This window comes from Streptomyces sp. NPDC013187 (genome assembly GCF_042899705.1).
GTDB lineage: Bacteria > Actinomycetota > Actinomycetes > Streptomycetales > Streptomycetaceae > Streptomyces > Streptomyces hawaiiensis_A.
This window is the reverse complement of the sequence record NZ_JBIBAF010000017.1, coordinates 48,353-103,166: the sequence shown is the minus strand read 5'-3', so window position 1 is coordinate 103,166 and position 54,814 is coordinate 48,353. Positions and strand designations below refer to the sequence as shown.

Here is a 54,814-nt window from a genome sequence, read left to right as displayed (position 1 = left end):
TACGCCGGATGCGAGCGCGTCGCCCGGTCCCGGTTCGTGGGGATCTCCCATCCGGCCGGGACCTTCTACCCCGTGCTGCTCGCCGGGGCCTTCCTGCTGCCGGCGCCCGCCGCGGCGCTGGTGGTCGTGCCCGGCGCGCTGCTCTCGCAGGTCGGTCAGCGTCCCGTGGCGCTGCGACGCGTCTGGCGGGCCGCCCAGCTCGTCCTCGGGGTGTGGGCCGCGGCCAGGACCCACCGGCTGCTCGGCGGGCCGCACGCGGTCGCGGCGGGCGACGTCCCGTACGCCCTCGGGCCGGCCGGGGCGGCCGTGCTGGCGTTCTGCCTGGTGCTGGCGCTGCTCGACGGCGGGATCCTGGCCATGGCGGAGCGGGTGCCGGTGCGGCGGGCCTGGCGGGGGCTGGTGGCGCGCTCGCTCGCACCGATCGCGGTGCACGGCCTCGCCGGGCTGATGATGGCCGTCCTGTGGCGCAGCCCCTACGGGCCCGTCGCCGCGCTGCTCGTGCTGCTGCCCATGTGCGTCTCGTGGTGGGCGTTCGCGCAGTACCACCGGGAACGCGCCGCCCATCAGGCGACCATCCGGGCGCTGGTCCAGGCCGTCGACATCAAGGACGGGTACACCCGCGGGCACAGCGAGCGGGTCGGGCAGGCCTCCATGATGATCGCGCGCGAGCTGGGCATGGCCGACGAGCGCGTGGAGGTGCTCCGCTTCGCCGGGATCCTGCACGACGTCGGCAAACTGGGGGTGCCCACCCGGCTGCTCAGGAAGGACGGGCCGCTGACGCCCGAGGAGCGGCGGGTGATCGAGCTGCACCCCGAGTACGGGCACGAGATGGTGCGCGGCATCGGCTTCCTCGGCGAGGCCCGCGCCGCCGTGCTGCACCACCACGAGCGGCTGGACGGCAGCGGCTACCCCTACGGCCTGGTGGGCCGTCAGATCCCCGAGTCCGCACGGGTCGTGGCGGTCGCGGACGCCTTCGACGCCATGACCTCCACCCGCAGCTACAGCAGGGCCCGGCCCGTCGCCGTGGCCCTGGCCGAGCTGGAGCGGTGCGCGGGCAGCCAGTTCGACCCGGTGATGGTCGCCGCTCTCGTCGAAGCCGTCGGGCGGACGGGATGGCACCCCGCGGTGACCGCCGACGACGAGGAGACCCGCCCACCACGGGTGCCCCCGCCCGGCGCACCCCTGTCCAGCCGCCCGGGGGCCCACCGATGAGCGCGTACCGGCCGCCGACGCTCCTCACCCTCGTCCACGCCTGCGCCGGCCTCTTCGCCGCCGGCTCCCTCGCCGTCACTCTCTACGACGGCCTCGAGGAACGCCGGGTCGCCCTCGCCTTCGGCATTCTCGTCACCGTCGGCGAGCTCACCCGGCGCAACGGCGCGCGGGTGCGGGAGCCGGCACCGCTCGGAGCCGCCGCCGCCCTGTCCTACGCCCTGCTCGGCGAGGCCGGCGGACGGGCCACCCACCACGGCCCCACCCAGGTCGTCGCCGTCGTCCTCGCCGCCTCGCTGCTCGGCAGCGTCCCGCACATCGCCCGCGGGCAGGGGCCCACACTCGACCACCTGGCACGCCGCGTGCTCACGGTCGGCTTCGTCGCCGTGTGCTTCCAGCCCCCGTACAACCGGGGCATGTTCGACGACTGGGGCGGCCCCGCCTACGCCCTGCTGCTGCTCGCGCTGCTGTCCCTGACCGCGCTGTGCGACGCGGTGCTCGCCGCCGCCCTGGCCCACACCCGCACCGGCTGGCCGTTCGGACCGGTGCTGCGGGACGAGCTGCGGGCCGTGTGCGGCATCGGGGCCGCCGTCATCGCCACCGGGGCGGTGATGGCCCTCGCGGTCGCCGTCGTGGGGCTGTGGGCGCTGCCCGTCTTCTCCGTGCCGCTGCTGCTCGCCCAGATGTCGTTCCGCCGCTACGCCGCCGTCCGGGCGACCTACCGGCAGACCATCGCCTCCCTCGCCCGGGCCACCGAGGTCGCCGGTTACACCCCCTGCGGCCACGCCCGGCGGGTCGCGGCGGTCAGCAAGGCGGTCGGGCGGGACCTGGGGCTGACCGGGCCCGAACTGGCCGTACTGGAGTACGCCGCGCTCATGCACGACATCGGTCAGCTGAGCCTCGTCGACCCGGTGCCGGCGGGCGCCACCGCCGCGCTGCCCGCCGCGGAACAGCGGCGGATCGCCCTGCTCGGCGGGGCCGTCGTCAGGCAGACGGGCGTCGACGAGGCGGTGGCCGTGGTCGTGGAGCGGCAGGCCGATCCCTACGCCGAGCAGCCGCTCGCCGCGCGAATCGTGCGGGCCGTGAACGCGTACGAGGAGAAGTCCAGGGAAGGAGGGCCGGGCGGGCCGCTGAAGGCGCTGGAGGAACTCCGGCTCGCCACCGCCGGGACGTACGCCCCGGAGGTGGTGGAATCACTGGCCCGGGTACTGGCAAGGAGCAGTCTGACCCTGCCCGTGGCTGGGTAACCCATGGGTAATGAGCGCCCTCGAGGCCGTACGTGGTTGGATGCGAAGGAGAAGGTGTCCGGGGGCTCGAAACACAGCTACGGCCAGCCCACCGCACGGAACTGGCAGGCGGGAATCGTGAGGATCTTCGGCAAGGGACGGCACCGGCCCTCCGCCTCCTGGCGGCAGGCCACGGACCGGGCGTTCACCCTCATCGGCGACGGCCGGTACGAGGACGCAGGCGCACTGTTGACACGTGCCGCCGATCTGGAGCCCTGGCTTTCCGAGTCCTGGTTCAATCTCGCGCTGCTGCACAAGTTCCGGCACGACTGGGAGCAGGCGCGGGCGGCCGGACTGCGGGCCGTGGCACTGCTCGACCGGGACATGGGCGCGCCCGACTGGTGGAACGTCGGCATCGCGGCGACCGGGCTGCAGGACTGGCCGCTGGCCCGGCGTGCCTGGCAGGCCTACGGGCTGCGGGTGCCGGGAGCGGCCAACGACTCCGGTGAGCCCCTCGGCATGGACCTCGGCAGCGCGGCCGTACGGCTGTCCCCGGAAGGGGAGGCCGAGGTCGTGTGGGGCCGGCGGCTGGATCCCGCGCGGATCGAGGTGCTGTCCATTCCGCTGCCGTCGTCGGGGCGGCGCTGGGGCGAGGTCGTCCTGCACGACGGTGTGCCGCACGGGGAGCGGACGACCGCCGCCGGGCACACGTACCCGGTGTTCGACGAGATCGAGCTGTGGGCGCCCTCGCCGGTGCCGACCTGGGTGGTGCTGCTGGAGGCGGCGACCGAGTCGGACCGGGACGCGCTGGAGCAGCTCGCGGCGGACGCCGGGTTCGCGGCCGAGGACTGGTCTTCTTCCGTGCGGTTGCTGTGCCGGATGTGTTCCGAGTCCCGTATGCCGTCGGACGAGGGTGACGGAGAGCACCTCGACCCGCACGATCACAGTGAGCCGGGGCATCCCGGGCCGCTGGGGCATCGTACGGACGGACAGCTGTGGGTGCCGGAGCGGGAGTGCGGCTTGGCTGCGCCGGCGTCGCTGGTTCGGGGGTTGCTGGACGGGTGGGTTGCCGACAGTCCGGATTCTCGGGATTGGCGGGATCTGGAAGAGGTCTGTTAGCGCCGTCGCCGGGTGCGGGTGCGTCGTGGTCGTTTGCGCAGTTCCCCGCGCCCCTGACGGGGCGCCTTCCCCGTACCCTGTATCAGCATCCCGGGTTGGATTTGTTCAGGAAGGCGTACGGACGTCATGGCTCAGCAGGACACCGATCAGCAGCGTGCGGGCGTGCTCCCCGTCGATGACGAGGGGTACGTGATCGACACGGAGGACTGCGAGGAGCGCGAGGCGGCCTGGCGGGAGCGGGGGACCTCGCGGCCGATCACGGTGGTCGGGAACCCGGTGCTGCACAAGGAGTGCAAGGACGTCACCGACTTCGGCGACGACTTCCAGCAGCTCGTCGCGGACATGTTCGCCAGCCAGCGCACCGCCGAGGGCGTGGGCCTCGCCGCCAACCAGATCGGCGTCGACGCGAAGGTCTTCGTCTACGACTGCCCCGACGACGAGGGCGTCCGGCACACCGGTGTCGTCTGCAACCCCAAGCTCGTCGAACTGCCCGCCGAGAAGCGCCGCCTGGACGACAGCAACGAGGGCTGTCTGTCGGTGCCCACCGCGTACGCCCCGCTCGCCCGCCCCGACTACGCCGAGGTGACCGGGCAGGACGAGAAGGGCAACCCCATCCGGGTGCGCGGCACCGGATACTTCGCTCGGTGTTTGCAGCACGAGACGGACCACCTGTACGGCTACCTGTACATCGACCGGCTCTCCAAGCGCGAGCGCAAGGACGCCCTGCGGCAGATGGCCGAGAACGAGCCCCGCTACCCCGTGGTGGCCAACGACTGAGACCTCGGCCTCACCAGCGGCACGGCGTCTGTTCGGGATTCCCATCCGGAACAGGCGCCGTTGCTTGTGCCGTTCGTCTGTCCGTCGCGCGTTCGATCGCTTCTGCTCGCCTGGCGATCCACCGGTAGTCACACACCGGGAGGTTCCCGGCACTGTGGGGTAGTGAATGAAGCAAATGCGTTCCCAGAACGGTCAGTTGTAGTGCTGAATGGGATGAGCGGGGTATGCAACGGCGCACGCCCGGCACGAAGGGAGGGGCGCCCGCGCCAACTGGCGGCTGAGAGGGGTTAGTTCGTGCATGCTTTGTCACAGGGCACCACATCGACACCGGCCAGGATCGCGGTTCCACCATCGCTCTCTCTTCCGGTGATCGAGGCGGAGTTTCCCCGGCAACTCCACCCGTATTGGCCCAAGTGCCAGGAGAAGACCCGGGCCTGGCTGCTCGAAAAGCGGCTCATGCCGGCGGACAAGGTGGAGGAATATGCCGACGGCCTTTGCTACACCGACCTCATGGCCGGGTACTACATCGGCTCCCCGGACGAGGTCATGCAGGCGATCGCCGATTACAGCGCGTGGTTCTTCGTCTGGGACGACCGTCACGACCGCGACATCGTGCACGGCCGTCCCGTCGCCTGGCGGCTGCTGCGGGACCGGCTGCACTCGGCCCTCGACTCCCCCCGGGAACACCTGCACCACGAGGACCCGCTGGTCGCCGGGTTCGCGGACAGCGTGCTGCGGCTGTACGCGTTCCTGCCTCAGACGTGGAACCTCCGGTTCGCCCGGCACTTTCACGCGGTGATCGACGCGTACGACCGGGAGTTCCACAATCGCACGCAGGGCATCGTCCCGACGGTCGAGGAATACCTTCGGCTACGCCGGCTCACCTTCGCCCACTGGATATGGACGGACCTGCTGGAGTCGGCCGCCGGCTGTGAACTCCCCGACGCCGTACGGAAACACCCGGCGTTTCGGCGGGCGGCGCTGCTGAGCCAGGAATTCGCCGCCTGGTACAACGACCTGTGCTCACTCCCGAAGGAAATAGCGGGTGACGAGGTGCACAATCTCGGAATCAGTCTCATCACCCATGAGGGGCTGACTCTGGAACAGGCGGTCGTGGAAGTGCGGCGCCGTGTCGAGAAAAGCATCACCGATTTCCTCGACGCCGAGCAGGAATCCTTACGATTCGCCGACGACCTCGCCGACGGCACCGTGCGGGGAAAGGAACTGAGCGCCGCCGTGCGGGCCTGCCTGAGCAATATGCGGAACTGGTTCAGTTCCGTCTACTGGTTCCACCACGAATCCGGCCGGTACATGGTCGACAGCTGGGACGACCGGTCCACGCCCCCGTACGTCAACAACGAAGCGGCAGGTGAGAAATGACCGTCGAGTCTGTGAAGCCCGAAACCCCGCCGGCCGTGGAGCTGCGGGAGCCGCCCCGGGCGGGCGGTGGCGTCCCGGTCCTCGGGCACGGCTGGAAGCTGGCGCGCGACCCCTTGGCGTTCATGTCCCGGCTGCGCGACCACGGCGAGGTCGTGCGGCTGAAGCTCGGGCCGAAGACGGTGTACGCGGTCACCACCCCGACCCTGACCGGCGCCCTGGCGCTGAGCAACGACTTCATCATCGCCGGGCCGCTGTGGGAGTCCCTGGAAGGCCTACTCGGCAAGGAGGGCGTGGCCACGGCGAACGGCCCGCGGCACCGGCGTCAGCGGCGCACCATCCAGCCCGCCTTCCGGCTCGACGCCATCCCCGCCTACGGCCCGATCATGGAGGAGGAAGCCCACGCGCTCACCGAGCGCTGGAAGCCCGGCGAGACGATCGACTGCACCTCCGAGTCCTTCCGGGTGGCCGTCCGCGTCGCGGCCCGCTGCCTGCTGCGCGGCGAGTACATGGACGAGCGGGCAGAACGGCTGTGCGTCGCCCTCGCCACCGTCTTCCGGGGGATGTACCGGCGGATGGTGGTCCCGCTCGGACCGCTCTACAACCTGCCACTCCCGGCCAACCGCGAATTCAACCGGGCATTGGCCGATTTGCATCTCCTGGTCGACGAGATCGTCGCCGAGCGCCGGGCATCCGGTCAAAAGCCGGACGATTTGCTGACGGCATTGCTGGAGGCGAAGGACGACAATGGCGACCCGATCGGGGAACAGGAGATCCATGATCAGGTCGTCGCGATCCTCACCCCCGGCAGCGAAACCATCGCCTCCACGATCATGTGGCTGTTGCATATGCTCGCGGAGCACCCCGAACACGCCGACCGGGTGCGCGACGAAGTGCAAGCCGTCACCGGTGGGAAGCCGGTGGCATTCGCAGACGTCCGAGGACTCAGGCACACGAACAATGTCGTGGTCGAGTGCATACGTTTGAGGCCCGCCGTGTGGATTCTGACGCGCCGGGCGGTGCGGGACACGGAACTCGGTGGATACCGCATTCCGTCCGGGGCGGACATCATCTACAGCCCCTACGCGATCCAGCGCGACCCGAAGTCGTACGAGCGAAACTTGGAGTTCGACCCCGACCGCTGGCTTCCGGACCGGGTCAAGGACATCCCGAAGCACGCCATGAGCCCCTTCAGCGTGGGCAACCGCAAGTGCCCGAGCGACCACTTCTCGATGGCCATGCTGACGCTGATCACGGCGGCGCTGGCCACCCGGTACCGCTTCGAGCCGGTGGCGGGGTCGAAGGACAACACGCGGGTGGGGATCACGCTCCGGCCGCACGACCTGCTGGTGCGGCCGGTCGCGCGGTGAGCGGGCCGTGCCTCAGGCCGCTTCGGGGCCTCTGAACGTGCGCCGGTAGGCGTTCGGGGTGGTCCCGATCACCCGGACGAAGTGGTGGCGCAGGGCGGCCGCGTTACCGAACCCTGTTCGACCGGCGATCGCGTCCATGGTCTCGTCCGTCGCCTCCAGCAGCCGCTGGGCCAGCAGCACGCGCTGGCGCAGGATCCAGCGGTAGGGCGTCGTGCCCGTCTCCTGCTGGAAGCGGCGGGCGAAGGTCCGCGGGGACATGAGGGCGCGGTCGGCCAGCTGCTCGACCGTGACCTCCTCGTCCAGGTGCCGCTCCATCCACGCCAGCACCTCACCGATCGTGTCGGCCTCGGGAAGCGGGAGCGGACGCTCGATGTACTGGGCCTGGCCGCCGTCGCGGTGCGGCGGCACCACCATCCGCCGGGCGATCTTGTTCGCGACCTCGGTGCCCTGCTCCTTGCGCACCAGGTGGAGGCAGGCGTCGATCCCGGCGGCCGTGCCGGCGGAGGTGATCACGGGGTCCTCGTCGACGTAGAGCACGTCCTGTTCCACGACCACGCGCGGGTACCGCCGGGCGAGGTCCTGGGCGTGCTTCCAGTGCGTGGCACAGCGGCGGCCGTCCAGCAGCCCGGCCGCGGCCAGCACGAAGACGCCGGAGCAGACGCTCAGCACCCGGGCACCGCGGTCGACCGCGCGGCGCAGGGAGTCCAGCAGCTCCGGGGGGAAATCCCGGTACGCGTAGGTGTGGCCGGCCGGCACGGCGATCAGGTCGGCCGTCTCCAGCCGCTCCAGGCCGTGCTCGGCCTGGAGCGAGAAGCCCGAGTTCATCCGCAGCACCGGGCCCTCGGCCGAGGCGACGGCGAAGTCGTACACCGGCAGGCCTTCGTCGCTCCGGTCGGTGCCGAAGACCTCACACACCACACCGAGCTCGAAGGGGTTCACGCCGTCGAGGAGGGCGACGGCCACGTTCTGCAGCATGCGTCCAGTGTGCCTCGACCTTGGCAGTAATTCGAGGGTCTACGGCAGTACTGCCACTGACGGTAAGGAGTCATCAGCGCGACAGTGGTGTCCATGAACACGAACCAGACAGAAGCACTGATCGGACTGACCGCCACCTTCGGGATCCTGGTCCTCCTGATCCTCCCGTCCGTGATCGGCCTGCTGCGTGACAGGCGCATCGACCGTCAGATCAGGGAGGCCCAGGAGGCCCGCGAAGAGGTGCCGGCTCAGAAGTCCTCGTCCAGGTCGACGGTGCCCTCCACCGCCACCTGGTACGCCGAGGGCCGCCGCTCGAAGAAGTTGGTCAGCTCCTGAACCCCCTGGAGCTCCATGAAGGAGAAGGGGTTCTCGGAGCCGTACACCGGGGCGAAGCCGAGGCGGGTCAGCCGCTGGTCCGCCACGCACTCCAGGTACTGCCGCATCGACTCGGTGTTCATGCCCGGGAGACCGTCACCGCACAGGTCGCGCGCGAACTGCAGCTCGGCCTCGACGGCCTCCCGGAGCATGTCCGTCACCTCCTGCTGGAGCCGGTCGTCGAAGAGCTCCGGCTCCTCCTTGCGGACGGTGTCGACCACGTCGAAGGCGAAGGACATGTGCATCGTCTCGTCGCGGAACACCCAGTTGGTGCCGGTGGCCAGGCCGTGCAGCAGGCCACGGCTGCGGAACCAGTAGACGTACGCGAAGGCGCCGTAGAAGAACAGGCCCTCGATGCACGCGGCGAAGCAGATCAGGTTGAGCAGGAAGCGGCGGCGGTCGGCCTGGGTCTCCAGCCGGTCGAGCTTGTCCACCGAGTCCATCCACTTGAAGCAGAACGAGGCCTTCTCGCGGATGGACGGGATGTTCTCCACGGCCGCGAAGGCCGCCGCGCGGTCCTCCGGGTCGGGCAGATAGGTGTCGAGCAGCGTCAGATAGAACTGGACGTGCACGGCCTCCTCGAAGAGCTGCCGGCTCAGGTACAGCCGCGCCTCGGGGGAGTTGATGTGCTTGTACAGCGTCAGCACCAGGTTGTTCGCGACGATCGAGTCGCCCGTCGCGAAGAAGGCGACCAGCCGGCCGATCAGGTGCTGCTCCGCCGGTGACAGCTTGGCCAGGTCGGCGACGTCCGAGTGGAGGTCGACCTCCTCCACGGTCCAGGTGTTCTTGATGGCGTCCCGGTAGCGCTCGTAGAAGTCCGGGTAGCGCATGGGGCGCAGGGTGAGCTCGAAGCCGGGGTCGAGAAGGTTCTGGGTGCTCATTACTGGCAGGCCTCGCAGGACTCGGGGTTTTCCAGGGAGCAGGCGACCGCTTCGGGGTCCGGGGTGGCCTGCACGGGGACGGTGGCCTGTGCGGCGCGGGCGATCCGGGTCGCCGGGCGCGAGCGCAGGTAGTACGTCGTCTTCAGCCCGGACTTCCAGGCGTAGGCGTACATCGAGGAGAGCTTGCCGATGGTCGGCGTCTCCAGGAACAGGTTCAGGGACTGGGACTGGTCCAGGAACGGGGTCCTGGCCGCCGCCATGTCGATCAGGCCGCGCTGCGGGATCTCCCACGCCGTGCGGTAGAGGGCGCGCACGTCCTCGGGGATCCAGGCGAAATCCTGCACCGAGCCGCTGGCCTCGCGCAGGGCCTCCCGGGTGCGGGCGTCCCACACGCCGAGCCGCTTCAGCTCGTCCACCAGGTAGGAATTGACCTGGAGGAACTCGCCCGACAGCGTCTCGCGCTTGAACAGGTTGGACACCTGCGGCTCGATGCACTCGTACACGCCCGCGATGGAGGCGATCGTGGCCGTGGGCGCGATGGCGAGGAGCAGCGAGTTGCGCAGGCCGGTCGTGGCGACGCGCTCGCGCAGGGCCGCCCAGCGCTCCGGCCAGGTGAGCTCCACGTCGTAGTGGTCGGGGTGCAGCACGCCCCGGGCCGTACGGGTCTTCTCCCAGGCCGGGAGCGGGCCGTTGCCCTCGGCGAGGTCGGCGGAGGCCTCGTAGGCGGCGAGCATGATGCGCTCGGCGATGCGGGTGGACAGGGCCTTGGCCTCGGGCGAGTCGAAGGGCAGGCGCAGCTTGAAGAAGACGTCCTGGAGGCCCATCGCGCCGAGGCCTACCGGACGCCAGCGGGCGTTGGAGCGGCCCGCCTGCTCGGTCGGGTAGAAGTTGATGTCCACGACCCGGTCGAGGAACGTGACGGCCGTGCGGACGGTCTCGTCCAGGCGCTCCCAGTCGATGTCGCCGTCGGCCACGAACGCGCCCAGGTTCACCGATCCGAGGTTGCAGACCGCCGTCTCCCCGTCGCTGGTGACCTCCAGGATCTCCGTGCAGAGGTTGGAGGAGTGCACGACGTGGCCCGGCTCGGCCGTCTGGTTGGCGGTGCGGTTGGCGGCGTCCTTGAAGGTCATCCAGCCGTTGCCGGTCTGCGCGAGGGTGCGCATCATCCGGCCATACAGCTCGCGGGCGGGCAGCGTCTTCTTCGCGAGGCCCTGCGCCTCGGCCGCCCGGTACGCGGTGTCGAACTCCTCGCCCCACAGGTCGACCAGCTCGGGCACGTCCGAGGGGGAGAACAGCGACCAGTCGGCGTCGGTGTTCACGCGCCGCATGAACTCGTCCGGCACCCAGTGCGCGAGGTTCAGGTTGTGCGTACGGCGGGCGTCCTCACCGGTGTTGTCCCGCAGCTCCAGGAACTCCTCGATGTCGGAGTGCCAGGTCTCCAGGTAGACCGCGGCCGCGCCCTTGCGCCGGCCGCCCTGGTTCACGGCGGCGACCGAGGCGTCCAGGGTCTTCAGGAACGGGACGATGCCGTTGGAGTGGCCGTTGGTGCCGCGGATCAGCGAACCGCGGGCCCGGATGCGGGAGTACGCGAGTCCGATGCCGCCCGCGTGCTTCGACAGCCGGGCCACCTGGTGGTACCGGTCGTAGATCGAGTCCAGCTCGTCCTTGGGGGAGTCGAGGAGGTAGCAGGACGACATCTGGGGGTGCCGGGTGCCGGAGTTGAACAGGGTGGGGGAGGAGGGGAGGTAGTCGAGGCGGCTCATGAGCCCGTAGAGCGCCGCGACCTCGTCCAGTGCGCGCGTGGTGTCGTCCTCGGCGAGGCCGCTGGCCACCCGCAGCATGAAGTGCTGGGGCGTCTCGACGACCTTGCGGGTGTGCGGGTGGCGCAGCAGGTAGCGGCTGTGCAGCGTGCGCAGGCCGAAGTATCCGAAGCGGTCGTCGGCCGCCCGGTCGATCAGCGCGTCGAGACGGGCCGCGTGGACGCGCACGAACTCGGCGGTCCGGTCGGCGATGAGGCCCTCGCGGTGGCCGACCGCGACGGACTCGCTGAAGGACGTGACGCCCTGCGAGGCGGCCTCTTCGCGGATACCGATGGTCAGCAGCCGGGCGGCCAGCCGGGAGTAGGCGGGGTCCTCGGAGATCAGGCCGGCCGCGGCCTCCGTCGCCAGCTCCCGCAGCTCCCGCTCGTCCGCCTGCGCGGACCGGCCGCGCAGCGCGGCGGCGGCGACCCGGCCGGAATCGGCGTCGGGGAGGTCGGCGGTCAGCTCGGTCAGGGTCCGCAACAGCGCGGCGCCGGGGGCGTCGTGCTCTTCTTCGGCGGCTGAGACCGGTTCGGCTGGCGCGATGGTCACGTGGGGCTCTCCCTCGCTCGGCACGGGGGCCTCGTCGAGGGCAGGGGGCAGCACACGAGCGCACGCGGCGTCGCGTCCACCGGCCCATTCCACGAGGCCCGGACGTCAGGGCACACCGGCCGGGTGGCCGGGCGCGCTGTCGGCAGGTCCTCGGACTGACTCTCGTGCGGTGCGGTTCCGGAAACAGAGCGGTTCCGGGAACAGACATGCACAAGTACACCGTTGCGGGACAGTTCCGGATTCGCACCGGATTCCCCTGCGGCGACAGCGAGCATGAGCATACATCTTGTGCCGGGTTCGGATGGCACCCCCAGATGTTGTGTCGCGCTGGTTTCAGAGCGTCAACTCATAGGTGAGAAGAGTGATGCCCGTCAGCTCCGGGACCGGGTTCCGGTCACGCTCGGGTGCGCGGGTGGAGCCCAGCCGTCCGCAGATGCGGTGGGCCGTGTGCGGGGTGCGCCGGGTCGACAGCACGACGCTCCGGCAGCCCGGGGTGGCACGCGCCCGGTCGAGGCATCAGCACGTCCGCGGCGGCGGCTCTTCCGGCGGCGTCCCGCAGCACGTGCGGGTACGGGTCGTCGCCCTCGCCGAAGTGAGTGTGTACGACAGCGGGCCGCCGTTGTGATCTCGGCGGCCCGCTGCGGTTGTTGTGTGGTTGTTCGCGCCCACGCGGCGGAGCCGCATCGTGATGCAGCCCCGCGCCCCTAGGCCGGCACGCTCACGCCGCGCTCAATGGCTCGTCCCCGCCGTCGCGGGCGGGAGCTCCACCTGGACACCGGGGTCGCCCGCGTCCGCCGTGTAGTCCTCCGGCTTGGTCTCGTCGACACCGTCGGGGGCCTTCAGAGCCCTCAGGACGAAGGTCAGGACCACCGTCACCACCACGTTCAGGACGAACGCCGTGAGGCCGATGTAGCCGATCTCCCCGATACCCGGGATCTCCTTCGCGGAGCCGCCGAAGTGCTTCTGCGTCGGGGAGGCCACGCCGTAGGCGGCGACCGTGCCGTAGACCATGCCGACCGCCCAGCCCGCGAGCAGGGCCCAGCGGTGGAACCAGCGGGTGAACAGGCCGCCGACCAGGGCCGGGAAGGTCTGCAGGATCCAGATGCCGCCCAGCAGCTGGAAGTTGATGGCGACCGTCTTGTCCATGGTGAGGACGAAGGCGAGGGCGCCGACCTTCACCAGCAGCGACACCAGCTTGGAGACCTTGGTCTCCTGCGCGGGAGTCGCGTCCGGCTTGATGAAGTCCTTGTAGATGTTGCGGGTGAAGAGGTTCGCGGCCGCGATGGACATGATGGCCGCCGGCACCAGCGCGCCGATGCCGATCGCCGCGAACGCCACGCCCGCGAACCAGTCCGGGAACATCGTCTCGAACAGCTGCGGGATCGCCAGCTGCCCGTTCTGCACCTTGATGCCGGCCGCGATGGCCATGAACCCGAGCAGCGCCAGCAGACCCAGCATCAGCGAGTACAGCGGCAGGATCGTGGTGTTGCGGCGGATCACCTCACGGCTCTTCGAGGACAGCGTCGCCGTGATGGAGTGCGGGTACATGAAGAGTGCGAGGGCGGAGCCCAGCGCCAGCGTGGCGTATGTCCACTGGCCCGGCTCGGCCGGTGTCAGCGCACCGCGCGGCGCGCCCGTCGCCGGGTTGGTCTGGCCGTACGCCTCACCGGCCTTGGCGAAGATCTCGTCGAAGCCGCCCAGCTTGATCGGGATGTAGATGATCGCCACCGCGATGACGATGTAGATCAGCGTGTCCTTCACGAACGCGATGAGCGCGGGCGCCCGCAGACCCGACGAGTACGTGTACGCCGCCAGCACGCCGAACGCGATCAGCAGCGGCAGGTCCTTGATGAACCAGTTGGTGTTCTCGCCGCCGCCGACGCCCATCACGTCCAGCACGGCCTGGATGCCGACCAGTTGGAGCGCGATGTACGGCATCGTCGCCAGGATGCCCGTCACGGCCACCGCAAGCGACAGGCCCTTCGAGCCGAAGCGGCCGCGTACGAAGTCGGACGTCGTGACGTACCCGTGCTTGTGGGACACCGACCACAGGCGGGGGAGGAAGGTGAAGATCAGCGGGTAGACCAGGATCGTGTACGGCACCGCGAAGAAGCCGGCCGCGCCCGCCGCGTAGATCGCCGCCGGCACGGCGACGAAGGTGTACGCCGTGTACAGGTCGCCGCCGAGCAGGAACCAGGTGATCCAGGTTCCGAACGAGCGGCCGCCCAGGCCCCATTCGTCCAGGCTGTGCTCGTTCTCGGCCTTGCGCCAGCGCGCGGCCAGGAAGCCCATGACCGTGACGGCCAGGAAGAAGAAGATGAAGACGCCGAGCGCGACGCCGTTCACGCCGTCCTTCACTGCGACGCACCGCCCTTCGCGGCCGAGCGGGCGCGCTGGTCACGCTGCCACAGCTTGTAGGCGATCATCGTCAGAGCGGTGGAGATCAGCACCCAGGCCATCTGGTACCAGTAGAAGAACGGGATCCCGATGAAGGCCGGGTCGGTCTTGGCGTACGAGCCGACCCACAGCATGGCCACGAAAGGCGCTATGAGGCAGACGGCGATGACGACGCGCACGGGCGTCACCACCGGCCCTCTGCTGGCTCCCGGTGCTTGCGACATCAGGCGGCTCCGTCCCCTTGGTGATCACCTGTGGCGCAGGCAATCTAGGTCAGGGTGACACGGGAACGGAACCCCTCGTCCGCAATGCGGTACCCAACCGAAACCAGGCGTCAGCAGCGACGGAAGCCCTGCGGTGCGGTCACTCGGCGGGCCGCTTCAGCCGGGCCACGAACTTGTACCGGTCCCCCCGGTAGACCGACCGCACCCACTCCACCGGCTGTCCGTCCCGGTCCAGCGAGTGCCGGGAGAGCATCAGCATCGGCAGCCCGACGTCGGTGCCCAGCAGACCGGCCTCGCGCGGGGTCGCCAGCGATGTCTCGATGGTCTCCTCGGCCTCCGCGAGACGGACGTCGTAGACCTCGGCCAGAGCCGTGTAGAGGGACGTGTACTTCACCAGCGAGCGCCGCAGCGCCGGGAAGCGCTTCGCGCTGAGGTGCGTGGTCTCGATGGCCATGGGCTCGCCGTTGGCCATGCGCAGCCGCTCGATGCGCAGCACGCGTCCGCCGGGCGTGATGTCGAGCAGCCCGGCCAGCCGGTCGTCGGCGGTGATGTAGCCGATGTCCAGCAGCTGCGAGGTGGGTTCGAGGCCTTGGGCGCGCATGTCCTCGGTGTACGAGGTCAGTTGCAGCGCCTGCGAGACCTTGGGCTTGGCGACGAAGGTGCCCTTGCCTTGGATGCGCTCCAGCCGGCCCTCGACGACCAGCTCCTGCAACGCCTGGCGCACGGTCGTGCGCGAGGTGTCGAACTCCGCCGCCAGCGTGCGCTCGGGCGGGACCGGCGTGCCGGGCGCCTGGGTCTCCGTCATGTCGAGCAGGTGCTTCTTCAGGCGGTAGTACTTGGGCACGCGCGCGGTACGGACGGGCACCCCGTTCTCGTTCTCCGCACTGCTGACGTCGGTGCTCATGCTCCGCCTTCCGGCTCGGTCCGCCGACACGATCCCACTTGTATACCGTCGGCGCCTCTTTTGGTCTAGTCCACCATTCACTGTGGTCTACCCGCAGTATGCCGTGTCCGGCTCAGGTTTTCGCTGGCTTCTTACTTAAAGGTTCCTGCATATGTAGGTCGCATAACGGCTGGTCAGGGCCGTATCAGGGCCCTTGACAGGCCTTCTGGTCTGGTCCAAGCTCCCCGGTACTGGTCTACACCATTGGTCCAGGCCCGGCCCCACGTTCACTGCGGGGAGCCAGGGGGGTTGTGGGATCCCTGAGGAGGGTGGCGTGAAGCGCAAGCTGACAGCCGCGATCGGAATCGCGGGCATGATGGTCTCCATCGCGGCATGCGGGGGCGAGGGTGGCGGGGGCTCCGACAAGGGCGCGGACGCCAAGGAGCTGACCGTCTGGCTCACCGTCGACGCCCAGAACAACTGGCCCGCACTGGTGAAGGCCGCCGACGCCGCGGTGCAGAAGAAGCACCCCGGCCTCAAGATCAACCACGAGTACTACGGCTGGCCCGACAAGAACGCCAAGCTCGACGCCGTCCTCGCCACGGACAAGGCGCCCGACGTGGTCGAGATGGGCAACACCGAGATGCTCGGCTACATGGTCAAGGGCGCCTTCGCCCCCCTCGACCAGGCGAAATTCGACAACTCCGACGCCTGGCTGGACGGCCTGAAGGCCTCGGTCACCTACGAGGGCAAGATTTACGGCGTCCCGTACTACGCCGGCGGCCGCGTCGCCAACTGGCGCAAGGACGTGGCGGCGTCCGTCGGGGTGAAGTCGACGCCGAAGACCTATCAGGAGCTCACCGCCGCCCTGGACAAGATCCAGAAGAAGCGGGGCGACAAGTTCAGCGCCTGGTATCAGCCCACCCGCGACTGGTACGCGGCCATGTCCTTCGTCTACGACGCGGGCGGCGCCATCGCCACCGAGTCGGGCGGCCGGTGGAAGGCCTCCCTCTCCTCGCCCGAGTCCCTCAAGGGCCTGAAGGAGTTCAAGAACGTCGTCGACTCCTACATGCACGGCGACAAGACCAAGGACGAGTCCGACCGCTACATCGTCTACGGCCAGGGCAAGTCCGCCATGATCTTCGCGGCCGCCTGGGAGGGCGCCACCGCCGAGGACCCGAAGAACGACAAGAGCGGCAAGCTCAAGGGCAACCTCGAGAACTTCGTGATGCCCGGCCCGTCCGGCAAGAACATGCCCGTCTTCCTGGGCGGCTCCGACCTCGCCGTGCCGGTGAAGTCCGACGCGCAGGCCCTGGCCGCCGAGTGGATCAACGCGTTCACCGGTTCCTCCGGGCAGAAGGGCCTGATGGCCAAGGGCAACCTGCCCAACAACAAGACCGACCTCGCGACGCTCAAGAACGACCCGAAGACGGCCGTCCCCGCCACCGCGGCCGAGTCCAGCTGGTTCGTCCCGATGGCACCCGGCTGGGGCCAGGTCGAGAAGGCCCAGGTCCTGCAGACCATGCTGCAGAGCATCGGCACCGGCAAGAAGTCCGTCGAGGCCGCCGCCAAGGAGGCGGACGCCGCGATCGACAAGGTCATCAACACCAAGTGACCTGAGCGCGGGGCTCCCCGGCATGCGGAGCCCCGCCGTCCGAACGACCTGAGGGACCGCCGAGGAGCGCGCGATGAGTGCCGCAGACACCCACATCCCTGCCAAAGTGCCGCCACCGCGGCAGGCACCCCCGCCACCCCCCGACAAGCGGCGGCCCCGCAGGCAGCGCACGTCGGGCGGCGCCTCCGTCCCCTGGCTGCTGCTCGCGCCCTGCCTGCTGATCCTCGCCCTGGTCATGGGCTATCCGCTGGCCCGCCTGGTCACCCTGTCCTTCCAGAAGTTCGGGCAGTCCCAGCTGTGGGGCTTCCAGCCGGCCGAGTCGGTCGGGTTCGACAACTTCGCCAAGGTGCTGGGCGACGGCGAGTTCTGGGCCGTCGTCGTGCGCACGATCGTCTTCGCGGCCGGGGCCGTCGTCTTCACCATGGTGATCGGCATGGCGCTCGCCCTGCTGCTCCAGCGGGTCTCCGGCTGGCTGAAGATACTCATCAACATCGTGCTGGTGGCCGGCTGGGGCATGCCGGTGATCGTGGCGACCACGGTCTTCAAGTGGCTCTTCGACTCCGACTACGGCGTCTTCAACGCGCTGCTCAGCAAGCTGCCCGGCGTCGACATGGTCGGCCACAACTGGTTCGCCAGCGGCCCCGAGGGTCTGGCCGTGATCATGCTGCTGGTGATCTGGGGAGCGGTGCCGTTCGTGGTCATCACGCTCAGCGCCGGTCTCACCCAGGTCCCCAAGGAGCTGGAGGAGGCCGCCCGCCTGGACGGCGCAGGCTCCTTGGGCGTCTTCCGCTATGTCACCCTGCCCGTCCTCAAGCCGATCATCGTGATGCTCACGACCCTGTCGGTCATCTGGGACATGGGCGTCTTCCCCCAGGTGTTCGTCATGCGCGGCGGCCACCCCGAGCCGGAGTTCCAGGTCCTCAACACCTACTCCTACGACCGGGCCTTCGTCGTCAACGACTACGCCCAGGGCTCGGCCATCGCGCTGATCACCGTCTTGCTGCTGCTCGGCGTCGTCGCCGTCTACATGCGGCAGATGCTGAAGATCGGAGAGGTCGAATGAGCACGCTCGCCGGAGCCGGCCGCCGGAAGTCGCGGCTGGGCTGGAACCTCCTCGGCCTCCTCGTCTTCGTCACCGCCGGCTTCCCGCTCTACTGGATGCTCAACACCGCGTTCAAGCCCGCCAAGGACGCCATCGACGCGGACCCGAGCCTGCTGCCGACCGGCATCACCCTCGACAACTTCACCCGGGCGCTGGACATCGCCGACTTCTGGGGCCCGGTGGGCCGCAGCCTGGTGGTGTCGCTGGCCGTGGTGGTCATCGGCATGGTCGTCGGACTGCTGGCCGCGCTCGCCATCTCCCGGTTCGCCTTCCGCGGCCGCAAGATCGTGATCGTGGGCATCCTGGCCGTGCAGATGGTCCCGCTGGTCGCCATGATCATCCCGGTGTTCCTGCTGCTCAACGACCTGGGCCAGTACGACCGGCTCACCGGCCTCATCATCACGTACCTGACCTTCATCCTCCCGTTCACGGTGTGGACGCTGCGGGGCTTCATCGTCAACATCCCGAGGGAACTGGAGGAGGCGGCCATGGTCGACGGCTGTTCGCGCACCGGCGCCTTCCTCCGGGTCGTCTTCCCGCTCCTGGCCCCCGGCATGGTCGCCACCTCGGTCTACGGTTTCATCCAGGCCTGGAACGAGTACCTGTACGCCCTGATGCTCCTCAGCCAGAAGAACCAGACCGCGACGGTCTGGCTCGGCAACTTCACCACCAAACACGGCACCGAATACGCCCCGATGATGGCCGGCGCCACGATGATGGCCGTGCCGATCGTCGCCCTCTTCCTCCTCGTCCAGCGCAAGATGGCCGCGGGCCTGACCGCGGGCGCCGTGAAGGGATGACCTCACCCGATGACGACACTCGCCAGCGGCACCGACACACTCACCCGCGACGCCCTCACCGTCCTCCAGCCCGGCTTCACCGGCACCACCGCCCCCGACTGGCTGCTGCGGCGGCTCGGTGAGGGCCTCGCCTCCGTCGGACTGTTCGGCCGCAACATCGCCTCCCCCGGCCAACTGGCCGCCCTGACCGCCCAGCTGCGGGCCGAGCGCGACGACGTCCTCGTCGCCATCGACGAGGAGGGCGGCGACGTGACCCGCCTGGAGGTGCGGGGCGGCTCCTCCTTCCCGGGCAACCACGCCCTCGGCGCGGTCGACGACGTGGAGCTGACCCAGCAGGTCGCCCACGAACTGGGCTGCCGCCTCGCCGCCTGCGGCGTCAACCTCAACTGGGCCCCGTCCGCCGACGTGAACTCCGACCCGCGCAACCCGGTCATCGGCGTCCGTTCCTTCGGCGCCGACACCGGCCTGGCCGCCCGGCACACCGCCGCCTACGTCACCGGGCTGCAGTCCGCAGGGGTCGCCGCCTGCACCAAGCACTTCCCGGGCCACGGCGACACCGCCGTCGACTCCCACCACGCCCTGCCACGCATCGACGTCCGCGCCGAGGTGCTGGCCGAGCGCGAACTGACCCCGTTCCGCGCCGCCATCGCCGCCGGCACCCGGGCCGTCATGAGCGCCCACATCCTGGTCCCCGCGCTGGACCCCGACCGCCCGGCCACCCTCTCCCACCGCATCCTCACCGGCCTGCTGCGCGACGAGCTCGGCTACGACGGCCTCATCGTCACCGACGGCATGGAGATGCGCGCCATCGCCGGTACCTATGGCATCGAACGCGGCAGCGTCCTGGCCATCGCCGCGGGCGCCGACGCGATCTGCGTGGGCGGCGGTCTCGCCGACGACGCGACCGTGCTGCGCCTGCGGGACGCCCTGGTCGGAGCCGTGCGGGCGGGCGAACTCCCGGAGGAACGCCTCGCCGAGGCCGCCGACCGGGTACGGGCACTGGCCCGCTGGGCGGGCGCGGCGGACCGCCCGGCAGAGAGCACCCACGGCACCGAGATCGGCCTGCACGCCGCCCGCCGCGCTCTCACCGTGACCGCCGCGCCCGGCCTCGGCAGCCCCGACACCTTCAAGCCCCTCACGGAACCGCCCTACGTCGCCGCCCTCACCCCCGTCGCCAACATCGCCGTGGGCGACGAGACCCCGTGGGGCGTCGCCGCTGAACTCGTCCACCTCCTGCCGGGCACGGTGACCGGCAGCTTCTCCGCCGGGGACGGCCCGGAGGCGGAGGCCGGTGGGAGCGCCGGACGGGCGGCGCTGGAGGCGGCCGGCCCCCGTCGCATCGTCGCGGTCGTGCGCGACGAACACCGCCACCCCTGGATGGCCTCGGCCCTCGACACCCTGCTGGCGGCCCGCCCCGACACCGTCGTCGTGGAGATGGGCGTCCCCCAGGCCGCCCCGCGTGGCGCCCTGCACCTCGCCACCCACGGCGCGGCCCGCGTCTGCGGCCGGGCGGCGGCCGAAGTGATCGCCGGGGTCACGGGGCTGTGAGGACGCGGAGTGAACCGGTCGGCCCGGCCGATCCGCGCCGGCCCGGGCCGGTTCGTGTCAGCCCGGCCCGATTCGTGTCAGCACAACCCGGGGGCACCCCGCCACACCGATGAGTTCCGGCCGGGCCACGAGCCCTGGTACTCGGTGCGGGACGTGCCCGCCCCCGTCAGCGGCGGCATGGGCCATCTCACCGCCTTTCTGCGCGACGGCGACCGCACCTTCCTCACCTACTCCACGACGGGCCGCGGCAACGAGCGGGTCAACGGCTCCCTCGGCCTGCTCGACATGACGCCCTACGGCCGCGGCGAGGCCTGGGAGGTCAACCCCGAGGGGTGGGCCCGACGGCCGCGACGCGTGCTGGTCCTGGCGCTCGGACGCCAAGGGCAACGCCACCTGGGGCCCGACCAGCCGCCCCGCATCGCAGTGGACCTGCCCCGGTGCGACCCCTGTGGAGACCTTGGGCAGGCCAGGCCATCACCATTGAGGAAGCCCGTGTCAACAACCCCGCGGGTCGATGGGCCTAGATCCCCTGCCAGTCAGGCTTGTTGGCATAGGTGTGGCGGAAGTACTCCGCCAGCTTCAGCTTCGACGCGGCGGCCTCGTCGACGACGACGGTCGCGTGCGGGTGGAGCTGGAGCGCGGACGCGGGGCACACCGCGGCGATCGGCCCTTCCACCGTCGCCGCGACCGCGTCAGCCTTGCCCTCGCCGGTGGCGAGCAGCACCAGGTGCCGGGCCTCCAGGATGGTGCCGATGCCCTGCGTGATCACGTGGTGCGGCACCTGGCCGATGTCACCGTCGAAGAAGCGTGCGTTGTCGATGCGGGTCTGCTCGGTCAGCGTCTTGATCCGCGTCCGCGACGCCAGCGACGAGCACGGCTCATTGAAACCTATGTGTCCGTCGGTCCCGATGCCGAGCAGCTGAAGGTCCACACCCCCCGCGTCCGACAGCGCCTTGTCGTAGGCCTCGCACGCACCTTGCACGTCCGCCGCCGTGCCGTCCGGGCCCATGAACTGGTCCATCCCGATCCCCAGCGGCTCCAGCACCTCACGCCGCAGCACCGACCGGTACGACTCCGGATGATCGGCGGGCAGCCCCACGTACTCGTCGAGCTGTGCTATCCGCGCCCGTCCGACGTCCACCGTGCCGGAGCGCACCTTCGCCGCCAGCGCTTCGTACACAGGCAGCGGCGTCGAGCCCGTGGCCACGCCGAGCAGGGCGGCGGGCTTGCGCCGGAGCAGCTGTGCCATGGCCTCGGCGATGAGCTCGCCGCCCGCCTCGGCGTCCGGAACGATGACAACTTCCACGCTGGGCCTGCCGATCTGAGAGGACTGCTCAACTGGGATCCGACCCGGGAGGGGTCGTGTGGTTTAGACCAATCTATTGACCAATCTAACAGAGCGGTCCTGCCGCTCCCAGGGTGCGTACCGACGCTCCCGCGCGGGTGGCGCTGCTGTGCCGAACAGGTCAGCAGGGCATGAACAGTGGGGCTCCCAGGAGGTGTGGAAGTGCGTTCAAGACCTCCCGGGCGGGCGGTGTCCGGCCCGGGGGAGTGGAATGGGGTCTGCACCCGCCCCGCCCCGGAAGGAACCCGCCATGACCGCCGCAGCCACACCGGACCCCCTCAGCGAACTCCCGGGCCGGACCATGGCCCGCGAGATGGCGGAGCAGCCCGCCGTCCTGCGCCGGATCCTGTCCCAGGGCGCCCCCGCCATCCAGGACGTGGCCCGGCGGATCGCCGCCCGCACGCCCCGCTTCGTCCTGCTGACCGCCCGCGGCACCTCCGACAACGCCGCCCTGTACGCCAAGTACCTCCTGGAGATCCGGCTCGGCCTGCCCTGCGGACTCACCTCGATGTCCACCACCACGGCCTACGGCGCCCGGCCCGACCTCACCGACGTCCTGGTCGTCACCGTCAGCCAGTCCGGCGGCTCCCCCGACCTGGTCGCCTCGACCCGGGCCGCCCGTGCGGCAGGCGCCATCACGCTGGCCGTCACCAACAACCCGGACTCACCGCTCGCCGGTGTCTCCGAGTACCACATCGACATCATGGCCGGGCCCGAGAAAGCCCTCCCCGCGACCAAGACGTACACGGCCTCCCTCCTCGCGCTCTACCTCTTCGTCGAAGGCCTGCGGGGCGGCGACGGCGCGCCTGCGCGGGTGCTGCCGGACCTCGCCGAGCAACTGCTGGCCCGCCAAGGGGAGGTACGCACGCTCGCCGCCCGCTACCGCTTCGCCGAGCGCATGGTGATCACCTCCCGCGGTTACGGCTACCCCACGGCCAAGGAAGCCGCCCTCAAGCTGATGGAGACCAGCTACATCCCAGCCCTCTCCTATTCCGGCGCGGACCTGCTGCACGGACCCCTCGCCATGGTCGACAACGTCTCCCCGGTCATCGCCGTGGTGACCGACGGCAAGGGCGGCGCAGCCCTCCAGCCGGTCCTGGACCGGCTGCGCGGCCGCGGCGCCGACCTCGTCGTCATCGGACCGGGGCACCAGGTGGAACAGGCTTCGGCCGGCTTCGTGCTGCCCACGGACGACGTGGCGGAGGAGGTCCAGCCCGTGCTGGAGATCATCCCCCTCCAGCTCCTGGCCTACGAGGTCACCATCGCCCGGGGCCAGGACCCGGACGCACCCCGGGCACTGGCGAAGGTGACGGAGACCCGCTGAGGCCGGGGAGGGAGGGCCGGGGGCTCGCGCCCCGCTCTCTCGCGGCTAGGTGAGCGAACCCCCCGTCACGTCCACCCAACTGCCCGTCACCCAACGCCCGCCGTCCGACACCAGGAACGCCACCACGTCGGCGACCTCGGCGGGCCGGCCCACCCCGCCCAGCGCCGAGAACGCCGCGGCCTTCGCCCAGCCGTCGGTACTGCCGTACAGCAGTGCCGCCGTGTTGTCCGTGTCTATGATCCCCGGGGCCACCGAGTTCACCGTGATGCCCCGATGCCCCAGAACCTTGGACAGGTCCCGTGAGAGGACGTCCAGCGCGCCCTTCGTCATCGCGTACGCCATGTTGTCCGGTATGGCCGCCGTCCGGGCCAGCCCCGACGAGATGTTGACGACCCGGCCGCCGTCCCGCAGGCGCGCCATGCCGTGCTTGAGGATGAAGAACGGTGCCTTCACGTTCACCGCGAAGACCTCGTCGAACTCCCGCTCCTCCAGCTGCCCGATCGGCCGCGTGTTGCCGATCGCCGCGTTGTTCACCAGGATGTCCAGCCCGTCCGCGTGCCGGTCGAACTCCTCCCACAGTGCCTCGGCGTCCCCGGGCGTGCCCAGTTCCACGCCCACCGCGAAGGCCGAGCCGCCGGCCCTTTCGATCGCCGCGACCGTTTCCTTCGCCGCCGTCTCGTTCCTGCCGTAGTGCACCGCGACGCGAGCGCCGTCGCGCCCCAGCCGCTCGGCGATGCCTCGCCCGATGCCCCTGCTCGCCCCCGTGACGAGTGCCGTCCTGCCGGTGAGCACGCCCATGACGGCGCCCCCTTCTCATTTTTCTAGCGGTCGCTACAGAAATGACCGTACAGCAGCAGGCCTCCATTTCTCTAGTGCCCGCTATAAAATGCATCCCATGGTGAACGAGGACGGAACCGCGAAGGCTCCGAAGGGGCCTGACGCCACGAGTGCGACGGCCGCCGGGGCGGGCAAGGCCAGGACCCGGCCCCGCGGTCGGCCCCGCTCCTTCGATCGCGAAACCGCATTGGAAAAGGCCCTCCTGGCGTTCTGGGAGCACGGCTACGAAGCCACCTCCGTCTCCGACCTCACCCGCGTCATGGACATCGGAGCCCCCAGCCTCTACTCCGCCTTCGGTGACAAGCGGTCCCTCTTCGAAGAGGTCGTCCGCGTGTACGGCACGCGATACGGATCCTTCACCGAGCGCGCCCTCGCCGAGGAGCCCACCGCACGGGCCGCCGTGGAGCGCGCCCTGCGTGAAGCCGCCACCGCGTACACCGAACCCGGCCACCCGCACGGCTGCCTCGTCGTCCACGCCGCCGCGAACTGTTCGAACCCGGAGGTGGAGCAGTCGCTGCGGGACCGCCGCAACGCCAACATCGCCGCGTTCGAGAGTCGGATAAGGGCCGATGTCGCCGCCGGCGTGCTGCCGCCCGCCACGGACGCCGCCGCCCTGGCCCGCCACACCGGAGCGATGATCCAGGGCATGTCACAACAGGCACGTGACGGGGCGAGCAGGGAGGAACTGGAGGCGGTCGCGGAAATTGCCCTGTCCATCTGGCCCCGCACAGGAACCCACACGGGTTAGGCTGCCTGCTGGGCGCCGCTGCGTCCGACGCGTCGCGGAAATGACAACAACGAACAGCCTCCAACGCATGGACACCCATAAGTGGTCTAGTCCACAATGCGTGACGAGAGCGCGTGTGCAACGCGCACCAGCCTCCGTCTTCCCCGCACAGGAAGGCGGACCGAGGAACCGAGGCTCTCTGCCCTGACTGCCCCGGCTCCTCAATCCTCGGCCGACCGGGACCGCACACCCCACGGCCGATGCTGCTCCGGGCTGCGGTGCCGGGAGGGTTGAGGGTCCCTCTCAGGCGCCGCGGCCCGCGGGTGTTTCAGGGCCGTACGAACCCCCGGGTACGCTCGCCACGTGCCCTCCATGAACGAACTCGTACGCCAGCACACCGCCCTCGACGACACCGATCTCGAGTGGCTGCACCTGCTGGTCTCGGAGTGGCAGCTGCTCTCCGACCTCTCCTTCGCCGACCTGGTGCTGTGGGTCCCCACCAGCGACGGCACCCGGTACGTCTCGGTCGCCCAGATGCGACCCAACACCGGCCCGACCTCGTACCAGGACGACATGGTGGGCCACCTCGTCCCGCGCGGCCGCCGCCCGATGCTGGACGCCGCCCTCGACGAGGGCCGCATCGTGCGCGAGGGTGACCCCGAGTGGCGCGAGGAGGTGCCCGTCCGGGTCGAGTCGATCCCCGTACGGCGGGAGGGGCGCGTCCTCGGAGTCATCGCGCGCAACACCAACCTCCTCACCGTGCGCACCCCGAGCCGCCTGGAACTCACCTACCTGCAGAGCGCCTCCGACCTGGCGCAGATGATCGCGGCCGGGTCCTTCCCGTTCGCCAACCAGCAACTCGACATGGATGCCTCGCCCCGCGTGGGCGACGGCCTGATCCGGCTCGACGCCGACGCCATCGTCCAGTACGCCTCCCCGAACGCCCTGTCCGCCTACCACCGGCTCGGCCTCGCCTCCGACCTCGTCGGCCAGCACCTGGGCAGGACCACCGCCGAACTCGCCCCGACCCGGGGTCCGGTGGACGAGGCACTCGCCAAGGTCGCCAGCGGCTGGGCGCCGCGCGAGTTCGAGATCGAGGCAAGCGACGGGGTCATTCAGTTCCGCGCGATCCCGCTGAAGCCGAAGGGCACCCGCATCGGTTCCCTCGTCCTGCTCCGGGACGTCACCGAGCTGCGTCGGCGCGAGCGCGAGTTGATCACCAAGGACGCGACGATCCGCGAGATCCACCACCGCGTCAAGAACAACCTCCAGACGGTGGCGGCTCTGCTGCGCCTCCAGGCCCGGCGCATCGAGTCCGACCGCGGGCGCGAGGCCCTCGAAGAGGCGGTGCGGCGCGTCGGATCGATTGCGATCGTGCACGAGACGCTCTCCCAGAACCTGGACGAGCGCGTGGAGTTCGACGACATCGCCGACCGCGTGCTGGCCATGGTCGCGGAGATCTCCCCGGGCAAGGTCGCGGGCCGGCGCACCGGCCGCTTCGGCATTCTCGACGCCGAGGTCGCCACGCCGCTGTCGATGGTGCTGACCGAGGTGTTGCAGAACGCGCTGGAGCACGGGTTCCGCGAGGGCGACACCGGCACGGTCGAGGTGTCGGCGGTCCGCGGCGGCACGGCCAAGGAGGCCCGACTGCTGGTCACGGTCCAGGACGACGGGGTCGGTCTGCCCGAAGGGTTCGATCCGCACACCGCCGGCAATCTCGGCCTGCAGATCGTGCGGACCCTGGTGGAGGGAGAGTTGGGCGGCACCTTCGACATGGTCCCGGCCCCGGAGCGCGGCACCCGCGTGATCCTTGACATCCCGGTGCGATCGCAGAAGTAACGGAATCCGGAGTTCTTGCAAAGGGGACCCGATAAAAGCAATGAGCCCCGGGCCACCAAGTGGCCCGGGGCTAAAGCTCGTTGCTGCTTAACTAAGCGCATCGGGGGAACTGCGCGCTGCGGCTCGGGGGCGGGAGATGCGTACGCGCTGTACGCGCCGCCAAGCTCAGGCTGTCAGCAGGGGTGGGTTGTCAGGCGGAGGCCTGACGGGCCCGGTTGCGGGCGGCGCGGCGCTTCATGGCGCGACGCTCGTCCTCGCTGAGACCACCCCAGACGCCGGAGTCCTGACCGGACTCGAGCGCCCACTGCAGGCACTGCTCCATAACCGGGCAGCGACGGCAGACGGCCTTGGCTTCCTCGATCTGCAGCAGCGCAGGACCGGTGTTGCCGATGGGGAAGAAGAGCTCGGGGTCTTCCTCGCGGCAAACGGCGTTGTGACGCCAGTCCATGGCTGCTACCTCTCCTTGGTATTACGTGCAGGGTTGCTTGTGAATGTGAACGCTTTCACGAATCCCTCAACAAGTGAAGGGCCGACTGCCAGGTTCCCCGGCGAAGGTCCTGTGAGTTGAAGAGGGGTTCTGGTGATCAGTGGAGGCCGGTGTTGCGGGCCGTCTCGATCGCCACGTAGAGACTCGCAAACCTCAGCGGCGGATACAACCCCTTCTGGAAAGTTTTTTTTGATTCTTCGGTGTCGACTAGGTCACAGCCGTACTTCCATGGGGTGGATCCTGGCCTAAACGTTCGAGTGAAAGGACTTTAGCCAGTTCTGCTCACACAATCACACGCAGTGCACGGCGTACGCCTGTGAACGTCACGCTGGTCCGCAGCCCCAGGTGGTCACCGTCCATCTGGAGGGGGAGCGGGACCTTCGAATGCAAGGTGAACTCTGTCAAGTCGTGCAGAGAGGTGGCGTGCTTGCCATGGGGTCCGCGCTCGGGGGACGAAGTGAGCAACTGGGTGCCATACCGGGCAACCGCCGCGGTCGACAGGCGGCTGAGACCGAAGAGATCGAGCCCGGTATCGAACGAGGCTTTAGGTGCCGCGTAGATCGGGCGATTCCCCAGAAACGTCCAGGGCGAGGTGTTCGAGACTATGGACAGCACCAGATCGGTGATCGGGTCCTGGCCGGCCCGTTCCAGCGTGATTGTCCCGTTGCGGCGGTTCGGCTCGCCCAGGAGCTGACGCATCACCTGGCGCACGTAGAGAGCGTGTGTGGATTTCCGGCCGCGCTCGCGATGCTGCTCCACACGACCCACCACACCGGCGTCGAAGCCGAGCCCCGCGTTGAACGTGAACCAGCGGGCCGGCACCGACTCGTCCTCCGTGCCCGGCGTGCCCGAGGTCAGGCCCAGGCCGACGGTTCGCTCGCTGCCGTCGCGCAGGGCGTCCAGCAGGGCGCCGGTGGCCTCCACGGCGTCGTTGGGCAGGCCCAGGGCGCGGGCGAAGACATTGGTGGAACCGCCGGGGACCACGGCGAGGCCGGGCAGATGGCCCGGCGCGGGGCCGGCGTGCAGGAGGCCGTTGACCACTTCGTTGACCGTGCCGTCGCCGCCCAGGGCCACCACCAGGTCGATGTCGTCGCTGTCCGCCGCGTGCCGGCCGAGGTCCCGCGCGTGACCCCGGTACTCCGTGGTGACCGCCTCCAGCTTCATCTCGCTGGCGAGCGCATGGATCAGTACGTCGCGTGTGCGCGCACTTGTGGTGGTTGCCGCCGGATTGACCACGAGGAGTGCACGCATGACTGGCAGCGTACCTACTGGGGGGTACCGGGCCCATACCGAGGTAGGGATCCGGTAAGAGGGCGGGGGTGAACCTCCCCACGAGGGGCGCGCACGACGAGGGCTACTCTTCAGGGGTGAGCAGTGAGCAGACCCCCACCATCGAGGAAACCACCGGCGCCCGGCCCCGGCGTCTGACGTACGCCGCGCTGCTGGCGGCGCTGGAAGGCCTCGCGCTGGTCGTCGGCGGCGTCTGGATCCTCGTCCTCGGCCTCACGGGGCATCCCGACGACCGGCAGCAGGCCGTGACCGGCGGTATCACGCTGGTCGTGCTCGCACTGCTGCCGCTGTTCGCAGCCCGGGGACTGCTCGCCCTGCGCAGCTGGAGCCGCGGCCCGGCCGTCATCACGCAGCTCATGGCGCTGCCGGTGGCCTACAACCTGCTGCAGGCCGACAGCATGGCCATCCCGGGCGGGATCGCCCTCGCGGTCGTGGCCGTCGCGTCGCTGGTGCTGCTGGTGAACCCCGAGACGACCCGGGCCCTCGGGATCCGCGGGCCCGGCAACTCCGGCAACCTGGAGAAGTAGTCGTCACTCCTCGACGAGGAGCTTCTCCCGCAGCTGGGCCAGCGTGCGTGCCAGCAGCCGGGAGACATGCATCTGGGAGATGCCGACCTCCTGCGCGATCTGCGACTGCGTCATGTTGCCGAAGAACCGCAGCAGCAGAATCCGCTTCTCGCGCGGCGGGAGATCCTCCAGCAGTGGCTTGAGGGACTCCCGGTACTCCACGCCCTCCAGCGCCTCGTCCTCGGCGCCGAGGGTGTCCGCGACCGCCGGGGACTCGTCATCGGTGTCGGGGACGTCCAGGGACAACGTGGAGTACGCGTTGGCGGACTCCAGGCCCTCCAGGACCTCCTCCTCGGAGATCGCCAGCTTCTCGGCGAGCTCGTGGACCGTGGGGGAGCGGCCGTGCAGCTGCGACAGCTCGGCCGTCGCCGTGGTCAGCGCCAGGCGCAGCTCCTGCAGCCGGCGCGGGACGCGCACCGCCCAGCCCTTGTCGCGGAAGTGTCGCTTGATCTCGCCGACGACCGTCGGGGTCGCGTACGTCGAGAACTCCACGCCACGGTCCGGGTCGAAACGGTCGACCGACTTGATCAGCCCGATCGTGGCGACCTGGGTGAGGTCGTCCAGCGGCTCGCCCCGGTTGCGGAAGCGACGCGCGAGATGCTCCACGAGCGGCAGATGCATCCGGACCAGCTGGTTGCGCAGCTCCGCGTACTCGGGACTGCCGCTGCTCAGGGTGCGCAGCTTGAGGAACATCTCGCGCGCCCCACTGCGGTCCGGAGAGCCGTGCTGCGCCCCCTGTGCGTGGTGCGCGCGCGGCGTCTGATCCTCGGAGTGTCGCTCGTGCTCGCTCATCGTCCCGCCCGTCGCCCTTCCCCGAGCCCTCGCCTCCTCCGCCACTCTCGACTGCGCGGGAGTGGGGGGACCCCCCTGGGCCGGGGGTACGGCGATCCCCTCGCCCGGAGGCGCGCTCCGCACGGCACCGTCCCGGTCCAGCCGCCCGCCGCCCGGGAGGACGACCCCCGCGGAGTCGTCCTCGGGATGCGGGCGGGCCTGCTCGGGGATGCCGTCGATGCCGTCCGCCATGCGTCGGGCACCGGTCGGGCCGCTCGTGCCCGTGCCCTCGGCCGGCAGCTCTCGTGTGCCGCGCTCTTCGTCCCGCACCGGCCCGTCCTCGCTCCTCACGCCGGCCCGGGTCCCGCGCCGCGCTGTTTGTAGAGGCTGATCGAAACGGTTTTGTCCTTGTCCACGGCGGAGGAGACCTTGCCCGCCAGAGCGGACAGGACGGTCCAGGCGAAGGTGTCCCGCGAAGGGGCATGACCATCCGTGGTCGGCGCCGAGACGGTGACCTCGAGTGAGTCGTCGACGAGACGGAAGACACAACTGAGCACCGAGCCGGGCACGGCCTGCTGAAGCAGGATCGCGCAGGCCTCGTCCACCGCGATGCGCAGGTCCTCGATCTCGTCGAGGGTGAAGTCCAAACGGGCCGCGAGACCGGCCGTGGCCGTACGCAGCACCGACAGGTAGGCCCCCGCGGCCGGCAGCCGGACTTCTACGAAGTCCTGGGTCGCGGGCTCGCCTGCGATCTGGGACACCCTCACCTCCATGGTGGTACAAGCGTTTCAGGGCCGAGGGTCGCCCCTCGGGATAACGCGATACGTGGTTCAGCGGTGACGCTACCGCGCTCTCGACGGTCCTGTCCCCGGGACCCCAACCCCTTGTCGTCACTCACAGTAAACCTGTGGATACGCTCCGTGTCTAGGGGTTGGGCGGGCCCAAATGGGAAGAGCGCGCGCCGGGTTGACGTACCCAGACGTCAGACGGTCGAACCGTCCGCCGCCGGGGTCCTGTCGCGTCACACCAGGACGTGGTCGACGAAGCACCAGCGCCAGACCTCTCCGGGCTCGTGGGTCCGCATCACGGGGTGACCGGACTCCTTGTGATGCTCCGCCGCGTGCCGTCCCGGCGAGGAGTCGCAGCAGCCGACGTGACCGCAGCTGAGGCACAGCCGTAGTTGCACCGGATCCATGCCCTCGGCCAAGCACTCCGGACACGTCTCGCTGAGCGGGCCGGGTTCGGGGTGCGGCAGCGCGTCGGCGTGCGTGCACTGTTTCATGATTGCCAGGTTACGACGGTCGGGCGGAAGACCGCGTCGAAAAATGAGGGCGGGCGAGAACGATGGACGTGATGCCACTGCTGCTGCTCGTGGCGGGCAGTGCCGCGATCGCCGCGGCGGCGCGGCGGACCCCGGTGCCGGCGCCGCTGCTGCTGGTGGCCGTGGCGCTGGCGGTCAGCTACGTTCCGGGGGTACCCGAGTACACGCTCGACCCGCACGTCGTCCTGCCGCTCATCCTGCCCCCGCTGCTGCACACGGCCGCGACCGACAGCTCCTACCTCGACCTGCGGGCGCAGCTGCGGCCGGTCGCGATGCTGTCCGTCGGGTACGTGCTGTTCGCGACCTTCGTCGTCGGCTGGGCCCTGTACGTGATCGTGCCGGGAATGCCGCTGACCGCGGCCCTGGTCTTCGGCGCGGTGGTGGCGCCCCCGGACGCCGTCGCGGCCACGGCGGTCGCCCGCCGGGTGGGACTGCCGTCGCGGATCACCACGATCCTCCAGGGCGAGTCCCTGCTGAACGACGCCACCGCGATCACCGCCTACCGGGTGGCCCTGGCCGCCGCCGTCGGCGAGGGCGCGACCTGGGCCGGGGGCATCGGCGAGTTCCTGCTCGCGGCGGTCGGCGGCGTCGTGGTGGGCCTGCTGCTGATGGCGCCGATCCACTGGCTGCGCACGCACGTGAAGGAAGCACTGCTGCAGAACACGCTGTCCCTGCTGATCCCCTTCGTCGCCTACGCCGTCGCCGAACAGGTGCACGCCTCCGGGGTCCTCGCGGTCGTGGTCGTCGCGCTCTACCTGGGGCACCGCGCGTGGGAGGTCGATTTCGCGACGCGCCTGCAGGAGGAGGCGGTCTGGAAGATGGTCGCCTTCGTCCTGGAGTCGGCCGTGTTCGCGCTGATCGGCCTGCAACTGCCGGTGGTGCTGAGGGGGCTCGGGGAGTATGAGGGCGTCGAGGCCGCCTGGTACGCCATCGCCGTGTTCCTGGTCGTCGTCGCCACCCGGTTCGTCTGGGTGTACCCCGCCACCTTCCTGCCGCGGCTGCTGTCGGCCCGCGTGCGGGAACGGGAACAGGACCCGACCTGGAAGGGGCCGTTCGTGATCGCGTGGGCCGGGATGCGGGGGGTCGTCTCGCTGGCCATCGCCTTCTCCATCCCGCTCACCATGCACGACGGAGAAGAGCCCTTCCCGCAGCGCAACCTCATCCTCTTCCTGACCTTCACCACGGTCATCGGGACCCTGGTCGTGCAGGGCCTGACCCTGCCCCCACTGATCCGGATGCTGAAGTTCCCCGGCCGGGACGCCCATTCCGAGACGCTGGCCGAGGCCAACGCCCAGGCACAGGCCTCCCGGGCCGCCGAACGGCGCTTGGACGAACTCCTCACCGACGAGCGCAACGCCCTGCCCGCCCCGCTCGCCGACCGGCTGCGCATCGTCCTGGAGCGCCGCCGCAACGCCGTCTGGGAACGGCTCGGCCAGGCCAACCCGATCACCGGGGAGTCCGTCGACGACACCTACCGGCGGCTGTCGCGCGAGATGATCAGCGCCGAGCGCGAGGTGTTCGTCAGACTCCGGGACGGCCGTTACATCGACGACGAGATGCTGCGGACCCTGCTGCGCAGGCTTGACCTGGAGGAGGCGGCGGCGTTCCGGGAGGCGGCGTGACGGCGGAGCGTCGCCGTCGAGGGCAGGACGGAGCGGCACGTCAAGGGGAGCGGCGCCTCAGGGGAAGGGGCGGCCGGTGATCACGGCCGCGACCGCCGTCCCGCGCGGGAAGGCACCCTCACCGGCCAGCGTGACGAGTCCGTACAGCAGCTTGGCGACATACAGACGCTCCACGGGCAGGCCGTGCCGTTGCTCGAAGTCCTCCGCGAAGGCGTCGAGTTCGGCGGGCACGCGCGCGTAGCCACCGAAATGGAAGCGCTCATCGAGGCTCCAGGTGCCGCGCCGGCCGCCGAATGCCTCACGCTGCAGGGCCTCCGTCTCGGCGGTCAGGAAGCCGCCCTTGAGCACCGGCACGCCCAGGGCACGCACGCCGGGGCCGAGACCGGCGGCCAGCCCCGCGAGTGTGCCACCGGTGCCGCAGGCCACGGCGACGACCTCGGCCCGGCCCCGCAGCTCGCTGCCGAGCGCGCGGCAACCGCGTACGGCCTCGGCGTTGCTGCCGCCCTCGGGGACGACGTAGGCGTCCTCGGCGTCCGCCGCGCGCAGGACGACGGCCAGGTCCCGGGGCGAGGACTTGCGGCGGTAGGTCGCCCTGTCGACGAAGTGCAGCCGCATCCCGTCGGACGCGCAGCGACTCAGTGAGGGGTTGAGGGGCCGGCCGGCCAGCTCGTCGCCGCGTACGACACCGACCGTGGGGATGCCGAGCAGCCGGCCGGCCGCGGCCGTGGCACGCAGATGGTTGGACCAGGCGCCGCCGAAGGTGACGACGGTACGGCCGGCCGCCGCGATCAGGTTCGGCGCGAGCTTGCGCCACTTGTTGCCGATCAGCTCGGGATGGATCAGATCGTCCCGCTTCAGCAGCAGCCGGACGCCCCGGCGCTCGAACCGGTCGTCCACGACTTCCTGCACCGGTGACGGCAGCCGGGGCAGCAGCGCGGCGAGTCCGGGCGGATCGGGGCTGGTCATCGAGCCATTGTCACCCGCGAGTGGGGGAGGAGGGGGATCGGGGCTGACGCCCTCGCTGCGCCGGGGCACTCGATCCGCGTCCCGGACGCCGGCGCTTCGAACGCCGTGACGGGCCCCCTCTGCCCAGCAGCGCGAAGATCCATTCCCGCTCTTTCGGGTAATAGCACCGCCGCGTCGGGTGCGGAAGGCTTGCGGGTGCACATCGATGCCCGAGGCATGGGGGCGTCGGTCACAACCGGGAGGGCAGTTCTCTATGTCGGTAGGCGAAGAGGTCCGCACGGAGCAGACCAAGCCGCAGCAGAGTCTCGGCACGGCGGCCGCGCGGAACCTGGCCACCACGACCAAGTCCGTGCCGCAGATGCAGGAGATCAGCTCGCGCTGGCTGCTGCGGATGCTTCCCTGGGTCGATATTCAGGGCGGCACGTACCGGGTGAACCGTCGGCTCACGTTCTCCGTGGGCGACGGCCGGGTGACGTTCGTGAAGACCGGCGACCGCGTCGAGGTCATCCCCGCGGAACTGGGGGAGCTGCCGGCGTTGCGGTCGTACGAGGACGAGGAGGTGCTCTTCGAGATCTCCCGCCGCTGCGAGCAGCGGGAGATCCCGGCGGGCGAGGTGATCGCCTCCTTCGGCAGCCCGTCCGACGAGGTGTACCTGCTGGCGCACGGCAGGGTGGAGAAGGTCGGCACCGGCCCCTACGGGGACGACGAGTCCCTCGGAATCCTCGCGGACGGGGCCTACTTCGGCGACGAGGCGCTGCTCGACGGGGACGCGATCTGGGAGTTCACGGCCCGCGCCCTCACCGCGTGCACCGTGCTCGTGCTGCCCCGCCAGGAGTTCGAGCAGATCGCGGAGCGCTCGGACACCCTGCGCGAACACCTCCGGCAGCGCCGCTCGATCCCCTCGCAGCGCTCCAACAAGTACGGCGAGAAGGAGATCGACCTCTCCTCCGGCCACTCGGGCGAGCCGGACATCCCGCACACGTTCGTCGACTACGAGGCCCGGCCGCGTGAGTACGAACTGAGCGTCGCGCAGACCGTGCTGCGCATCCACACGCGCGTGGCCGACCTCTACAACCAGCCCATGAACCAGACCGAGCAGCAGATCCGGCTGACGGTCGAGGCGCTGAAGGAGCGCCAGGAGCACGAGCTCATCAACAACCGCGACTTCGGGCTCCTGCACAACTGCGAGTACGACCAGCGGATCCAGCCGCACGACGGCGTGCCCAGCCCGGACGACCTCGACGAGCTGCTCAGCAGGCGCCGCGGCACCAAGATGCTCCTCGCTCATCCGCGTGCCATCTCCGCGTTCGGCCGCGAGCTCAACAAGCGCGGGCTGGTGCCCGAGACCATCGACATGGCCGGCAACCGCATCCCGACCTGGCGCGGTGTGCCGATCTTCCCGTGCAACAAGATCCCGGTCTCGGACGCCCGTACGACGTCCATCATCGCTCTGCGTACCGGCGAGGCCGACCAGGGTGTCATCGGGTTGCGCGCCTCCGGCATCCCGGACGAGATCGAGCCGAGCCTGTCGGTGCGCTTCATGGGCATCAATGAACAGGCCATCATCAAGTACCTGGTCACGGCCTACTACTCGGCCGCGGTCCTGGTACCGGACGCGCTCGGCGTCCTGGAGAACGTCGAGATCGGCCGCTGGCGGTGACGCTGCCGACAGGCAGGCCGTGTCCCCGCCCGTCAGGGCGGGTACATCCTCGGGGTACGCGCCCAGCGACAGCGGAAGCGCCACCCTCCGCTCATCCTCCGAGGCGGTCCCATGGGTGAGTCCCTCACGGAGTCCGGGACGGAGACGACGCTGCCCGCCCCGGGCGGGCAGCGGTACGCCGAGCCCCGGCAGGCCGCGGGGACACCGGAAGGACGAGCAACCATCGGGACACAGCGGGACGGCCGGCCGACGCCGACCGAGGGGCACGAGGCGGTCATGCTGCTGGAGCGGGCCCGGGCGGAGGTCGATCCGGTCCTGCGGACCGCGCTCGGCTCGCTGCCGGGGCCGATACGCCGGATCGCGCTCTACCACTTCGGCTGGGGACAGGCCGACGGGACTGCGACGGAGGGGAGCTCCGGCAAGGCCGTCCGGCCCGCGCTGGTCCTCGCCGCTGCGGCCGCCGGCGGCGGGTCCGAGGCGCGGGCGGGGGCGGCTCGGGCAGCGGCTGCGGTGGAGCTCGTCCACAACTTCACGCTGCTGCACGACGATGTGATGGACCGGGACACCACCCGCCGCCATCGCCCCACGGCGTGGACGGTGTTCGGTGACGCCGACGCCATCCTCGCCGGGGACGCCCTGCAGGCGCTGGCCCTGCGGCTGCTCGCCCAGGACCCGCACCCAGCCGCCCCGGCCGCCGCCGCCCGGCTCGCGGACTGCGTGGTCGAACTGTGCGCGGGGCAGCACGCGGACACGGCTCTGGAACGCTGCGCCCCTGCCGAGGTCACGCTCGACGAGGTGCTCGCCATGGCGGAGGCCAAGACGGGCGCCTTGCTCGGGAGTGCCTGCGCTATCGGCGGGTTGTACGCGGGGGCCTCGGAGGCGGAAGTGGCGGCGCTGGACGCGTTCGGACGGGAGGCCGGGCTCGCTTTCCAGCTCATCGACGACGTCATCGGCATATGGGGCGACCCGCGCCGCACCGGCAAGCCAGTCGGTACGGATCTGGCCGCCCGCAAGAAGTCGTTGCCGGTGGTCGCGGCCTTCACTTCCGGCGACGCGGCGGCGGCCGAACTCGCCGAGCTGTACGCACGACCCAGCGAGACGGAGGACCTGGAGCACATCGCCCTGGCAGTGGAGCGTGCGGGCGGCCGTGACTGGGCCCAGGAGGAGGCGGCCGACCGGATGGCCCGGGCGATGCAGCAACTGGCCCGTGCGGTGCCGGACCCGGAGGCGGCGGGCGGTCTGCTGGCCCTCGCCGAGTTCGTGACCCGGCGGGCCGGTTGACGGCCCGCGGCAGGCGGTGGCCCACAGCGGGTGGCGGCCCGCGGTGGGCGACGGCCTCGGCGGGGGCGGCCGTGGTGGAAGGCAGCCTCGGCGGGGGGCGGCGTGCGGCGAGAGGCGGCCCGCATCGGTTGGCGGACCGTTGCCGGTCGGCCAGGGCCGACGAGCGGCAGCACCAGCGACGTCCCTCGGGCAACCGACGGGCAAGACCCCGGGGCGCCCGGGGCCGTGCGGCTCCTGACCCCGCACGGTCACCGGCCTCCGGTCGGCGGGTCCCGCACTGCCCCACGGTGTGCGGGGCCCGCTCCTCCTTCCCGGACTGGCTCCCGAACGACCCCTGTAACCCTGCGGACTGGCTCCCGAACGACCCCTGTAACCCTGCGGACTGGCTCCCGAACGACCCCTGGATCCTTTCGGAACGGCTCCCGAACGACCTCTGGATCGACGTCTGGACCGACTCCTGTACGGCTGCCGTATCAATCGAGTTTGGGCAAACGTTCGACTGAATCCCGCCAAGATCCTGCTCGCATCACCCCGCGCGGGCCAACCCCCCTACGATCAACGCCCGTCGGGACGAGCGAAGGGGCGGGGCATGGGTGTGGCCATCCGGACGGCGGGCGCAGGGGACCGGGAGCTGATCGTCCGGCTGCTGGACGACGCGTTCCAGGACGACCCCGTCAGCGGCTGGGTCTTCCCAGGGGTGGAGGAGCGCCGCGCCAAGCACCCCGGACTCATGGCCGCCTTCACCGACATCGTGCTCGCGGCCGGCCGCATAGACGTCGCCGAGGACGGCTCGGCCTGTGCCCTGTGGCTCTCCATGCCCGCTGACGAGGACCACGACGACTCCGTCGGTCACGGCGACCCCGCCGGCCATGACGGCGCCACCGAGGACGAAGGTCCGGCCCAGGTGCGTGAGGCCGTCGATCCCGACAACGAGCGCATCGAGATGATCGGCCGGCTGACGGCCGCCATCCATCCCACCGGGCGGGCCCACGAGTACCTGTGGATGATCGGCGTGGCGCCCGGCCGCCAGGGCGAGGGCCTCGGCACCGCGCTCATCGAGAGCGTCCTCGACCGCTGCGACCGTCAGGCCCTGCCTGCCTACTTGGAGGCCAGCAGCGCCCGCAGCCGCAAGCTGTACGAGCGCCTGGGCTTCGAGTCCGTCGGCCCGGTCCTCGACCTGCCGGACGGCCCGGCGATGTGGCCCATGTGGCGCGAGCCCAGACCCCACCGGCCCGCCGCCCAGGCCTGACCGGAGAAGGGGAGTCCGGCCGTGCGGCGGAACTCCCTCACGGCGCGGGCATGCCGATGTTCGGCTCCGGGTTCGCGATCGCGGAGTTCACCCCGCAGTCGGTGCGCGCGTTCGGAAACGGCGCTCTGGTGCGCGCGTACGGCAGGAAGCGCTGAGCCCCCGACCGGCCTACGCTGGGGACATGGGCAGCCAAGAACACGTCTGTCCCAGCTGCGGACAGCCAGTGGAGACGGTCGTCCGGCGTCACAAGACGCTGGGCACCTGGGTCCCCCGCTGGGGGCCGGGCCCGTGCCGCAACCCGGAATGCGGGGCCTACGACGCGGGAGCCGCCGCAAGCGGCCACACCGTCCAGGGCACTCAGCCCCGGGAAGATCCCGCGGCCCCCGAGGAGACCGCCCCGTCCGCTACGGCGCCTCGGACCGAAGCCGCCTCCCGCCCCGCCGACACGACCCCGTACCCGCCTGAAGCAGCCCCCGGCCGATCCGGCGCGCCCCCGGACGGGCCCCGAACGGCCCCCGGAGCAACCGTCGAGAAGAATTCCTGAGCCCGTGTCGAGATGCGCCGCCCGGCTCCGACGTCCCCTGTGAAGAGCCGCCCACCGGGGCGGTGCGAGCCGAAGGAGCGGACTGATGAAGTACCTGGTCATGGTGCAGGGCACGCAGGCGGACTACGAGGCCATGCGGGGCAAGGCGTCGGCGGACTCCCCGGCCTGGAGCGAGGAGGAGGTGCAGACCATGTTCGCCTACATGGGAGCCATCAACGACGACCTTTCCGAGAGTGGTGAGCTCGTCGACGCCCAGGGCCTGGCCGAGCCGGCACAGACCCGGCACGTCACCCTCGGTGACAACGGCAAGGCAGTGATCACCGACGGGCCGTACAGCGAGACCAAGGAGCTGCTGGCCGGCTACTGGGTCCTGGAGTGCGAGAGCCTGGAGCGGGTCACGGAGATCGCCGACCGCGTCTCCCGCTGCCCCCAGCCGCCCGGTGCCCCCGCCCATCCCGTCGTGATCCGCCCGATCATGGATGGTGCCGGGGACATCTGACGCACGGCGGCACCGACGGACACACCCGTGAGGAACACGTCCGAGATCGAGGACCTGCTGCGCGGCAACGCGCCGCAGGTCCTCGGTGCGCTGGTCAGACGGTACGGGCACTTCGACGCCGCCGAGGACGCCGTACAGGAGGCACTGCTCGCGGCGGCCGGGCAGTGGCCTGAAGCGGGTGTGCCCGGCAATCCGCGCGGCTGGCTGATCAAGGTCGCCTCGCGGCGGCTCACCGACGCCCTGCGCAGCGACCAGGCCCGGCGGCAGCGCGAGGAGCGGGCCGCCGCGCTCACGCCCCGGGACGCCTTCACGGCCCCGCCGCCCGGGGAGCGGGCGCCCCGCGAGGACGACACGCTCTCGCTGCTGTTCCTGTGCTGCCATCCGGACCTCTCACCGCCCGCGCAGATCGCGCTGACCCTGCGTGCCGTGGGCGGTCTGACCACCGCGGAGATCGCGCGGGCCTTTCTGGTCCCGGAAGCGACGATGGCGATGGGGGTCCCCCCTGTTCGAGCGAAGCCGAGAACTCGGGGGAGGGTCAGCCGGGCCAAGCAGAAGGTGCGGGGCGAGCGCTTCGGCCGCCCGGACCACTGGGAGCAGCGGCTGCCGTCCGTCCTGCAGACCCTCTATCTGATCTTCAACGAGGGCTATACGGCCACTTCCGGCGCCGCGCTGCAACGCCGCGACCTCGCGGGCGAGGCCGTGCGGTTGACCCGCGCGGTCCACCGGCTGCTGCCGGGCGACTGCGAGGTGGCCGGTCTGCTCGCGTTGATGCTGCTCACCGACGCCCGGCGCGACGCGCGCAGCGGTCCGACCGGCGAGCTGATCCCCCTCGACGAGCAGGACCGCGGCCGCTGGGACCGGGCGGCGATCGAGGAGGGCGTCGCACTGGTCACCCGGGCTCTGTCCCGGGGCCGGCCGGGGCCGTTCCAGCTGCGGGCCGCGATCGCCGCCGTGCACGACGAGGCAGCTTCACCCGCGGCGACGGACTGGGTTGAGATCCTTGGCCTGTACGACATCCTGGTCGGCCTGGTCCCCGGCCCGGTCGAGCGTCTCAACCGCGCGGTCGCCGTCGCCATGGTCCACGGCCCGCACGCAGGTCTCACCGAAGTCGATTCCCTGACGGACGAGTTGAGGGGCCACCGCCTGGACGCCGTACGAGGCCACCTCCTGGAGCGCGCGGGCGAGACCGAAGCCGCCCGGGCCGCCTACGAGTCGGCGGCGGCGCGAACTCTCAGCCTGCCCGAGCAGCGTTATCTCCGGGCCCGGGCGGCGCGGTTGGGCGAATAGTGCCGCTGCAGGCAGCGTCGCCCCGTCGCGACACCTTCGCCTGCCCAGGCACTAGCGTGTGAGGCATGGGTGCACAGGGGGATCGGCGCCGCACGGTGTGGCGCCGGGTGATGATCGGGTGGGCGCTGCTCGTGGCCGTCGCGGGCGGGCTGACGCTGTGGATGCAGGACTCCACGGAGCCGCGGGGGCCGTACGTCTGGCAGCAGACCGACCCGGGCGGGACACCGGACCTGCCGCCCTGCCCGACGACCGGGGAAGCCGGGGCCGTCGCCTGCGCCTACGTCGACGCCCCGTGACCGCGCAACCCGCCCGTCACCGGATCCCGGGTCGTCAGGCAGTACCTGCCGCCCGACGGGTCGCGCATCACCGTCCAGCCGGAGAAACCTGCCACGAAGGCGGCCCCGAGTCGCTCGTGGCGTGCCCGCGTCGACGAGACATCCGCGCAGGCGAGGTCGAGGTGGGCCGATGCCGACCCTTCGCCGAGGCGTTGCAGGAGCAGACGGACCGGCAGGCCGGACGGCGGCTTGACCACGTGGAACTCCGGCAGGGCGCCCGGCAGGGACTCCCAGCCGTCGAGCAGCGCGCTCCAGAAGGCGACCTCGCCCTCGTAGGCCGAGGAGGGGACGTCCAGGCACACCTGGTCGAGACGGCTGCCCGCCACCACACCCGGCCGCGACGACTGACCGCGCCAGGGATCCGCGCAGAACAACTGCCCGCCGGGCGAACGCAGCACGACGAGCGACTTCAGGTCGGCCACCACACCCGCGCCGAGCCGTACCGCCGCGGCGGCGAACTCCGCCACGTCGTCCACGCAGAAGTCGATGTGCGCACCGCCGGAACCCGGACCGACCGCCTGCACCTTCACGCACGCGTCGGCGCCCTCGGGGAGCAGGGTGACGAACTCGTCGCGCTCCCCGCGCGGTTCGGACAGGCGGGTGTCCGTGACCGCCGTCCAGAAGTCGCAGGCGGCGCCGAAGTCCGCACGCGCACGGTCGATGAAGGCGTACGTCCATCTGATCCTCATGGGCGCGATCGTAGAGGCACGCGCCCCCGCCACCTGCGTGAACCTCGACCGGCCCCCGCCGCACCGATCCCGATCCACCGGCCTGCGCTGTTTGCATTCAGCAATGGACCACATCACGTTCCTCGTGGCGGCCGTCATCATCACGGCGCTCGCCTTCGACTTCACCAACGGTTTCCACGACACGGCGAACGCGATGGCCACGTCCATCGCCACCGGCGCGCTCGCACCCCGTACGGCGGTCCTGATCAGCGGTGTCCTCAACGTCGTCGGCGCCTTCCTGTCCACCGAGGTCGCCAGGACCATCTCGGACGGCATCGTGCACGACACCCTCGTCTCCCCGGGCATGATCTTCGCGGGGCTGGTCGGCGCCATCCTGTGGAATCTGCTGACCTGGCTGATCGGTCTGCCCTCGAGCTCCTCGCACGCCCTGTTCGGCGGGCTGATCGGGGCCGTGTGGGTCGGGGCGGGCAGCCACGGCGTCGACTTCGGCAAGGTCGTCGAGAAGGTGCTGGTGCCGGCGGTGGCCTCGCCCGTCGTGGCCGGTGTCGCCGCGCTGCTCGCCACCCACCTCGCCTACCGGCTCACCGACCGGGCCGGCGGAGACCGCGTCACCCGGGGCTTCCGCATCGGCCAGATCGCCTCCGCCTCGCTGGTCTCCCTCGCCCACGGCACGAACGACGCGCAGAAGACCATGGGCGTCATCACGCTCACGCTGATCTCCGCCGGTGCCCTCGGCCACCATGCCGGCCCGCCTCTCTGGGTCGTGGCGTCCGCGGGCCTGGCCATCGGCCTGGGTACCTACCTCGGCGGCTGGCGGATCATCCGCACTCTGGGCAAGGGCCTCACCGAGATCCGGTCGCCGCAGGGCTTCGCCGCCGAGACCGCCTCCGCGGCCGTCATCCTGACCTCCACGCACCTCGGTTTCGCGCTGTCCACCACCCAGGTGGCTTCGGGCAGCATCCTGGGGGCGGGGCTCGGCCGCAGGCTCGCGGAGGTCCGCTGGGGCGTCGCGGGGCGGATGGCGGTCGCCTGGGCGGTCACCCTGCCCGCCGCCGCGCTGGTCGGCGGACTGGCCGCCGCGATCGTGCGGATCGGCGGTGACATCGGCACGGCTGCCGTCGCCCTGACCGGCGCGGCCGTCGCCGTGGGCATCGTCGTCGTCTCGCGCCGCGACCCGGTGCACGCGCACAATGTCAACGACGCACAAGAGCCCGCCATCCGCACCGAGCCGTCGGCCAAGGTCGGCACGGCTGCCTGAGCGACAGGGAAGCGAGCGTGGAGGACATCGATCTGGCCGCCGGAGGCGGCAGCGGCTTCTGGCCCACCGGCGTCGTGATGCTCGTCGTCGTCACCGTCATCGTGGTGCTGATCGGTGCCCGGCGCAGCCGCAACGCCAGAAAGGGAACCGGAGGGCCGGGGAAGTAGGAAGAGCGAAGGCCCCGCACCCGGCACGGGTACGGGGCCCACCGTCCCCTCTCACCCGGCCGGCGACATCGCTGGTCGGGTGATACGGAGAGGATCAAGCCTTCTTGGTCTCCCAGAAGATCTTGTCGATCTGGGCGATGTAGTCCAGCGCCTTCTGGCCGGTGGCCGGATCGGTCGAGCCCTTGGCGGCCGAGAGGGCCTTCAGGGTGTCGTTGACCAGCTGGTGCAGCTCCGGGTACTTCTCGAAGTGCGGGGGCTTGAAGTAGTCGCTCCAGAGCACCGAGACGTGGTGCTTCGCGAGCTCGGCGCGCTGCTCCTTGATGACGGTGGCGCGCGCCTGGAAGTGCGGGTCGTCGTTGGCGGCCATCTTCTCCTGCACGGCCTTCACCGACTCCGCCTCGATGCGGGCCTGGGCGGGGTCGTACACACCGCAGGGAAGGTCGCAGTGGGCACTGACCTTGACCTTGGGGGCAAACAGGCGGGAAAGCATGGAGCATTCCTTCCTCGTGATCGTCTTCTCACAGGGGACATTACTCCGTGAGGGACGGCTTTTGGCGGGTGCCCCCATGGGCTTAGGACAAAAGTCCGGGGTGAGACTGAGACTGGTGGAGGAAGAACCGGGGAGGTGCCGGGTGATGCCGGAGCTGTCGCAGGAGTTCGAGCGGGGGAGGCCGGCCCCGCCCTTCGGTGTGGCCGAGGTCACCGGGCCGTCCATGGTGCCCACGCTGTACCACGGCGACCGGCTCCTGGTGCACTACGGGGCCCGGGTCAGGCCCGGCGACGTGGTCGTGCTGCGGCACCCCTTCCAACAGGACCTGCTGGTCGTCAAGCGGGTCGCCCAGCGACGTGACAGCGGCTGGTGGGTGCTCGGGGACAACGCGTACGCCGGCGGCGACAGCACCGACTACGGCGTCGTGCCCGACGACCTGGTGCTGGGGCGGGTCCGGTTCCGCTACCGGCCGCGCAGGCCCGGCCGGCGGTCGCCCTGGGCGCTGCTGGGCTGGGCGCTGTCGGCGGCCAGGCCCGTGCTCTCGGGCAGGTCGGGACGGGTGGCCTCCAGGCGCTTGCGGGCGCGGTAGGCCGCCACGTTGGCGCGGGTCGCGCAGCGGTCGGAGCAGTAGCGGCGGGAGCGGTTGGTGGAGGTGTCGAGGTAGGCGTTGCGGCAGGGCGCGGCCTCGCACAGGCCGAGGCGGTCCGCGCCGTGCTCGGTCAGGTGGAACGCCAGGCCCATCGCCGCGATCGCCGCGTAGCCCGCCGTCGCGTTCGACGGGTGGTCCGCCAGATGCATGTGCCACAGGGGGCGGCCGTCGTCGTCGCGGAAGTCGTGCCCGGAGATCTGCGGGCTCACCGGGAACTCCAGCAGCAGTGAGTTCAGCAGGTCGACGGCGAGCCTCTCGTCGCCGATGTCGGCCGCCTCGAAGACGGCACGCAGCCGGGCCCGGACCGAGCGGAAGCGGGTCACGTCCGCGTCGGTGGCGCGGCGGGCCGCCGACTGGCTGGGCCCGAACAGATCGCGGACTGCCTCCACCGACGTCAGGGCGTCTTTGCCCCGGGCCGGTTCCTCGGTGTTGACGAGGCGCACGGCATAGTCCGAGTAATAGGCCAGTTCCACTTGTAGTCCTTACGGAGGGGCTTTGTCGTCGGGGGCGTGCACTTGTAACAGCTGATGGTGCTTCCAGGGTATTACGAGGGAGGGGCTCGATGACGGACGCCGACACCATCACGGCCGCCGACTGGCAGGCCTGGCAGGAGAGCTGGGACCGGCGGCAGGAGTGGTACCTGCCCGACCGCGAGGAGCGGTTCCGGATCATGCTCGATGGGGATCCCCCATGCCTTTCGGGCCATGGGGGAGGTCGAGGCCCTCGTGGACAGCGCCCCGCGCGTCCTCGACCTCGCCTGCGGCACCGGCGGCATCACCGCCAGGCTGCTCGCCCGCTTCCCGGACGCCACCGGCACCGGCGTCGACCTCGACCCGGCGCTCCTCGCCATCGCCGAGGGCACCTTCGCCGGTGACGAGCGGGCCGGCCTGGTCACCGCCGATCTCAAGGACCCCGACTGGCCGTCGAAGCTGCCGTACGACGCGTACGACGCCGTCCTGACCGCGACGGCCCTGCACTGGCTGCACCGGGAACCCCTCGCGGACCTCTACGGCCGGGTCGCGGGACTCGTCCGCGCCGGCGGTGTGTTCATGAACGCGGACCACATGATCGACGAGGCGACGCCCCGGATCAACGCGGCGGAGCGGGCGCAGCGGCACGCCCGTATGGATCAGGCCAAACGGAACGGCGTCCTCGACTGGGCCGAATGGTGGCAGCTCGCGGCCGAGGACCCGGTTCTCGCGGAGTCCACCGCCCGGTGCTACGAGATCTGCGGCGAGCACGCGGACGGTGACATGCCGTCGGCCCAGTGGCACGCGCGCGTACTGCGCGACAAGGGGCTCGGCGAGGCCAGGCCGGTGTGGTGCTCGCCCTCGGACACCCTGCTGCCGGCCCTCGAGCAGCGCAGACGAAGGGGGCGGTACGGAATCTCCGTACCGCCCCCTCGCCGTGCGTACCGTCAGAGCACCTTGGACAGGAACGACTTCGTCCGCTCGTGCTGCGGGTTGGTCAGGACCTCGCGCGGGTGACCGGATTCGACCACCACACCGCCGTCCATGAAGACCAGGCTGTCGCCCACCTCGCGGGCGAAGCCCATCTCGTGGGTGACGACGATCATCGTCATGCCGGACTCGGCCAGGTCGCGCATGACGTCCAGGACGTCACCGACCAGCTCCGGGTCGAGCGCCGAGGTCGGCTCGTCGAACAGCATCAGCTTCGGGTCCATGGCAAGGGCCCGGGCGATGGCGACACGCTGCTGCTGGCCGCCGGAGAGCTGCGAGGGGTAGTTGCCCGCCTTGTCGGCCAGGCCCACCCGGTCCAGGAGCTCCTGGGCGCGCGTGCGGGCCTGGCTCCTGCTGACGCCCTTGACCTGGACCGGCGCCTCCATGACGTTCTCCACGGCCGTCATGTGGGGGAACAGGTTGAAGCGCTGGAAGACCATGCCGATGTCCCGGCGCTTGACCGCGACCTCGCTGTCCTTCAGCTCATAGAGCTTGTCGCCCTTCTGCCGGTAGCCGACCAGCTCACCGTCCACGTACAGACGGCCGGCGTTGATCTTCTCCAGGTGGTTGATGCACCTCAGGAAGGTCGACTTGCCGGAGCCGGAGGGGCCGATGAGGCAGAACACCTCGCCGGACTTCACCTCCAGGTCGATGCCCTTCAGGACCTCTACGGGGCCGAAGGACTTGTGGACGCCCTCGGCCTTGACCATGGCGGTCATGCGGTGCCTCCCGTCGACGCCGAGCGGTTGGACAGGGACAGCACGTTCGCCTTGATCTTCTGGAACGGGGTGGCCGGCAGCGACCGGCTCGAACCACGCGCGTAGTACCGCTCCAGGTAGTACTGGCCGATGCTGAAGACAGAGGTCATCAGCAGGTACCAGGCCGCCGCCAGGAACAGCATCTCGGCGGGGGCGCCGGAGGTCTGGCCGATGTCCTGGGCCGCGCGCAGCAGCTCCGGGTACTGGACGACCGAGACCAGCGAGGTCGTCTTCAGCATGTTGATGACCTCGTTGCCCGTCGGCGGCACGATCACGCGCATCGCCTGCGGGATGACGATCCGGCGCAGCGTCTTGGAGTGGCTCATGCCCAGCGCGTGCGACGCCTCGGTCTGGCCCTCGTCGACCGAGAGCAGACCGGCCCGGCAGATCTCCGCCATGTACGCGGCCTCGTTCAGGCCGAGGCCCAGCAGCGCCGTCAGGAACGGGGTCATGAAGTCCGACCACTCGTCCTTGTAGAACGGCCCGAGGTTGATGTACTCGAAGACCAGGCCCAGGTTGAACCAGACGATCAGCTGCACCAGGACCGGGGTGCCGCGGAAGAACCAGATGTAGAACCACGCGATCGACGAGGTCACCGGGTTCTTCGACAGGCGCATCACGGCGAGCAGGACGCCGCCGACGATGCCGATCACCATGGACAGGACGGTCAGCAGGAGGGTCTTGCCGACGCCGTCCAGGATGCGGTCGTCGAAGAAGTAGTCCGGGATCGCGTCCCAGTTGATCTTGCCCTGGGAGAACGCGTAGACGACCCCGACCAGCAGGGCGATGGCGACGACGGCGGAGACGTACCGCCCGTAGTGCCGGACCGGGATGGCCTTGATGGCCTCCGGTCCGGCCGGGGGCGTGTCAGCCGGCGTCTTGTCGATGTCAACAGTCACGGGTGTTGCCTTTCAGTGCCGCTAGGGCGCGGTCACTTGCCGCCGTTGATGGTGGCTTCCTGCACGGAGCCGTCCGTGACGCCCCACTTCTTCATGATCTTCTCGTACTCGCCGCTCTTGATGACGGCGTCGAGCGCGGCCTTGAGCGCGTCACGCAGCTGCGTCTGGTTCTTGGCGACCGCGATGCCGTAGGGGGCGGCCTCGACCTGCTCGCCGACGATCTGGAAGTCCTTGCCGCCGCCGGAGGTCTTCACCGCGTATGCCGCGACCGGGAAGTCGGACGAGCCGGCGTCGGCGCCGCCCGCGCGCAGACGGGTCTGGGCCTGCTGGTCGTTGTCGAAGGGCTCGATGGCGATCTTCTTGCCCGCCGGGCACTTCTTCGACTCCGCCTTGGCGAGGTCCTCGGAGACCGTGCCGCGCTGCAGCACGATCTTCTTGCCGCACAGGTCGGACCAGGACTTGATGCCCTGGTCGTCACCCTTCTTGGTGTAGATCGAGACGCCGGCCGTGAAGTAGTCCACGAAGTCGACGCCCTCACCGACCTTCTTGCCGGTGTCGGAGTCGATGCCCTCCTGGCGGTCCTTGGTGTCGGTCATCGCGGACATGGCGATGTCGTACCGCTTGGAGCGCAGACCCGTGATCAGCGTGTCGAAGGTGCCGTTCTCGAACTGGAAGTCGACCCCGAGCTGCTTGCCCATGGCAGCGGCGAGGTCCGGGTCGATGCCGACCGTCTTGCCCGAGCTGTCCTTGAATTCGACCGGGGCGTAGGCGATGTCGGAGCCGACCTTGATGACGCCCTTGTCGCGGATGGCCTGCGGCAGCTTGTCCGCGAGCGGGGCGGAGGCCGCGGTGTCGCTGGAGCCGGTGTCCTTGGTCTGGTCACCGCATCCGGTGAGCATCAGCGCGCCTGCGACCGCGATCGCACCGACCGCTGCTAGCCGGGAGTGCGCGGCGGTCGTACGACGGGTGGAGCTTGCGGTCATGGTGGGTTCCTCCGGCGGATGGGTGGAGTTGCCGATGGGGCGGGCCGCCGCCGATGGGTTCGGCACGGCCGTGGCACGCCGAAGGTTTCGGCAGTGCCGTGGGTTGACGAGAGCACACCTCTTCGAGTGTCGCGACCTCGTGTGATTACGGCATCTTGCCATTCGGACTGCGCGATTCTGGGGGCCAGCCATGTCAAAATCGGATAACGGGCGACCCCCGAACCGCACCACTCCGGTACATCACGGCCGGACCTTCTGCAGGAATCACCCGTTCCGGCCGGAAGATCTTCGGTAAATCCCGAGATTTCGATACGGGGACCGCCAGCTTCACGGATGGTTGAGTGGGTGCAGCTGGTTTGTCCAGGTCTTGTCCTGATTTTGGACGAAGAGTCAGGGACCCGTCATGTGACCTTCGCGTTATGGACTCGTCGTCGATGCCGTCCGTCCGGTAAGAAGGGTCTTTACACCCCTCATCCGGGGCTCAGGGCGCGTGTGCGGCGCGCCCGTCGCGTACGCGCCCGTACGGATACCCGTACAAGCACGACATGGGTCTACGCGGTGCCCGCCCACCCCTCACCAGGAGTGGCCACCCTCAAAAACAATGAAGATTTAAGGGGTACAACGAAGTGGCAGCGGAGATCGTCAATCCTCGCAGCGAGAGCAAGACCGGCGATACGGATCACGAGGGCAGTGCGGAGCCCCTCGACTCCTTCGACCCGGCGTTCGCCCTGCACCGCGGTGGCAAGATGGCCGTGCAGGCCACCGTGCCGGTCCGCGACAAGGACGACCTGTCCCTGGCATACACGCCCGGCGTCGCGAAGGTGTGCAGCGCGATCGCGGAGCAGCCGGAGCTCGTGCACGACTACACGTGGAAGTCGTCGGTCGTGGCCGTCGTGACGGACGGTACGGCCGTGCTGGGCCTCGGTGACATCGGGCCCGAGGCCTCTCTCCCGGTCATGGAGGGCAAGGCGATCCTGTTCAAGCAGTTCGGCGGTGTGGACGCGGTGCCGATCGCCCTGAACTGCACGGACGTCGACGAGATCGTCGAGACCGTGGTGCGGCTCGCGCCGTCGTTCGGCGGGGTCAACCTGGAGGACATCTCGGCACCCCGGTGCTTCGAGGTAGAGCGGAAGCTGCAGGAGCGGCTGGACATCCCCGTCTTCCACGACGACCAGCACGGTACGGCCGTGGTGACGCTGGCCGCCCTGCGGAACGCCGCGCGGCTGAGCGGGCGGGCCCTCGGGGAGCTGCGGGCCGTCATCTCCGGCGCCGGTGCGGCCGGTGTCGCCATCGCCAAGATGCTCGTCGAGGCCGGCATCGGGGACGTCGCGGTGGCCGACCGCAAGGGTGTCGTGTCGGCGGACCGGGACGACCTCACGCCGGTGAAGCAGGAGCTGGCCGGGTTCACGAACAAGGCCGGGATCACCGGGTCGCTGGAGACGGCGCTGGACGGCGCCGACGTGTTCATCGGCGTCTCCGGTGGCACGGTCGCGGAGTCCGCGGTGGCGACGATGGCCGAGGGCGCGTTCGTCTTCGCCATGGCGAACCCGAATCCCGAGGTGCACCCCGAGGTCGCGCACAAGTACGCGGCGGTCGTCGCGACCGGGCGGTCGGACTTCCCGAACCAGATCAACAACGTGCTGGCGTTCCCGGGGATCTTCGCGGGGGCGCTGCAGGTGCGGGCCTCCCGGATCACCGAGGGGATGAAGCTGGCCGCCGCCGAGGCGCTGGCGGCCGTGGTCGGGGACGATCTCGCCGCCGACTACGTCATTCCGTCGCCGTTCGACGAGCGGGTCGCTCCGGCGGTCACGGCCGCGGTGGCGGCGGCTGCTCGGGCCGAGGGTGTGGCCCGGCGCTGACGCCGATGCCGACGCTCGTGTGAGGTGGCCCCGCCCGGGATCGGGCGGGGCCATTTCTTTGCGTGGGGTGGGGGCTGTTCGGGTGGTGCGGGTGCGGGTGCGTCCCGCCCGAGGGCGCAGGTGGTGCGGGTGCGGGTGCGTCCCGCCCGAGGGCGCAGGCATACGGCTCAGGCGGGCCGCAGCAACACAGGGCCCACCTGGCAAGAGGGCGTGTCTCACAGGGCCGGGTGGTTCCTTCGGTCTCTCGCGGAACCTATCGTCAAGGTCATGTTCGCTGTCTACGCCGCCCGAATCGACCGCGACCAGCCGCTGTCCGGCCTGGAGTTGGGGGAGCGTCCGGCTCCCGAGGCCCGCCCCGGCTGGAGCACCGTCACGGTCAAGGCCGCCTCCCTCAACCACCACGACCTGTGGTCCCTGCGGGGCGTGGGCCTCGCAGAGGACAAGCTGCCGATGATCCTCGGCTGTGACGCCGCCGGTGTCGACGAGGACGGCAACGAGGTCGTCCTGCACTCCGTGATCGGACAGAGCGGGCACGGGGTCGGCCCCAAGGAACCCCGTTCCATCCTCACCGAGCGTTATCAGGGCACCTTCGCCGAGCAGGTCTCCGTGCCGACCTGGAACATCCTGCCCAAGCCCAAGGAGCTCTCCTTCGAGGAGGCCGCCTGTCTGCCGACGGCCTGGCTGACGGCGTACCGGATGCTGTTCACCAACGCGGGGGTCCGGCCCGGTGACTCCGTGCTGGTGCAGGGCGCCGGCGGTGGTGTCGCCACCGCCGCCATCGTGCTGGGCAAGGCCGCCGGGCTCCGGGTCTTCGCCACCAGCCGGGACGAGGCCAAGCGGAAGCGGGCCGTCGAGCTCGGGGCCGTGGAGGCGCTGGAGTCGGGGGCGCGGCTGCCGCAGCGGGTCGACGCCGTCATCGAGACCGTCGGGGCCGCCACCTGGTCGCATTCGGTGAAGTCTCTGAGGCCCGGCGGCACGCTGGTCATCTCCGGCGCCACCAGCGGTGACCGGCCTTCGCACGCCGAGCTGACCCGGATCTTCTTCCTCGAACTCAAGGTCGTCGGATCCACGATGGGCACCAAGGACGAGCTGGAGGACCTGCTGTCGTTCTGTGCCGCCACCGGTGTGCGGCCGGTCATCGACGAGGTCATGCCGATGGACCGTGCGCGTGAGGGCTTCGAGCGGCTGGCCTCGGGTGAGCAGTTCGGGAAGGTCGTGCTGACGAATCCCTGAGTTCCTTCGAAGGTGCGTTGACGGTCGGTCCGGTGCGGGCCGGCCGTTTTCGTATGTCAACTGTGGTTGACGCGGGCGGGTTGTCAACGTAGGTTGACTTCATGACCGAAGCAACGGATCTGGCCGAGCGTGCGGGTGACCGTGATCCACGGGTCGGCCTGCGGGCCGTCGCCGCGCTGCGTCGGCTGCTGGAGCAGCTGGAAGCCGTACAGGTGCGCAATGCGCGCAACCAGGGCTGGTCGTGGCAGGAGATCGCCACCGAACTCGGTGTGAGCAGGCAGGCCGTGCACAAGAAGTACGGGAGGCATTGATGTTCGAGCGGTTCACCAAAGACGCCCGGGATGTAGTGAAGAGCGCTTACGCGCATGTGGAGGGGAGCGGTGGGGACGGCCGGCGTGTGGAGCCTGAGCACTTGCTGCTGGCTCTGCTGGACAGGGAGGGCAGTCGTGGGTCCTTCGCGCTCGCCGCTCTCGGGCTCGGTGAGCGGCGGGAGTCCGTGCGCGAGGCGCTGCGTGAGGCGCGGCGCCGGGCCGGGCTGACGCAGGCCGAGACCGATGCGCTCGCGGGGCTGGGGATCGACGTGGCGGAGATCGTCGCCCGGGTGGAGGAGACGCACGGGGTCGGTGCCCTGGCCGGCGACCGGACGGACAAGCGGTGGTGGTCGGGGCGTGTCTCCTTCGGGCGGGGGGCCAAGGAGGTGCTGGAGCGGTCCTTGCGGGTCGCTCTCGCCCAGCGGGACCGTCACATCGGGGACGAGCACATTCTGCTGGCCCTGACCGTCCGTCCCGGGGTGCCGGCCGAGGTCCTCGCCGACCACGGGGTGACGTACGCGTCCCTGGTGCGGGTGCTGTACGGGAGTGGTGGCCAGGCCAAGGCCGGCTGAGGGGCTGCGTCCCGGGCGCCTACTTCTGCTGCGTGCGCAGGAGGGCTCCTATGTGGGCCGCCGCCGTCGACAGATGGCGGCGGGCGTCTCGCAGTTGGTCGGGGGTGACGCCGTGGTCGCGGGCCGCGTCACGGATGTCGTCCCGGAAGCGGTCGAGCAGGCGGTCCAGGTCGCGGGCCGGGTCGCCGGTGGAGTCGGCGGTGTCCTCGTGGGCCCAGGCCGGTTCATAGGCGGCCGGGAAGTCCTCCGGGGGATGGGCGTGGGTCGGCTCCGCGGTCGGCTTGCCGGTGCCGGGCCAGTCGAAGCCCAGGTCCTTGCCGAAGTCCTTGCCGTAGTCCTTGCCGAACTCGCCCACCTCCTTGACCAGTTCGCTCAGGCCCTCACGCAGACCCGTCGGCCAGTCGCCGCGGGCGAAGTGGTCCTGCACCTGCTCCTGGACGCGGCGGGTGATGCGCTGCACCTGCTCCTGGGCCTGTACGCGGGCCTGCTCCTGGGCCTCCTTCGCCTGGCGGCGAGCGCGCTGTGCGTCCTCGCGGGCGCGACGGCTCTCGTCCTTGGCGCGCCGGGCCTGTTCCTTCCACTCCTGCCGGGCGCGGCGCATCTCTTCCTTGGCGATGCGCCAGGCCTCCTTGTCCCCGTACTGCGAGAAGTCGCCATAGGGGGTGCCTGTCGTGCCATCGGGCGTGGTGCCGTCGCCCCGGCGGGCCTCCGTCGCCGCCGCGCGCATCTCGCGGCGCAGGTCTCCGGCGGCTCCGCGCACGTCGGCCTGGATCTCCGCGGCCAGTTCGGCGACAGACTCCCGGATCTCCAGTTCCAGGTCGGCCAGCTCGCCGCTGCGATCGGCCAGTTCGGCGCGGCCCGCGTCCGTGATCGAGTAGACCTTGCGGCCGCCCTCGGTGGTGTGGGTGACCAGGCCCTCGGCCTCCAGCTTGGCCAGACGCGGGTAGACCGTGCCCGCCGACGGCGCGTACAGCCCCTGGAAGCGCTCCTCGAGGAGGCGGATCACCTCGTAGCCGTGACGGGGCGCCTCGTCCAGCAGCTTCAGCAGGTAGAGGCGGAGGCGGCCGTGGGCGAAGACGGGGGGCATGTCAGAGCACCTTCTTGTCGGTTGTGCCGTCGGCCGGGGCGGTGGTGGGGTCGCCGTCCGGGCCGGAGACGGAATTGTCTCCCGAGCCGTCCCCGGGGCCGCTCGCCGGGGCTGCCGCCGCGCCGCTGCTGCTGGGGCGGGTGCTCCATGGCTCGTCGTCGTGATCGTCCTCTCCGGCCGGGCGGCGGAGCAGGGCGATCGAGCCGGAGACGGTGGTGGCCCGCAGTTTGCCGGTGCCCGCGCCCAGCCGGCCCGTGATCTTGTGGGCTCCCCACTGGCCGTGCACCCGCAGGCCTTCGAAGGCGTTGGAGAGGGATCCGCTCGCCGTGTTCGCCTCGACCTCCGCGTCCGCCGGGTACGGCAGCCGGATGGCGATCTCGCCCGAGACGCTGGTCAGCCGGACGTCCGTCGGGCCGTTCGGGTCGAGGTCGACGATCATCGAGCCACTGACCGAGTCCGCCCGCACGGAGGGGCCGGAGCCCTCGATCACCGTGAGGTCGCCGGAGACGGAGTTGAACCGCAGGTCGCCGGTCACGCCTTGGGCCTCCAGGTCGCCGGAGACCGTATCGGCGCGGACCGGGCCGGACAGGCCCACCAGCGTCGTGTCGCCGGCGACGCCCTTCACCACCGACGGGCCATGGATCCCGGAGAGCACGGCGGCCGCGCCCACCGCGCCCACCTCCACGCGAGTGCCGGACGGGACGGCCAGGGAGACCACCGCGCTGCGGCGCCAGCCCTTGCGGTCCAGCCACTTCAGGAAGCCCTTCCAGGGCAGGTCCTCGTAGGCCACCGTGAGGACGCCGTCCCGCTGGGTCACCACCAGGGGTGGTCCCTCGATCTCGGAGATCTCCAGGCGGGCGGAACCTTCGTCCGTGCCCACCACGTTCACCGTTCCGTTGACGAGACGCACCCTCAGGTCGCTGACGGGCTCGTCGAAGGTGAGCTTCCTCGGTTCTGTGACGGACCACTCGGACATGGTGGAGACCTCCCCGACTTGACACGCCATATCGCGTCCTCTCGCATTCACGATATATCGCGGTCGCGGAAAGTCAAGACACCCGTTTCGGGGAGGGCGAGACGGTCAGAACTGCTCAAAAGGTAATGATTCGGCCTAGCGTGTGACCATGTCGACGGAAGCTGGCCGCACCGAACCCGCGCCCGGGGCGCTCCTGCTGTGCCGGGCGGCACCCGCGTCCGTCGCTCCTGTCGCCCATCTGCTGCGCGCACCGATGCGGCTCACGCGCGCGGGCGACGCCTGGAGCGTTCTCGTCCCCGGCAGCGGGCCATGGCGGGACGGCGCCGGGCCATGGCGGGACGGCGCCGGGCCATGGCGGGACGGCACCGAACCCGTCGACCGCGTGGTCACCGGCTGGGCCACGGCCCTCGCCGTCGGCGCGCCCTGGCCCGTCCTCGCCCTGTGGTGGGACACCGACCACGCGGGCTTCACCCTCGCGTCCGGCTTCCGCCGCCCGGTCGGCTTCGTGTGGCTCGCGAGCGGCGTGCCGGTGGGGGAGGACGAGGCCCTGCACACCTTCGCCGCACGGGTGGGTCTCGACCCCGTCCTGGACGTCCAGGCCCTCGACGAGCTGGCCGAACCCGACTCCGAGGCCGACGCCGGCACCCGCCTGCGCGGGCTGCTCGCGGTCCTCGCGCGCGTGGGCGTCGTACTGCCCGCCGAACTCGCCCCCGGCGAGCCCGCCGACCGCCTCCTTCAGGCCGCCGCCCGCATGCCGGACAGCCTGCCCGTCGAATGGCCGGGTTGGCGTGACGCGGTCGCGGAACGCGACACCGTCGACCACAGCCGACTCGGCCTCTGGATGCCCTGGACCGGCGGCCCGGGGGCGCGCGCACTGGCTCTGGCGCAGGTTGCGGCGGGCGCGCCGCTGCTGTCCTGGGGCCTGCGCAGGCGCAGCGGCGGCTGGGGCTGGGTCACGGCGGGCGCCCTGCTTCTCGCGCACGGCGCACTGGGCCTGACCTACGCCTTCACGCACCCGCGCGACTGACGCCCCGGGAGCGGCCTGGAGCCGGTGCCTGCTCGTGGTCCTCGTAGCGGCTGGAGCCGGTGCCTGCTCGTGGTCCTCGTAGCGGCTGGAGCCGGTGCCTGCTCGTGGTCCTCGGAGCGGCTGGAGCCGGTGCCTGCTCGTGGTCCTCGTAGCGGCTGGAGCCGGTGCCTGCTCGTGGTCCTCGTAGCGGCTGGAGCCGGTGCCTGCTCGTGGTCGT

51 protein-coding genes, 5 pseudogenes and 1 riboswitch (1 of these 57 only partly in view) are annotated in these 54,814 nt (G+C 70.5%); of the genes and pseudogenes, 33 read left to right on the top strand and 23 right to left on the bottom strand.

Annotated features, from left to right (window positions below):
• The 6 genes from ACFY5B_RS31695 to ACFY5B_RS31670 form a co-directional block, all read left to right on the top strand.
• Positions 1-1,212 carry the 3' portion of an HD-GYP domain-containing protein gene (locus ACFY5B_RS31695; protein WP_389976080.1) on the top strand. It extends 126 nt beyond the left edge of the window, so 1,212 of the gene's 1,338 nt are visible here — the last part of the coding sequence; the start codon falls outside the window, past its left edge; its stop codon occupies positions 1,210-1,212.
• Positions 1,209-2,456 (top strand): HD domain-containing protein, encoded by a 1,248-nt coding sequence (locus ACFY5B_RS31690; protein ID WP_389976077.1) that lies wholly within the window; start codon positions 1,209-1,211, stop codon positions 2,454-2,456. The genes ACFY5B_RS31695 and ACFY5B_RS31690 overlap by 4 nt, the downstream gene beginning before the upstream one ends.
• A gap of 117 nt (positions 2,457-2,573) precedes the next feature.
• A complete protein-coding gene (locus ACFY5B_RS31685) occupies positions 2,574-3,554 on the top strand; it encodes a tetratricopeptide repeat protein (protein WP_389976282.1) in 981 nt (326 codons plus the stop codon).
• 126 nt (positions 3,555-3,680) lie between these two features.
• Positions 3,681-4,331 carry a peptide deformylase gene (gene def, locus ACFY5B_RS31680; protein ID WP_389976074.1) on the top strand — a complete coding sequence of 217 codons (651 nt, stop codon included), beginning with the start codon at positions 3,681-3,683 and terminating at the stop codon, positions 4,329-4,331.
• A gap of 294 nt (positions 4,332-4,625) precedes the next feature.
• Complete coding sequence (gene cyc1, locus ACFY5B_RS31675) at positions 4,626-5,711, top strand: epi-isozizaene synthase (protein ID WP_389976071.1); 1,086 nt, start codon at positions 4,626-4,628, stop codon at positions 5,709-5,711.
• Positions 5,708-7,078, top strand: coding sequence for a cytochrome P450 (locus ACFY5B_RS31670; RefSeq protein ID WP_389976068.1), 1,371 nt, complete (start codon positions 5,708-5,710; stop codon positions 7,076-7,078). The genes cyc1 and ACFY5B_RS31670 overlap by 4 nt, the downstream gene beginning before the upstream one ends.
• 12 nt (positions 7,079-7,090) lie before the next feature.
• Here ACFY5B_RS31670 and ACFY5B_RS31665 read toward each other — a convergent pair whose 3' ends face one another.
• On the bottom strand, positions 7,091-8,053 hold the full coding sequence (locus ACFY5B_RS31665; RefSeq protein WP_389976065.1) for a GlxA family transcriptional regulator: 963 nt from the start codon (positions 8,051-8,053) through the stop codon (positions 7,091-7,093).
• Between the two features lie 93 nt (positions 8,054-8,146).
• Here ACFY5B_RS31665 and ACFY5B_RS31660 point away from each other — a divergent pair, with 93 nt between their 5' ends.
• Positions 8,147-8,389: a hypothetical protein gene (locus tag ACFY5B_RS31660; protein WP_389976062.1), complete on the top strand. Its 243-nt coding sequence runs from the start codon at positions 8,147-8,149 to the stop codon at positions 8,387-8,389.
• Here the strand turns inward: ACFY5B_RS31660 and ACFY5B_RS31655 are convergent.
• The 6 genes and pseudogenes from ACFY5B_RS31655 to ACFY5B_RS31630 form a co-directional block, all read right to left on the bottom strand.
• On the bottom strand, positions 8,302-9,309 hold the full coding sequence (locus ACFY5B_RS31655; RefSeq protein WP_389976059.1) for a ribonucleotide-diphosphate reductase subunit beta: 1,008 nt from the start codon (positions 9,307-9,309) through the stop codon (positions 8,302-8,304). The two genes, ACFY5B_RS31660 and ACFY5B_RS31655, sit on opposite strands and share 88 nt — an antisense overlap.
• Positions 9,309-11,660, bottom strand: coding sequence for a ribonucleoside-diphosphate reductase subunit alpha (locus ACFY5B_RS31650; protein WP_389976056.1), 2,352 nt, complete (start codon positions 11,658-11,660; stop codon positions 9,309-9,311). The genes ACFY5B_RS31655 and ACFY5B_RS31650 overlap by 1 nt, the downstream gene beginning before the upstream one ends.
• A gap of 123 nt (positions 11,661-11,783) precedes the next feature.
• Positions 11,784-11,971: riboswitch (cobalamin riboswitch) on the bottom strand.
• 22 nt (positions 11,972-11,993) lie between these two features.
• Positions 11,994-12,176, bottom strand: a pseudogene (locus ACFY5B_RS31645) (GNAT family N-acetyltransferase); the annotation flags it as partial.
• A 213-nt stretch (positions 12,177-12,389) separates the two neighbouring features.
• Positions 12,390-14,018 carry a monocarboxylate uptake permease MctP gene (gene mctP / locus ACFY5B_RS31640; RefSeq protein ID WP_389976053.1) on the bottom strand — a complete coding sequence of 543 codons (1,629 nt, stop codon included), beginning with the start codon at positions 14,016-14,018 and terminating at the stop codon, positions 12,390-12,392.
• Complete coding sequence (locus ACFY5B_RS31635; protein WP_389976050.1) at positions 14,015-14,281, bottom strand: DUF3311 domain-containing protein; 267 nt, start codon at positions 14,279-14,281, stop codon at positions 14,015-14,017. The genes mctP and ACFY5B_RS31635 overlap by 4 nt, the downstream gene beginning before the upstream one ends.
• Before the next feature lie 139 nt (positions 14,282-14,420).
• Positions 14,421-15,185, bottom strand: coding sequence for a GntR family transcriptional regulator (locus tag ACFY5B_RS31630; RefSeq protein ID WP_104784962.1), 765 nt, complete (start codon positions 15,183-15,185; stop codon positions 14,421-14,423).
• 313 nt (positions 15,186-15,498) lie between these two features.
• Between ACFY5B_RS31630 and ACFY5B_RS31625 the strand changes: the two genes are divergently transcribed.
• From ACFY5B_RS31625 to ACFY5B_RS31605, 5 genes and pseudogenes are all read left to right on the top strand, one after another.
• Entirely contained in the window at positions 15,499-16,779 is a 1,281-nt protein-coding gene (locus tag ACFY5B_RS31625; protein ID WP_389976046.1) for an extracellular solute-binding protein, read from the top strand.
• Positions 16,780-16,852: 73 nt separating this feature from the next.
• A complete protein-coding gene (locus ACFY5B_RS31620; protein WP_389976043.1) occupies positions 16,853-17,842 on the top strand; it encodes a carbohydrate ABC transporter permease in 990 nt (329 codons plus the stop codon).
• Positions 17,839-18,681 carry a carbohydrate ABC transporter permease gene (locus ACFY5B_RS31615; protein ID WP_389976040.1) on the top strand — a complete coding sequence of 281 codons (843 nt, stop codon included), beginning with the start codon at positions 17,839-17,841 and terminating at the stop codon, positions 18,679-18,681. Before ACFY5B_RS31620 ends, ACFY5B_RS31615 begins: the two co-directional genes overlap by 4 nt.
• A 9-nt stretch (positions 18,682-18,690) precedes the next feature.
• A complete protein-coding gene (locus ACFY5B_RS31610) occupies positions 18,691-20,229 on the top strand; it encodes a glycoside hydrolase family 3 protein (RefSeq protein WP_389976037.1) in 1,539 nt (512 codons plus the stop codon).
• Positions 20,230-20,358: 129 nt separating this feature from the next.
• Positions 20,359-20,713 (top strand): annotated as a pseudogene (locus ACFY5B_RS31605) (DUF899 family protein); the annotation flags it as partial.
• Between the two features lie 36 nt (positions 20,714-20,749).
• Here ACFY5B_RS31605 and nagB read toward each other — a convergent pair.
• Positions 20,750-21,535, bottom strand: a complete 786-nt coding sequence (nagB, locus tag ACFY5B_RS31600; protein ID WP_389976034.1) for a glucosamine-6-phosphate deaminase — start codon at positions 21,533-21,535, stop codon at positions 20,750-20,752.
• Between the two features lie 289 nt (positions 21,536-21,824).
• On the opposite strand from nagB, the gene ACFY5B_RS31595 reads away from it, so the two are divergent.
• The gene (locus ACFY5B_RS31595) at positions 21,825-22,898 is read left to right on the top strand and encodes an SIS domain-containing protein (RefSeq protein ID WP_389976031.1); all 1,074 of its coding nucleotides are present in this window, start codon (positions 21,825-21,827) and stop codon (positions 22,896-22,898) included.
• Between the two features lie 45 nt (positions 22,899-22,943).
• Here the strand turns inward: ACFY5B_RS31595 and ACFY5B_RS31590 are convergent, their stop codons facing one another.
• Positions 22,944-23,696 (bottom strand): SDR family oxidoreductase, encoded by a 753-nt coding sequence (locus ACFY5B_RS31590; RefSeq protein ID WP_389976028.1) that lies wholly within the window; start codon positions 23,694-23,696, stop codon positions 22,944-22,946.
• 97 nt (positions 23,697-23,793) lie between these two features.
• Between ACFY5B_RS31590 and ACFY5B_RS31585 the strand changes: the two genes are divergently transcribed.
• Both ACFY5B_RS31585 and ACFY5B_RS31580 read left to right on the top strand, forming a co-directional pair.
• On the top strand, positions 23,794-24,483 hold the full coding sequence (locus ACFY5B_RS31585; protein WP_389976025.1) for a TetR/AcrR family transcriptional regulator: 690 nt from the start codon (positions 23,794-23,796) through the stop codon (positions 24,481-24,483).
• 351 nt (positions 24,484-24,834) lie between these two features.
• Positions 24,835-26,301, top strand: a complete 1,467-nt coding sequence (locus tag ACFY5B_RS31580) for a PAS domain-containing sensor histidine kinase (RefSeq protein WP_361869244.1) — start codon at positions 24,835-24,837, stop codon at positions 26,299-26,301.
• Between the two features lie 190 nt (positions 26,302-26,491).
• Here the strand turns inward: ACFY5B_RS31580 and ACFY5B_RS31575 are convergent, their stop codons facing one another.
• Together ACFY5B_RS31575 and ACFY5B_RS31570 are read right to left on the bottom strand one after the other, a co-directional pair.
• A complete protein-coding gene (locus ACFY5B_RS31575) occupies positions 26,492-26,749 on the bottom strand; it encodes a WhiB family transcriptional regulator (RefSeq protein ID WP_016639615.1) in 258 nt (85 codons plus the stop codon).
• A 321-nt stretch (positions 26,750-27,070) separates the two neighbouring features.
• Positions 27,071-28,039 (bottom strand): diacylglycerol/lipid kinase family protein, encoded by a 969-nt coding sequence (locus tag ACFY5B_RS31570; protein WP_389976023.1) that lies wholly within the window; start codon positions 28,037-28,039, stop codon positions 27,071-27,073.
• Positions 28,040-28,155: 116 nt separating this feature from the next.
• Between ACFY5B_RS31570 and ACFY5B_RS31565 the strand changes: the two genes are divergently transcribed.
• Positions 28,156-28,605: a hypothetical protein gene (locus ACFY5B_RS31565; protein ID WP_389976020.1), complete on the top strand. Its 450-nt coding sequence runs from the start codon at positions 28,156-28,158 to the stop codon at positions 28,603-28,605.
• Between the two features lie 3 nt (positions 28,606-28,608).
• On the opposite strand, the gene ACFY5B_RS31560 is transcribed toward ACFY5B_RS31565, so the two are convergent.
• From ACFY5B_RS31560 to ACFY5B_RS31550, 3 genes are all read right to left on the bottom strand, one after another.
• The gene (locus ACFY5B_RS31560; protein WP_389976018.1) at positions 28,609-29,745 is read right to left on the bottom strand and encodes an RNA polymerase sigma factor SigF; all 1,137 of its coding nucleotides are present in this window, start codon (positions 29,743-29,745) and stop codon (positions 28,609-28,611) included.
• A gap of 17 nt (positions 29,746-29,762) precedes the next feature.
• Positions 29,763-30,176, bottom strand: a complete 414-nt coding sequence (locus ACFY5B_RS31555) for a hypothetical protein (protein ID WP_003992877.1) — start codon at positions 30,174-30,176, stop codon at positions 29,763-29,765.
• 260 nt (positions 30,177-30,436) lie between these two features.
• Positions 30,437-30,697 (bottom strand): UBP-type zinc finger domain-containing protein, encoded by a 261-nt coding sequence (locus ACFY5B_RS31550; protein WP_389976015.1) that lies wholly within the window; start codon positions 30,695-30,697, stop codon positions 30,437-30,439.
• A 62-nt stretch (positions 30,698-30,759) separates the two neighbouring features.
• Here ACFY5B_RS31550 and ACFY5B_RS31545 point away from each other — a divergent pair, with 62 nt between their 5' ends.
• Positions 30,760-32,358, top strand: a complete 1,599-nt coding sequence (locus ACFY5B_RS31545) for a Na+/H+ antiporter (protein ID WP_389976012.1) — start codon at positions 30,760-30,762, stop codon at positions 32,356-32,358.
• Positions 32,359-32,415: 57 nt separating this feature from the next.
• Here the strand turns inward: ACFY5B_RS31545 and ACFY5B_RS31540 are convergent, their stop codons facing one another.
• Complete coding sequence (locus ACFY5B_RS31540) at positions 32,416-33,324, bottom strand: 1-aminocyclopropane-1-carboxylate deaminase/D-cysteine desulfhydrase (protein WP_389976009.1); 909 nt, start codon at positions 33,322-33,324, stop codon at positions 32,416-32,418.
• Between the two features lie 253 nt (positions 33,325-33,577).
• On the opposite strand from ACFY5B_RS31540, the gene ACFY5B_RS31535 reads away from it, so the two are divergent.
• The 7 genes and pseudogenes from ACFY5B_RS31535 (at position 33,578) to ACFY5B_RS31505 (ending at position 40,140) form a co-directional block, all read left to right on the top strand.
• Positions 33,578-34,984 carry a family 2B encapsulin nanocompartment shell protein gene (locus ACFY5B_RS31535; protein WP_389976006.1) on the top strand — a complete coding sequence of 469 codons (1,407 nt, stop codon included), beginning with the start codon at positions 33,578-33,580 and terminating at the stop codon, positions 34,982-34,984.
• A 111-nt stretch (positions 34,985-35,095) separates the two neighbouring features.
• Positions 35,096-36,265, top strand: a complete 1,170-nt coding sequence (locus tag ACFY5B_RS31530) for a family 2 encapsulin nanocompartment cargo protein polyprenyl transferase (RefSeq protein ID WP_389976003.1) — start codon at positions 35,096-35,098, stop codon at positions 36,263-36,265.
• 589 nt (positions 36,266-36,854) lie between these two features.
• On the top strand, positions 36,855-37,514 hold the full coding sequence (locus ACFY5B_RS31525) for a GNAT family N-acetyltransferase (protein ID WP_389976000.1): 660 nt from the start codon (positions 36,855-36,857) through the stop codon (positions 37,512-37,514).
• 38 nt (positions 37,515-37,552) lie between these two features.
• Positions 37,553-37,669 (top strand): annotated as a pseudogene (locus ACFY5B_RS31520) (dihydrofolate reductase); the annotation flags it as partial.
• A gap of 474 nt (positions 37,670-38,143) precedes the next feature.
• Entirely contained in the window at positions 38,144-38,557 is a 414-nt protein-coding gene (locus tag ACFY5B_RS31515) for a YciI family protein (protein WP_389975997.1), read from the top strand.
• A gap of 27 nt (positions 38,558-38,584) precedes the next feature.
• Positions 38,585-39,844, top strand: coding sequence for an RNA polymerase sigma factor (locus ACFY5B_RS31510; protein ID WP_389975994.1), 1,260 nt, complete (start codon positions 38,585-38,587; stop codon positions 39,842-39,844).
• A 65-nt stretch (positions 39,845-39,909) separates the two neighbouring features.
• A complete protein-coding gene (locus ACFY5B_RS31505; protein WP_389975991.1) occupies positions 39,910-40,140 on the top strand; it encodes a hypothetical protein in 231 nt (76 codons plus the stop codon).
• Here the strand turns inward: ACFY5B_RS31505 and ACFY5B_RS31500 are convergent.
• Positions 40,122-40,868: a VOC family protein gene (locus ACFY5B_RS31500; protein WP_389975988.1), complete on the bottom strand. Its 747-nt coding sequence runs from the start codon at positions 40,866-40,868 to the stop codon at positions 40,122-40,124. The genes ACFY5B_RS31505 and ACFY5B_RS31500 overlap by 19 nt on opposite strands.
• A 103-nt stretch (positions 40,869-40,971) precedes the next feature.
• On the opposite strand from ACFY5B_RS31500, the gene ACFY5B_RS31495 reads away from it, so the two are divergent.
• Entirely contained in the window at positions 40,972-42,126 is a 1,155-nt protein-coding gene (locus tag ACFY5B_RS31495; RefSeq protein ID WP_389975985.1) for an anion permease, read from the top strand.
• Between the two features lie 17 nt (positions 42,127-42,143).
• Positions 42,144-42,293, top strand: a complete 150-nt coding sequence (locus ACFY5B_RS31490) for a hypothetical protein (RefSeq protein WP_389975982.1) — start codon at positions 42,144-42,146, stop codon at positions 42,291-42,293.
• Positions 42,294-42,387: 94 nt separating this feature from the next.
• Here ACFY5B_RS31490 and sodN read toward each other — a convergent pair whose 3' ends face one another.
• Positions 42,388-42,783: a superoxide dismutase, Ni gene (sodN, locus tag ACFY5B_RS31485; protein ID WP_031140564.1), complete on the bottom strand. Its 396-nt coding sequence runs from the start codon at positions 42,781-42,783 to the stop codon at positions 42,388-42,390.
• On the opposite strand from sodN, the pseudogene sodX reads away from it, so the two are divergent.
• A pseudogene (sodX, locus tag ACFY5B_RS31480) lies at positions 42,695-43,180 on the top strand (nickel-type superoxide dismutase maturation protease); the annotation flags it as partial. The gene sodN and the pseudogene sodX sit on opposite strands and share 89 nt — an antisense overlap.
• A 65-nt stretch (positions 43,181-43,245) precedes the next feature.
• Here the strand turns inward: sodX and ACFY5B_RS31475 are convergent.
• Entirely contained in the window at positions 43,246-43,905 is a 660-nt protein-coding gene (locus tag ACFY5B_RS31475; protein ID WP_389975979.1) for a CGNR zinc finger domain-containing protein, read from the bottom strand.
• Positions 43,906-43,994: 89 nt separating this feature from the next.
• On the opposite strand from ACFY5B_RS31475, the pseudogene ACFY5B_RS31470 reads away from it, so the two are divergent.
• Positions 43,995-44,790 (top strand): annotated as a pseudogene (locus tag ACFY5B_RS31470) (methyltransferase); the annotation flags it as partial.
• Between the two features lie 59 nt (positions 44,791-44,849).
• Here the strand turns inward: ACFY5B_RS31470 and ACFY5B_RS31465 are convergent.
• The 3 genes from ACFY5B_RS31465 to ACFY5B_RS31455 are packed head-to-tail and all read right to left on the bottom strand — an operon-like array spanning position 44,850 to position 47,532.
• The gene (locus ACFY5B_RS31465; protein WP_033313541.1) at positions 44,850-45,611 is read right to left on the bottom strand and encodes an amino acid ABC transporter ATP-binding protein; all 762 of its coding nucleotides are present in this window, start codon (positions 45,609-45,611) and stop codon (positions 44,850-44,852) included.
• Entirely contained in the window at positions 45,608-46,549 is a 942-nt protein-coding gene (locus tag ACFY5B_RS31460) for an amino acid ABC transporter permease (protein ID WP_359631919.1), read from the bottom strand. The genes ACFY5B_RS31465 and ACFY5B_RS31460 overlap by 4 nt, the downstream gene beginning before the upstream one ends.
• 32 nt (positions 46,550-46,581) lie before the next feature.
• Entirely contained in the window at positions 46,582-47,532 is a 951-nt protein-coding gene (locus ACFY5B_RS31455; RefSeq protein ID WP_389975975.1) for an ABC transporter substrate-binding protein, read from the bottom strand.
• Between the two features lie 626 nt (positions 47,533-48,158).
• Between ACFY5B_RS31455 and ACFY5B_RS31450 the strand changes: the two genes are divergently transcribed.
• The 4 genes from ACFY5B_RS31450 to ACFY5B_RS31435 all read left to right on the top strand — a co-directional run bounded on the left by ACFY5B_RS31450 (position 48,159) and on the right by ACFY5B_RS31435 (position 51,507).
• A complete protein-coding gene (locus tag ACFY5B_RS31450; protein WP_389975972.1) occupies positions 48,159-49,391 on the top strand; it encodes an NADP-dependent malic enzyme in 1,233 nt (410 codons plus the stop codon).
• A gap of 267 nt (positions 49,392-49,658) precedes the next feature.
• Positions 49,659-50,624, top strand: a complete 966-nt coding sequence (locus ACFY5B_RS31445; protein WP_389975969.1) for a zinc-binding dehydrogenase — start codon at positions 49,659-49,661, stop codon at positions 50,622-50,624.
• A 101-nt stretch (positions 50,625-50,725) separates the two neighbouring features.
• A complete protein-coding gene (locus tag ACFY5B_RS31440; RefSeq protein ID WP_003992902.1) occupies positions 50,726-50,935 on the top strand; it encodes an HTH domain-containing protein in 210 nt (69 codons plus the stop codon).
• Positions 50,935-51,507, top strand: a complete 573-nt coding sequence (locus ACFY5B_RS31435; protein ID WP_389975965.1) for a Clp protease N-terminal domain-containing protein — start codon at positions 50,935-50,937, stop codon at positions 51,505-51,507. Before ACFY5B_RS31440 ends, ACFY5B_RS31435 begins: the two co-directional genes overlap by 1 nt.
• A gap of 19 nt (positions 51,508-51,526) precedes the next feature.
• Here ACFY5B_RS31435 and ACFY5B_RS31430 read toward each other — a convergent pair whose 3' ends face one another.
• Together ACFY5B_RS31430 and ACFY5B_RS31425 are read right to left on the bottom strand one after the other, a co-directional pair.
• Positions 51,527-52,594 (bottom strand): helix-turn-helix transcriptional regulator, encoded by a 1,068-nt coding sequence (locus tag ACFY5B_RS31430; RefSeq protein WP_389975961.1) that lies wholly within the window; start codon positions 52,592-52,594, stop codon positions 51,527-51,529.
• Between the two features lies 1 nt (position 52,595).
• Positions 52,596-53,570, bottom strand: coding sequence for a DUF4097 domain-containing protein (locus ACFY5B_RS31425; RefSeq protein WP_389975958.1), 975 nt, complete (start codon positions 53,568-53,570; stop codon positions 52,596-52,598).
• Positions 53,571-53,718: 148 nt separating this feature from the next.
• Here ACFY5B_RS31425 and ACFY5B_RS31420 point away from each other — a divergent pair, with 148 nt between their 5' ends.
• Positions 53,719-54,597 (top strand): hypothetical protein, encoded by an 879-nt coding sequence (locus tag ACFY5B_RS31420; protein ID WP_389975956.1) that lies wholly within the window; start codon positions 53,719-53,721, stop codon positions 54,595-54,597.
• The last annotated feature ends 217 nt before the right edge of the window (positions 54,598-54,814 follow it).

What these genes read in the sequence shown, in the direction of transcription:
- ACFY5B_RS31690 (WP_389976077.1), top strand. Translation starts at nt 1,209, where the DNA reads ATGAGCGCGTACCGGCCGCCGACGCTCCTCACCCTCGTCCACGCCTGC.
- def (WP_389976074.1), top strand. Translation starts at nt 3,681, where the DNA reads ATGGCTCAGCAGGACACCGATCAGCAGCGTGCGGGCGTGCTCCCCGTC.
- ACFY5B_RS31670 (WP_389976068.1), top strand. Translation starts at nt 5,708, where the DNA reads ATGACCGTCGAGTCTGTGAAGCCCGAAACCCCGCCGGCCGTGGAGCTG.
- ACFY5B_RS31665 (WP_389976065.1), bottom strand. Translation starts at nt 8,053, where the DNA reads ATGCTGCAGAACGTGGCCGTCGCCCTCCTCGACGGCGTGAACCCCTTC.
- ACFY5B_RS31660 (WP_389976062.1), top strand. Translation starts at nt 8,147, where the DNA reads ATGAACACGAACCAGACAGAAGCACTGATCGGACTGACCGCCACCTTC.
- ACFY5B_RS31655 (WP_389976059.1), bottom strand. Translation starts at nt 9,309, where the DNA reads ATGAGCACCCAGAACCTTCTCGACCCCGGCTTCGAGCTCACCCTGCGC.
- ACFY5B_RS31635 (WP_389976050.1), bottom strand. Translation starts at nt 14,281, where the DNA reads ATGTCGCAAGCACCGGGAGCCAGCAGAGGGCCGGTGGTGACGCCCGTG.
- ACFY5B_RS31630 (WP_104784962.1), bottom strand. Translation starts at nt 15,185, where the DNA reads ATGAGCACCGACGTCAGCAGTGCGGAGAACGAGAACGGGGTGCCCGTC.
- ACFY5B_RS31620 (WP_389976043.1), top strand. Translation starts at nt 16,853, where the DNA reads ATGAGTGCCGCAGACACCCACATCCCTGCCAAAGTGCCGCCACCGCGG.
- ACFY5B_RS31615 (WP_389976040.1), top strand. Translation starts at nt 17,839, where the DNA reads ATGAGCACGCTCGCCGGAGCCGGCCGCCGGAAGTCGCGGCTGGGCTGG.
- ACFY5B_RS31610 (WP_389976037.1), top strand. Translation starts at nt 18,691, where the DNA reads ATGACGACACTCGCCAGCGGCACCGACACACTCACCCGCGACGCCCTC.
- ACFY5B_RS31595 (WP_389976031.1), top strand. Translation starts at nt 21,825, where the DNA reads ATGACCGCCGCAGCCACACCGGACCCCCTCAGCGAACTCCCGGGCCGG.
- ACFY5B_RS31590 (WP_389976028.1), bottom strand. Translation starts at nt 23,696, where the DNA reads ATGGGCGTGCTCACCGGCAGGACGGCACTCGTCACGGGGGCGAGCAGG.
- ACFY5B_RS31585 (WP_389976025.1), top strand. Translation starts at nt 23,794, where the DNA reads ATGGTGAACGAGGACGGAACCGCGAAGGCTCCGAAGGGGCCTGACGCC.
- ACFY5B_RS31580 (WP_361869244.1), top strand. Translation starts at nt 24,835, where the DNA reads ATGAACGAACTCGTACGCCAGCACACCGCCCTCGACGACACCGATCTC.
- ACFY5B_RS31575 (WP_016639615.1), bottom strand. Translation starts at nt 26,749, where the DNA reads ATGGACTGGCGTCACAACGCCGTTTGCCGCGAGGAAGACCCCGAGCTC.
- ACFY5B_RS31570 (WP_389976023.1), bottom strand. Translation starts at nt 28,039, where the DNA reads ATGCGTGCACTCCTCGTGGTCAATCCGGCGGCAACCACCACAAGTGCG.
- ACFY5B_RS31550 (WP_389976015.1), bottom strand. Translation starts at nt 30,697, where the DNA reads ATGAAACAGTGCACGCACGCCGACGCGCTGCCGCACCCCGAACCCGGC.
- ACFY5B_RS31545 (WP_389976012.1), top strand. Translation starts at nt 30,760, where the DNA reads ATGGACGTGATGCCACTGCTGCTGCTCGTGGCGGGCAGTGCCGCGATC.
- ACFY5B_RS31540 (WP_389976009.1), bottom strand. Translation starts at nt 33,324, where the DNA reads ATGACCAGCCCCGATCCGCCCGGACTCGCCGCGCTGCTGCCCCGGCTG.
- ACFY5B_RS31535 (WP_389976006.1), top strand. Translation starts at nt 33,578, where the DNA reads ATGTCGGTAGGCGAAGAGGTCCGCACGGAGCAGACCAAGCCGCAGCAG.
- ACFY5B_RS31530 (WP_389976003.1), top strand. Translation starts at nt 35,096, where the DNA reads ATGGGTGAGTCCCTCACGGAGTCCGGGACGGAGACGACGCTGCCCGCC.
- ACFY5B_RS31525 (WP_389976000.1), top strand. Translation starts at nt 36,855, where the DNA reads ATGGGTGTGGCCATCCGGACGGCGGGCGCAGGGGACCGGGAGCTGATC.
- ACFY5B_RS31515 (WP_389975997.1), top strand. Translation starts at nt 38,144, where the DNA reads ATGAAGTACCTGGTCATGGTGCAGGGCACGCAGGCGGACTACGAGGCC.
- ACFY5B_RS31505 (WP_389975991.1), top strand. Translation starts at nt 39,910, where the DNA reads ATGGGTGCACAGGGGGATCGGCGCCGCACGGTGTGGCGCCGGGTGATG.
- ACFY5B_RS31500 (WP_389975988.1), bottom strand. Translation starts at nt 40,868, where the DNA reads ATGAGGATCAGATGGACGTACGCCTTCATCGACCGTGCGCGTGCGGAC.
- ACFY5B_RS31495 (WP_389975985.1), top strand. Translation starts at nt 40,972, where the DNA reads ATGGACCACATCACGTTCCTCGTGGCGGCCGTCATCATCACGGCGCTC.
- sodN (WP_031140564.1), bottom strand. Translation starts at nt 42,783, where the DNA reads ATGCTTTCCCGCCTGTTTGCCCCCAAGGTCAAGGTCAGTGCCCACTGC.
- ACFY5B_RS31465 (WP_033313541.1), bottom strand. Translation starts at nt 45,611, where the DNA reads ATGACCGCCATGGTCAAGGCCGAGGGCGTCCACAAGTCCTTCGGCCCC.
- ACFY5B_RS31455 (WP_389975975.1), bottom strand. Translation starts at nt 47,532, where the DNA reads ATGACCGCAAGCTCCACCCGTCGTACGACCGCCGCGCACTCCCGGCTA.
- ACFY5B_RS31445 (WP_389975969.1), top strand. Translation starts at nt 49,659, where the DNA reads ATGTTCGCTGTCTACGCCGCCCGAATCGACCGCGACCAGCCGCTGTCC.
- ACFY5B_RS31440 (WP_003992902.1), top strand. Translation starts at nt 50,726, where the DNA reads ATGACCGAAGCAACGGATCTGGCCGAGCGTGCGGGTGACCGTGATCCA.
- ACFY5B_RS31435 (WP_389975965.1), top strand. Translation starts at nt 50,935, where the DNA reads ATGTTCGAGCGGTTCACCAAAGACGCCCGGGATGTAGTGAAGAGCGCT.
- ACFY5B_RS31430 (WP_389975961.1), bottom strand. Translation starts at nt 52,594, where the DNA reads ATGCCCCCCGTCTTCGCCCACGGCCGCCTCCGCCTCTACCTGCTGAAG.
- ACFY5B_RS31425 (WP_389975958.1), bottom strand. Translation starts at nt 53,570, where the DNA reads ATGTCCGAGTGGTCCGTCACAGAACCGAGGAAGCTCACCTTCGACGAG.
- ACFY5B_RS31420 (WP_389975956.1), top strand. Translation starts at nt 53,719, where the DNA reads ATGTCGACGGAAGCTGGCCGCACCGAACCCGCGCCCGGGGCGCTCCTG.